At 71.5% G+C, this 57,671-nt stretch carries 48 protein-coding genes and 1 pseudogene; 30 read left to right on the forward strand and 19 right to left on the reverse strand.

Features of this window, described 5'->3' with window-relative positions; genetic code table 11:
* Positions 1–154 precede the first annotated feature (154 nt).
* The 6 genes from ABZ794_RS17110 to ABZ794_RS17135 all read right to left on the reverse strand — a co-directional run bounded on the left by ABZ794_RS17110 (position 155) and on the right by ABZ794_RS17135 (position 7,691).
* Entirely contained in the window at positions 155–1,219 is a 1,065-nt protein-coding gene (locus ABZ794_RS17110) for a succinate dehydrogenase/fumarate reductase iron-sulfur subunit (RefSeq protein ID WP_112604992.1), read from the reverse strand.
* Positions 1,216–3,144, reverse strand: coding sequence for a fumarate reductase/succinate dehydrogenase flavoprotein subunit (locus ABZ794_RS17115; protein WP_210785888.1), 1,929 nt, complete (start codon positions 3,142–3,144; stop codon positions 1,216–1,218). The genes ABZ794_RS17110 and ABZ794_RS17115 overlap by 4 nt, the downstream gene beginning before the upstream one ends.
* Positions 3,145–3,156: 12 nt before the next feature.
* On the reverse strand, positions 3,157–3,963 hold the full coding sequence (locus tag ABZ794_RS17120) for a hypothetical protein (RefSeq protein ID WP_088950095.1): 807 nt from the start codon (positions 3,961–3,963) through the stop codon (positions 3,157–3,159).
* 245 nt (positions 3,964–4,208) lie between these two features.
* Positions 4,209–5,591 (reverse strand): metallopeptidase TldD-related protein, encoded by a 1,383-nt coding sequence (locus ABZ794_RS17125; RefSeq protein WP_357516308.1) that lies wholly within the window; start codon positions 5,589–5,591, stop codon positions 4,209–4,211.
* 82 nt (positions 5,592–5,673) lie between these two features.
* Positions 5,674–7,110, reverse strand: a complete 1,437-nt coding sequence (locus tag ABZ794_RS17130) for a TldD/PmbA family protein (protein WP_238689822.1) — start codon at positions 7,108–7,110, stop codon at positions 5,674–5,676.
* Between the two features lie 32 nt (positions 7,111–7,142).
* Positions 7,143–7,691, reverse strand: coding sequence for a Uma2 family endonuclease (locus tag ABZ794_RS17135; protein ID WP_210785894.1), 549 nt, complete (start codon positions 7,689–7,691; stop codon positions 7,143–7,145).
* A gap of 268 nt (positions 7,692–7,959) precedes the next feature.
* Here ABZ794_RS17135 and ABZ794_RS17140 point away from each other — a divergent pair, with 268 nt between their 5' ends.
* From ABZ794_RS17140 to ABZ794_RS17160, 5 genes are all read left to right on the forward strand, one after another.
* Complete coding sequence (locus ABZ794_RS17140) at positions 7,960–9,024, forward strand: ABC transporter ATP-binding protein (protein WP_357516310.1); 1,065 nt, start codon at positions 7,960–7,962, stop codon at positions 9,022–9,024.
* A gap of 55 nt (positions 9,025–9,079) precedes the next feature.
* The gene (locus ABZ794_RS17145) at positions 9,080–10,171 is read left to right on the forward strand and encodes a dipeptide ABC transporter ATP-binding protein (protein ID WP_357516214.1); all 1,092 of its coding nucleotides are present in this window, start codon (positions 9,080–9,082) and stop codon (positions 10,169–10,171) included.
* A complete protein-coding gene (locus tag ABZ794_RS17150; protein WP_357516216.1) occupies positions 10,168–11,175 on the forward strand; it encodes an ABC transporter permease in 1,008 nt (335 codons plus the stop codon). Before ABZ794_RS17145 ends, ABZ794_RS17150 begins: the two co-directional genes overlap by 4 nt.
* Positions 11,176–11,186: 11 nt before the next feature.
* Positions 11,187–12,173 (forward strand): ABC transporter permease, encoded by a 987-nt coding sequence (locus ABZ794_RS17155; protein ID WP_210785885.1) that lies wholly within the window; start codon positions 11,187–11,189, stop codon positions 12,171–12,173.
* Positions 12,174–12,330: 157 nt separating this feature from the next.
* Positions 12,331–14,073 (forward strand): ABC transporter substrate-binding protein, encoded by a 1,743-nt coding sequence (locus ABZ794_RS17160; RefSeq protein WP_357516218.1) that lies wholly within the window; start codon positions 12,331–12,333, stop codon positions 14,071–14,073.
* A gap of 768 nt (positions 14,074–14,841) precedes the next feature.
* On the opposite strand, the pseudogene ABZ794_RS17165 reads toward ABZ794_RS17160, so the two are convergent.
* Positions 14,842–15,574: pseudogene (locus tag ABZ794_RS17165) on the reverse strand (XRE family transcriptional regulator).
* Positions 15,575–15,760: 186 nt separating this feature from the next.
* Between ABZ794_RS17165 and ABZ794_RS17170 the strand changes: the two are divergent.
* The 3 genes from ABZ794_RS17170 (at position 15,761) to ABZ794_RS17180 (ending at position 19,799) form a co-directional block, all read left to right on the forward strand.
* Positions 15,761–16,963: a helix-turn-helix transcriptional regulator gene (locus tag ABZ794_RS17170; protein WP_307850649.1), complete on the forward strand. Its 1,203-nt coding sequence runs from the start codon at positions 15,761–15,763 to the stop codon at positions 16,961–16,963.
* A gap of 40 nt (positions 16,964–17,003) precedes the next feature.
* Positions 17,004–18,068, forward strand: a complete 1,065-nt coding sequence (locus ABZ794_RS17175) for an XRE family transcriptional regulator (RefSeq protein WP_357516220.1) — start codon at positions 17,004–17,006, stop codon at positions 18,066–18,068.
* Positions 18,069–18,380: 312 nt separating this feature from the next.
* Positions 18,381–19,799 (forward strand): FGGY-family carbohydrate kinase, encoded by a 1,419-nt coding sequence (locus ABZ794_RS17180; RefSeq protein ID WP_357516222.1) that lies wholly within the window; start codon positions 18,381–18,383, stop codon positions 19,797–19,799.
* Positions 19,800–19,948: 149 nt separating this feature from the next.
* Here ABZ794_RS17180 and ABZ794_RS17185 read toward each other — a convergent pair whose 3' ends face one another.
* On the reverse strand, positions 19,949–20,941 hold the full coding sequence (locus ABZ794_RS17185; RefSeq protein WP_238690270.1) for a MerR family transcriptional regulator: 993 nt from the start codon (positions 20,939–20,941) through the stop codon (positions 19,949–19,951).
* Between the two features lie 67 nt (positions 20,942–21,008).
* The gene (locus ABZ794_RS17190) at positions 21,009–21,911 is read right to left on the reverse strand and encodes an NADP-dependent oxidoreductase (protein WP_357516224.1); all 903 of its coding nucleotides are present in this window, start codon (positions 21,909–21,911) and stop codon (positions 21,009–21,011) included.
* Positions 21,912–22,016: 105 nt separating this feature from the next.
* On the opposite strand from ABZ794_RS17190, the gene ABZ794_RS17195 reads away from it, so the two are divergent.
* A complete protein-coding gene (locus ABZ794_RS17195; protein WP_210785879.1) occupies positions 22,017–22,415 on the forward strand; it encodes a helix-turn-helix domain-containing protein in 399 nt (132 codons plus the stop codon).
* Between the two features lie 51 nt (positions 22,416–22,466).
* The gene (locus ABZ794_RS17200) at positions 22,467–22,880 is read left to right on the forward strand and encodes a nuclear transport factor 2 family protein (RefSeq protein ID WP_210785878.1); all 414 of its coding nucleotides are present in this window, start codon (positions 22,467–22,469) and stop codon (positions 22,878–22,880) included.
* A gap of 88 nt (positions 22,881–22,968) precedes the next feature.
* Here the strand turns inward: ABZ794_RS17200 and ABZ794_RS17205 are convergent, their stop codons facing one another.
* Both ABZ794_RS17205 and ABZ794_RS17210 read right to left on the reverse strand, forming a co-directional pair.
* Positions 22,969–23,172 (reverse strand): DUF1737 domain-containing protein, encoded by a 204-nt coding sequence (locus ABZ794_RS17205; protein ID WP_307850648.1) that lies wholly within the window; start codon positions 23,170–23,172, stop codon positions 22,969–22,971.
* A gap of 170 nt (positions 23,173–23,342) precedes the next feature.
* Positions 23,343–25,487 (reverse strand): prolyl oligopeptidase family serine peptidase, encoded by a 2,145-nt coding sequence (locus ABZ794_RS17210; protein WP_357516227.1) that lies wholly within the window; start codon positions 25,485–25,487, stop codon positions 23,343–23,345.
* Positions 25,488–25,574: 87 nt separating this feature from the next.
* Here ABZ794_RS17210 and mshB point away from each other — a divergent pair, with 87 nt between their 5' ends.
* The 3 genes from mshB (at position 25,575) to ABZ794_RS17225 (ending at position 27,534) form a co-directional block, all read left to right on the forward strand.
* Entirely contained in the window at positions 25,575–26,501 is a 927-nt protein-coding gene (mshB, locus tag ABZ794_RS17215; RefSeq protein ID WP_357516229.1) for an N-acetyl-1-D-myo-inositol-2-amino-2-deoxy-alpha-D-glucopyranoside deacetylase, read from the forward strand.
* 17 nt (positions 26,502–26,518) lie between these two features.
* Positions 26,519–26,956: a hypothetical protein gene (locus tag ABZ794_RS17220; protein ID WP_210785874.1), complete on the forward strand. Its 438-nt coding sequence runs from the start codon at positions 26,519–26,521 to the stop codon at positions 26,954–26,956.
* A gap of 113 nt (positions 26,957–27,069) precedes the next feature.
* Positions 27,070–27,534, forward strand: coding sequence for a hypothetical protein (locus tag ABZ794_RS17225; protein ID WP_210785873.1), 465 nt, complete (start codon positions 27,070–27,072; stop codon positions 27,532–27,534).
* 60 nt (positions 27,535–27,594) lie between these two features.
* Here the strand turns inward: ABZ794_RS17225 and ABZ794_RS17230 are convergent, their stop codons facing one another.
* Positions 27,595–28,566 (reverse strand): GNAT family N-acetyltransferase, encoded by a 972-nt coding sequence (locus ABZ794_RS17230; protein ID WP_238690263.1) that lies wholly within the window; start codon positions 28,564–28,566, stop codon positions 27,595–27,597.
* A 79-nt stretch (positions 28,567–28,645) separates the two neighbouring features.
* On the opposite strand from ABZ794_RS17230, the gene fdxA reads away from it, so the two are divergent.
* Genes fdxA through ABZ794_RS17255 form a run of 5 tightly spaced genes read left to right on the forward strand, consistent with a single transcriptional unit; the run spans position 28,646 to position 32,423 of the window.
* Positions 28,646–28,972, forward strand: a complete 327-nt coding sequence (gene fdxA / locus ABZ794_RS17235; RefSeq protein ID WP_030490464.1) for a ferredoxin — start codon at positions 28,646–28,648, stop codon at positions 28,970–28,972.
* Positions 28,969–30,072: a succinyldiaminopimelate transaminase gene (dapC, locus tag ABZ794_RS17240; protein ID WP_357516312.1), complete on the forward strand. Its 1,104-nt coding sequence runs from the start codon at positions 28,969–28,971 to the stop codon at positions 30,070–30,072. The genes fdxA and dapC overlap by 4 nt, the downstream gene beginning before the upstream one ends.
* 47 nt (positions 30,073–30,119) lie before the next feature.
* On the forward strand, positions 30,120–31,115 hold the full coding sequence (locus ABZ794_RS17245) for a prephenate dehydrogenase/arogenate dehydrogenase family protein (protein ID WP_357516232.1): 996 nt from the start codon (positions 30,120–30,122) through the stop codon (positions 31,113–31,115).
* Between the two features lie 10 nt (positions 31,116–31,125).
* The gene (locus tag ABZ794_RS17250; protein WP_091406191.1) at positions 31,126–31,776 is read left to right on the forward strand and encodes an SIMPL domain-containing protein; all 651 of its coding nucleotides are present in this window, start codon (positions 31,126–31,128) and stop codon (positions 31,774–31,776) included.
* Positions 31,776–32,423: a nucleoside/nucleotide kinase family protein gene (locus tag ABZ794_RS17255; RefSeq protein ID WP_210785870.1), complete on the forward strand. Its 648-nt coding sequence runs from the start codon at positions 31,776–31,778 to the stop codon at positions 32,421–32,423. The genes ABZ794_RS17250 and ABZ794_RS17255 overlap by 1 nt, the downstream gene beginning before the upstream one ends.
* Here ABZ794_RS17255 and ABZ794_RS17260 read toward each other — a convergent pair.
* Positions 32,420–32,977, reverse strand: a complete 558-nt coding sequence (locus ABZ794_RS17260; RefSeq protein WP_238690261.1) for a sugar O-acetyltransferase — start codon at positions 32,975–32,977, stop codon at positions 32,420–32,422. The genes ABZ794_RS17255 and ABZ794_RS17260 overlap by 4 nt on opposite strands.
* 76 nt (positions 32,978–33,053) lie before the next feature.
* Between ABZ794_RS17260 and ABZ794_RS17265 the strand changes: the two genes are divergently transcribed.
* A complete protein-coding gene (locus ABZ794_RS17265; RefSeq protein WP_357516235.1) occupies positions 33,054–36,473 on the forward strand; it encodes a S8 family serine peptidase in 3,420 nt (1,139 codons plus the stop codon).
* 52 nt (positions 36,474–36,525) lie between these two features.
* On the opposite strand, the gene dapD is transcribed toward ABZ794_RS17265, so the two are convergent.
* Positions 36,526–37,485, reverse strand: coding sequence for a 2,3,4,5-tetrahydropyridine-2,6-dicarboxylate N-succinyltransferase (dapD, locus tag ABZ794_RS17270; protein ID WP_091406183.1), 960 nt, complete (start codon positions 37,483–37,485; stop codon positions 36,526–36,528).
* A 78-nt stretch (positions 37,486–37,563) separates the two neighbouring features.
* On the opposite strand from dapD, the gene dapE reads away from it, so the two are divergent.
* The 8 genes from dapE to ABZ794_RS17310 all read left to right on the forward strand — a co-directional run bounded on the left by dapE (position 37,564) and on the right by ABZ794_RS17310 (position 49,977).
* On the forward strand, positions 37,564–38,637 hold the full coding sequence (gene dapE / locus ABZ794_RS17275; RefSeq protein ID WP_238690259.1) for a succinyl-diaminopimelate desuccinylase: 1,074 nt from the start codon (positions 37,564–37,566) through the stop codon (positions 38,635–38,637).
* A 372-nt stretch (positions 38,638–39,009) separates the two neighbouring features.
* Complete coding sequence (locus ABZ794_RS17280; protein WP_357516238.1) at positions 39,010–39,864, forward strand: TIGR00730 family Rossman fold protein; 855 nt, start codon at positions 39,010–39,012, stop codon at positions 39,862–39,864.
* Positions 39,864–40,409, forward strand: a complete 546-nt coding sequence (locus ABZ794_RS17285) for a TIGR00730 family Rossman fold protein (protein WP_091406178.1) — start codon at positions 39,864–39,866, stop codon at positions 40,407–40,409. The genes ABZ794_RS17280 and ABZ794_RS17285 overlap by 1 nt, the downstream gene beginning before the upstream one ends.
* A gap of 157 nt (positions 40,410–40,566) precedes the next feature.
* Positions 40,567–44,022, forward strand: coding sequence for an ATP-dependent DNA helicase (locus tag ABZ794_RS17290; RefSeq protein WP_357516240.1), 3,456 nt, complete (start codon positions 40,567–40,569; stop codon positions 44,020–44,022).
* A gap of 81 nt (positions 44,023–44,103) precedes the next feature.
* Entirely contained in the window at positions 44,104–47,565 is a 3,462-nt protein-coding gene (locus tag ABZ794_RS17295) for a UvrD-helicase domain-containing protein (protein WP_210786470.1), read from the forward strand.
* A gap of 226 nt (positions 47,566–47,791) precedes the next feature.
* Complete coding sequence (locus ABZ794_RS17300) at positions 47,792–47,995, forward strand: cold-shock protein (RefSeq protein WP_007464836.1); 204 nt, start codon at positions 47,792–47,794, stop codon at positions 47,993–47,995.
* 222 nt (positions 47,996–48,217) lie between these two features.
* Positions 48,218–49,531 carry a DEAD/DEAH box helicase gene (locus tag ABZ794_RS17305; protein WP_210786468.1) on the forward strand — a complete coding sequence of 438 codons (1,314 nt, stop codon included), beginning with the start codon at positions 48,218–48,220 and terminating at the stop codon, positions 49,529–49,531.
* A 245-nt stretch (positions 49,532–49,776) separates the two neighbouring features.
* Positions 49,777–49,977: a hypothetical protein gene (locus tag ABZ794_RS17310; RefSeq protein ID WP_210786466.1), complete on the forward strand. Its 201-nt coding sequence runs from the start codon at positions 49,777–49,779 to the stop codon at positions 49,975–49,977.
* 42 nt (positions 49,978–50,019) lie between these two features.
* On the opposite strand, the gene ABZ794_RS17315 is transcribed toward ABZ794_RS17310, so the two are convergent.
* The 4 genes from ABZ794_RS17315 to ABZ794_RS17330 are packed head-to-tail and all read right to left on the reverse strand — an operon-like array spanning position 50,020 to position 53,281.
* A complete protein-coding gene (locus ABZ794_RS17315; protein WP_357516244.1) occupies positions 50,020–50,565 on the reverse strand; it encodes an Rrf2 family transcriptional regulator in 546 nt (181 codons plus the stop codon).
* A gap of 1 nt (position 50,566) precedes the next feature.
* The gene (locus tag ABZ794_RS17320) at positions 50,567–51,451 is read right to left on the reverse strand and encodes an ABC transporter permease (protein ID WP_210786465.1); all 885 of its coding nucleotides are present in this window, start codon (positions 51,449–51,451) and stop codon (positions 50,567–50,569) included.
* The gene (locus ABZ794_RS17325; RefSeq protein WP_091406162.1) at positions 51,441–52,220 is read right to left on the reverse strand and encodes an ABC transporter ATP-binding protein; all 780 of its coding nucleotides are present in this window, start codon (positions 52,218–52,220) and stop codon (positions 51,441–51,443) included. The genes ABZ794_RS17320 and ABZ794_RS17325 overlap by 11 nt, the downstream gene beginning before the upstream one ends.
* The gene (locus ABZ794_RS17330) at positions 52,217–53,281 is read right to left on the reverse strand and encodes an ABC transporter substrate-binding protein (protein ID WP_357516246.1); all 1,065 of its coding nucleotides are present in this window, start codon (positions 53,279–53,281) and stop codon (positions 52,217–52,219) included. The genes ABZ794_RS17325 and ABZ794_RS17330 overlap by 4 nt, the downstream gene beginning before the upstream one ends.
* 278 nt (positions 53,282–53,559) lie before the next feature.
* Here ABZ794_RS17330 and ABZ794_RS17335 point away from each other — a divergent pair, with 278 nt between their 5' ends.
* Genes ABZ794_RS17335 through nudC form a run of 3 tightly spaced genes read left to right on the forward strand, consistent with a single transcriptional unit; the run spans position 53,560 to position 57,210 of the window.
* Positions 53,560–54,870 carry a pitrilysin family protein gene (locus tag ABZ794_RS17335; protein WP_238662768.1) on the forward strand — a complete coding sequence of 437 codons (1,311 nt, stop codon included), beginning with the start codon at positions 53,560–53,562 and terminating at the stop codon, positions 54,868–54,870.
* Positions 54,867–56,213 (forward strand): pitrilysin family protein, encoded by a 1,347-nt coding sequence (locus ABZ794_RS17340; protein ID WP_210786462.1) that lies wholly within the window; start codon positions 54,867–54,869, stop codon positions 56,211–56,213. The genes ABZ794_RS17335 and ABZ794_RS17340 overlap by 4 nt, the downstream gene beginning before the upstream one ends.
* 37 nt (positions 56,214–56,250) lie before the next feature.
* Positions 56,251–57,210: an NAD(+) diphosphatase gene (gene nudC, locus ABZ794_RS17345; protein WP_210786461.1), complete on the forward strand. Its 960-nt coding sequence runs from the start codon at positions 56,251–56,253 to the stop codon at positions 57,208–57,210.
* Between the two features lie 127 nt (positions 57,211–57,337).
* Here nudC and ABZ794_RS17350 read toward each other — a convergent pair whose 3' ends face one another.
* A complete protein-coding gene (locus ABZ794_RS17350; RefSeq protein WP_091406149.1) occupies positions 57,338–57,613 on the reverse strand; it encodes a hypothetical protein in 276 nt (91 codons plus the stop codon).
* Positions 57,614–57,671: the final 58 nt, after the last annotated feature.

The raw sequence follows: 57,671 nt of genomic DNA on the forward strand, positions 1-57,671 counted from the left end.
CGCCGGGGGGGGGGGAATTTTTTTTCGGGGCCCGGGGGGGGGGGGGGGGGGGGGGGGGGGGGGGGGGGGGGGGGGGGGGGGGGGGGGGTATGGGGGGGGGTATGGGGGGGGGGGGCCGTGGCTACTGCCACGGCCCCCGTTGTTGTTCAGGTGATTAGTGCTTGTTGTCCTGCTCCGGGTGGGCGAAGTTGAGGTGCTCCGGAGGCAGCGGGAAGGTCACGTCGTCACCGAACGGAGACGGCGCGGCGGCCCGGTCGAAGGTGAGCTCGGTCAGCGGCAGCTTGCCCCGGTCGTCGACCGCCGGGGCGGTCGGGTGGGGCACCTCCCGGTGCCAGTTGACGCCGCTCTGCGCCTGCGCCTCAGCCCGCGAATCGTGGGAGCCACCCGCGTGCGAGTGCAACCCACCCCGGGCGGAGCCCGGCGTCGCCGAGCCCTGACGGGCGGTGGTCACGCTGGTCTGGGGCGTCTCGCCCCGACGGAAGATCTTGCTACCAAGCCACACAAGGGGATCGTACCTGCGGTCGACGACCCGTTCCTTCATGGGGATGATCCCGTTGTCAGTGATCTTGATGTGCTCGGGGCAGACCTCGGTGCAGCACTTGGTGATGTTGCAGAAGCCGAGGCCCTGTTCGGCCTGCGCGTACTCCTTGCGGTCGGTCCGGGCGTCCAGCGGGTGCATGTCCAGCTCGGCCGCCCGGATGAAGTACCGCGGGCCGGAGAACGCCTGCTTGTTCTCCTCGTGATCGCGGATCACGTGGCAGACCGTCTGGCACAGGAAGCACTCGATGCACTTGCGGAACTCCTGCGAGCGCTCCACGTCGACCTGCTGCATCCGGTAGTCACCCGGGGCCACGTCCGCCGGAGGGGCGAACGCCGGGGTCTCCCGTGCCTTCTCGTAGTTGAACGAGACGTCGGTGACCAGGTCCCGGATGACCGGGAAGGTGCGCAGCGGGGTGACAGTGACGGTCTCGTCGTCGCCGAAGGTCGACATCCGCGTCATGCAACCCAGCCGCGGCTTGCCGTTGATCTCCATGGAGCAGGAGCCGCACTTGCCGGCCTTGCAGTTCCACCGGCAGGCCAGGTCCGGCGCGTCGGTGGCCTGCAGGCGGTGGATGACGTCGAGAACGACCTCGCCCTCGTTCACCTCCACCATGTAGTCCTGGAGGTCACCGCCGCTCTCGTCGCCCCGCCAGATCCGGAACTGACGCTTCCCGCTCATCGGTTGTCCGCCTCTCCAGCGTCGGCAACGAGGGCGTCGAAGTCGGCGATCTCCTCGTCGGTGAGGTACTTGGCCAGCTCGGCCCGGTCGAAGAGGCCGATCAGCTCCGGCCGCATCTTCGGCAGCGGCTTGCGGGTCAGCTGCACGGTGTCGCCGTCCAGCGCGCAGACCAGGTTGACCTGCCGCCACTTCGGCTCCATCGCCGGGTAGTCCTCCCGGGTGTGCCCGCCACGCGACTCCTGCCGCTCCAGCGCCGCCTTCGCGGTGCACTCCGAGACCACCAGCATGTTGCGCAGGTCCAGGGCCAGGTGCCAGCCCGGGTTGTAGCGTCGGCCGCCGGCCGCGCTCACCTTGGCCACCCGCTCACGCAGTTCGGCGAGCCGGACCAGCGCGTCGGCCAGTTCACCCTCCCGGCGGATGATGCCCACCAGGTCACCCATAACCGCCTGGAGGTCCTGCTGAAGGGTGTACGGGTTCTCGCCGGTGTCCCGCTGCAGCGGCGCGAGGGCGGTCTCCACGGCCGCCTCGACCTCGTCCACTGCCACCTTCGGCCGCGCGGTCAGCCCGTCGGCGTAGCTGGCCGCGTGCCCGCCCGCCCGCTTGCCGAAGACCAGCAGGTCGGACAGGGAGTTACCACCGAGTCGGTTGGAGCCGTGCATGCCACCGGAGACCTCACCGGCGGCGAACAGCCCGCGTACGTGGCCGAAGGCGGCACCCGAATCCGGGTCAACCTCGACGCCGCCCATCACGTAGTGACAGGTCGGGCCGACCTCCATCGGCTCGGCCGTGATGTCGACGTCGGCCAGCTCCTTGAACTGGTGGTACATCGACGGCAGCCGGCGGCGGATCTCGTCGGCCGAACGTCGGCTCGCGATGTCCAGGAAGACGCCACCGGCGGGGGAGCCCCGGCCGGCCTTGACCTCGCTGTTGATGGCGCGGGCCACCTCGTCGCGGGGCAGCAGCTCCGGCGGACGCCGGTTGTTGTCCGGGTCGGTGTACCAGCGGTCCGCCTCCTCCTCGGTCTCCGCGTACTGCTTGCGGAAGACATCGGGGACGTAGTCGAACATGAACCGCTTGCCGTCGGAGTTCTTCAGGACGCCGCCGTCACCACGCACCGACTCGGTGACCAGGATGCCCTTCACCGAGGGCGGCCAGACCATGCCGGTCGGGTGGAACTGGAGGAACTCCATGTTGATCAGCGTCGCCCCGGCGCGCAGCGCCAGCGCGTGCCCGTCCCCGGTGTACTCCCAGGAGTTCGAGGTGACCTTGTAGGAGCGCCCGACGCCACCCGTGGCCAGCACGACCGCCGGCGCCTCGAAGAGGATGAACTCGCCCGACTCGCGGTAGTAGCCGAACGCGCCGGCCACCCGGTCACCGTCGAGCAGCAGCTCGGTGATGGTCGTCTCGGAGAACACCCTGATCCGGGCGTCGTACGAGCCGAACTCCCGCTGGTCCTCCTGCTGGAGCGAGACGATCTTCTGCTGGAGGGTGCGGATCAGCTCCAGGCCCGTCCGGTCGCCCACGTGCGCCAGGCGCGGGTACTCGTGGCCACCGAAGTTGCGCTGCGAGATCTTGCCGTCCTTGGTGCGGTCGAAGAGCGCACCGTACGTCTCCAGCTCCCAGATCCGCTGCGGCGACTCCTTCGCGTGCAGCTCGGCCATCCGGAAGTTGTTGAGGAACTTGCCGCCGCGCATGGTGTCCCGGAAGTGCACCTGCCAGTTGTCCCGGCTGTTCACATTGCCCATCGCGGCGGCCGCGCCGCCCTCGGCCATCACCGTGTGCGCCTTGCCGAACAGCGACTTGGAGATGATCGCGGTCTTCTTGCCGGCCAGCCGGGCCTCGATCGCCGCGCGCAGACCGGCGCCGCCGGCCCCGATGACGACGACGTCGTAGTGGTGTCGTTCGATGCGAGTGGTTGTGGTCATGTCAGGGGCCCTTTAGTTGATGAACCGCAGGTCGGAGAACCAGCCGGCCGCGAGCGCCATGATGTAGAAATCGGCCAGCGCCAGGGTGCCGAGGGTGATCCAGGCGAGCTGCATGTGCCGGACGTTCAACGCCGAGACGAAGGTCCAGGCCTTGTACCGCACCGGGTGCTTGGAGAAGTGCTTGAGCCGGCCGCCGATGATGTGCCGGCAGGAGTGGCAGGAGATCGTGTACGCCCAGAGCATCACCACGTTGAGCAGCAGGATGATGTTGCCCAGCCCGAAGCCGAAGCCCTTCGGCGAGTGGAAGGCGAGGATCGCGTCCCAGGTGTTGATCAGCGAGATGATCGCGGCGGCGTAGAAGAAGTAGCGGTGCAGGTTCTGCCCGAGCAGCGGGAAACGGGTCTCACCGCCGTACTCCTTGTGCCCGTCCGGGACGGCGCAGGCCGGCGGCGACAGCCAGAACGACCGGTAGTACGCCTTGCGGTAGTAGTAGCAGGTGAGCCGGAACAGCAGCAGGAACGGCAGGGTCAGCGCGGCGTCCGGGATGATCCACCAGCCGGGCAGGAACCGGCCGAAGTGCGAAGCGCCCTCGATGCACCGCTCCGTGACGCAGGGCGAGTAGAACGGAGTCAGGTAGTGGTAATCCGCGACCCAGTAGAAGTCGTGCATGAACACCCGGACCGTCGCGTACGCGACCCAGGCGCTGAGCCCGATCACGGTGATCAGCGGGGCGAACCACCATCGGTCGGTACGCAACGTCTTCGCCGCGATGGCGGCGCGCGCCCGCGCCCCCCTCGGCCTCGTTGCCGTTGAAGTCATTCGAGTCGTCTCCTCGACGGGCCCGTACGGGCGGGCTGGTCTCTCTCCGGTCGGCACGCGGACCGGCGAACCCGCACCCGCTGCCACGTCATGCGCACACCAACGACCACGCCGGATCGACCGACGCAGCTAAGTGACACACGTTACGCCGATCTCCGCGAGCCGTCCGCGCAAGGGAGTGTCCCGTGTGTCTGGCCTGCGGAAAAGCCCTCGACGCGCCGGTTTGGCGCGCGAAGTCGAGAACGTCAGCCGGAGGCCCCTCCGGTGAAGTGCCAGGACGCCAACCGCAGCGACGGCGCCGCCCACCAGACACCGTCCACCCGGTCCGGTTGGCGCACCGCCCGCGCCCCCAGCCCGAGCACCGCCCCCGGCCCGAGCGCCCGCGGGTACGACTCGGTGAACCGCAGGTCGCGGACCGCCCGGACGACAGTGCCGTCCTCGATCAGCCAGACGCCGTTGCGGGTCAACCCGGTGACGACGAGGCTCCTCGGGTCGAGCACCCGGGTGTACCAGAGGTCGGTGACCAGCAGCCCTCGGCGTACGCCGGCCACCAACGCGGCGGTGTCCGCGTCGACGACCGCCCCGCCCGCCGCGCCGGTGGTGCTCCGGCCCACCGCACTGGCCGGACCCGCCACCGCGCCGTTCAGGCGCAGGTTGCGGGGCATCGGGCCCCAGGTGGCACCCCCCGCCACCGCGTGCCCGGTGGACTCCGCGCCCGCCTCGGCGCCGGTCCGGCGGTCGTGCGCCACCGCCCGGGTGGTGCCCGCCTCGACCAGTGTCAGCGCCCGTCGGCCGGTGCCCTCCGCGTCGAACGGCAACCCGGACCCGCCCAGCGGGTCGTCCACCACTGTCACCGCCCGGTCGAACTGGGCCGCGCCCGGCTCGGCGAACGACTGCCGCTCGGCGTAGCGCTTGCCGTTGAAGCCGTAGAAGGACAAATTCTGCAGGAGGTCCGCCACGGCGGCCGGCTCGAACACCACCTCGTAGTGCCCCGGCGGCAGCTCGACCGGGTCGGCCGCCGCCTGCGCCTTCGCGGCCGCCTGCGCGCCCAACTCGGCGCCGTCGAGGTCGGACAGCCGGTCGGCGCTGCGCCGGGCCACCCCGTCCGCGCCATCGCGGCGGGCGATGCCGTCCATCGCCGCCTCCACCGCGCGGCCGTACGCCGAGTGCCCGGCCGAGTTGGCGAACGCCGACGAGCGGTGCGCGGTGCGGCAGTAACCGGCGGTGCTGAGGCCCCCGGCGGCGGCCACGAACGCCCCCACCCGATCGGCCCGCTGATCCGGCTCGGCGTGCGCGGTGGCCTCGTCGACGGGCAGGGTGCCCGGCGTGGGCATGGGCGGGGCCAGCCCCGGCCAACCCGGGTCGGGCGGGCAGAGCCGCGCCGCGGCCAGGGTGCGCTCCACCAGGGCGGACAACCCGTCGGCGGTGACCACGCTGCCGCCACCGGCAGCCGTCCGACCGTCGACGTGCACCCGCAGCCGGACCCCGACGGTGGACTCGGACACGTTCTGGTGGATGCCCGAGTTGGCGAACCGGGTCAGCGCCAGGTCCGCCCGCGTCACCACCGCCTCGGCCTGCGCGGCCGGCCCGCCAAGACGCCGAACCAGCTCCACGACCTGCCCCGCCAGCTCGACCTCACTCCTCGCGCTCACGCTGAGCCGCCTTTCGTTCGCGACTGCGGGGCTCGCAAACCCGGCTCACTCCTCGCGCTCACGCCGAGACCCCCACACGGACGTTGCGGAACCGGGCCGGCGCGGCCGGGTGGCCGGTGTGCCCGACCTGGCCGGGTTGGCCCTTGCCGCAGTTGGGCGTCCCCCAGGAGACCGTCTCGCTGGAGAGCATGTCCATCGAACGCCAGAACAGCGGGCCGATCCCGGTGTACGTGGGGTTGCGCAGCATCCGCCCCCGCCGCCCCTTCTTGATCTCCCAGCCGACCTCACAGCCGAACTGGAAGTTGAGTCGCTTGTCGTCGATCGACCAGGACCGGTTGAGGTCCATCAACACGCCGTCGTCGGTGGCCGCGATGATCTCCTCCAGCGTGTGTGGGCCGGGTTCCAGGCCGACGTTTGTCATCCGCACCATCGGCAGCCGGGCCCACCCGTCGGCCCGTACGCTGCCGCCGTAGTCGAGGCTGGCCATCGCGGCGGAATCCCGGCCGGCGAGCACACCCACCCAGCGACCGTCCCGGACCGCGTCCCGCTTGACCGCCGGGGAGCCCTCGTCGTCGAAACCGAAGCTGCCCAGCGCCCCCGGGATGGTCGGGTCGATGGTGATGTTCATCAGCTCCGAGCCGTAACGCAGCGAGCCGAGCTGGGCCAGGTCCAGCCAGGACGTGCCGGCGAACGCCGCCTCCCAGCCGAGGATCCGGTCCAGCTCGATGGCGTGCCCGACCGACTCGTGGATCTGCAGGGCCAACTGCTCGCCGCCGAGGATCAGATCGGTCTCGCCGGCCGGGCAGGGCGGCGCGGTGAGCAACGCCCGGGACTCCTCGGCGATCTGCGCGGCGTGCGCGGCCAGATCCAGCGACTCGACCAGCTCCCACCCGGTGGTGCCGTACTGGCCGCGGTAGCTCGGCCAGGACCGCCGCTGCGTCTCGCCGTCGCCGATCGAGGTGGCCGAGATGCCGCCGCCGCACTCGCGGATGCGCTGGTCGATCCGGTGGCCCTCGCTGGAGACGAACCACTTCGTGGTGTCCCAGATCTGGTACAGGCCCTCGGCCAGGTCCGCGCCGTGCTCGGCCATCGTGCGGGTCGCGTCGACCAGCAGATCGCCCTTGTCCGACAGGGCCACCCCGAGCGGGTCGATCTGGCAGCCGGAGGCCCAGCTCGCGGTGACCGCCTCGACCGGCACCAGGTCGACCGAAGGGCCCGGCACCCGCGCGCTCGCCATGGCGGTCCGCGTCGCGCGCCGGCCGGCGTCGCGGGCGGCGGCGTCCGACAGATCGGGTACGGCGTGGAAGCCCCAACTCGCCCCGACCAACGCCCGGACCCCGAGCCCGATGCTCTCGTCCTGGGTCAGCTCCTCCACGTCCCCGTTGCGCGCGGTCATGGACTCGTAGCGGCGGTGCATCACCCGGGCGTCGGCGTACCGGGCGCCCGCGTCGAGGGCGGCCTGGACGGCGGCGGTGGCCGCGTCGAACTCGGTCATGGACCGACCCTAGGCCAGCCGACCGACACCCGTCAGGGGAGCAGTTCCTCCGGCCGGATGCTGGCCTTCACCGGCTCAGTCAGCACCAGCAGCTCGCCCGGTCTGGTCACGGACTGCTCGGTGTAGTGACCGCCCCGCCGCCGGTACAGATGCATGGTGCCGCTGTCCTGCTCCACCAGGAGATACCACTCGATGCCGGCGGTGGCGTAGTAGTGCATCTTGAGGACTTTGTCGGTGGACGCGTTACTCGGCGAGATGATTTCGCAGACCAGCCGCACGTCACTCGCCTCGACGTTGAGTTCGTCGAAGTCGATCGGGCTGGTGATGACGAGATCGGGGATCGGAATCCGTCCCGGCCTGAGTCGAACGTTCACCGCTTCCAAGACATGCAGACCGGCTTCGCGAACCGGGGCTCGTAGCACCGCGCGTAGTTCGCCGGAGATGTTCTGGTGCCGGGGGGTGGGGGCTGGGGTCACGTGAAGGCTCCCGTCGAAGAGTTCGACGCGTTGCTGCGTCTCGCCGAGGGCGAGGTACTCCTCTTCGGTCCACGGGCCTTCGTGGTTGAACACCGCCGCGATCATCGTCACCTCCACCTCGTGCCAGTGGCATCCTCTGCCGGTTGCGCGTCCAATGATCGCACTTGACGTGCGTTCAAGGCCATGAATGGGCGAGGTGACGGGGGTGCGGGGCCGATGCCGACTCGTTACGCTCGGGCCCGCTGACACGTGCCGGCTTTGTAGCTTATTTTCACCCTCGGGACTTTGCTGTAAGTTCTCTTCGTCACTGAGGGAGGTGGCCGTGGACAGCTCGGAACCCTCGCCGTCCGGGGACCCGGACGACCGTCCCGCCGTGCCGGCGCAGCGCTCCGACCAGGACGCCTACCTGCGGGTGCGTGATCTGCGGGTCCGGTTCGACACCGAGGACGGCGTGGTCCGCGCTGTCGACGGGGTGTCGTTCGCCGTCGAGCGGGGCCGCACCCTCGGCATCGTCGGCGAGTCCGGCTCCGGCAAGAGCGTCACCTCGCTGGCGATTCTCGGCCTGCACGACCCGAAGCGGACCACCATCACCGGGGGGATCTCCGTGGGTGGCCGGCAGGTGGTCGGCCTTCCAGACGAGGAGGTACGCCGGCTGCGCGGCCGGGACATGGCGATGATCTTCCAGGATCCACTGTCGGCGCTGCACCCGTACTACACGGTGGGCCGGCAGATCGCCGAGGCGTACCGGGTGCACCACCCGAAGGCCAACCGGCGCGAGGCCCGCCAGCGGGCTGTCGACATGCTGGACCGGGTCGGCATCCCGCAGCCGGCGCGTCGCTTCGACCAGTACCCGCACGAGTTCTCCGGCGGAATGCGCCAGCGGGCGATGATCGCGATGTCCCTGGTCAACGACCCGGCGCTGCTGATCGCCGACGAACCGACCACCGCGTTGGACGTCACAGTGCAGGCGCAGATCCTGGACCTGCTCGCCGACCTCCAGGCCGAGTTCCACTCCGCGATCATCCTGATCACCCACGACCTCGGCGTGGTCGGCCAGGTCGCCGACGACGTGCTGGTCATGTACGGCGGGCGGGCCGTCGAGCGGGGCAGCGTCGAGCAGGTGCTCCGGGCGCCGCAGCATCCGTACACCTGGGGGTTGCTCTCCAGCGTGCCGTCGCTGCACGGCGACGCGGACGCGGACCTGGTGCCCATTCCCGGCAACCCGCCCAGCCTGATCAACCTGCCGCCGGGCTGCGCGTTCCACCCCCGCTGCCGGTACGCGGACCGGGCTGGCAGCCGCTCCCGCACCGAGGTCCCCGAGCTGCGCCCGGCGGGGGAGGGCGATTCGGCCGGCCACCTGGTCGCCTGCCACCTGAGCGCCGAGGAGCGTGCCACGTTCTACGCCGAGGACATCGCACGGGTGGGGGTGGCTGTGTGAGGGCGAGGAACGCAGCGCAGCGGAGTACCGCAGTCCCGAACGGAGGACCGTGGAGATGACCGATGAACCACTGCTGCGGGTACGCGGCCTGAGCAAGCACTTCCCGGTACGCCAGGGGCTGCGCGCCACCGGTCTGGTGCGGGCGGTGGACGGGCTCGACTTCGACGTGCGCCCCGGCGAGACGCTCGGCCTGGTGGGGGAGTCGGGCTGCGGCAAGACAACCACCGGTCGGATGCTGGTGCGGCTGCTGGAACCGACCAGCGGCAGCATCGAGTTCGACGGGCGGGACATCACGCACGCCGGCCGCCGGGAGTTGCGCCCGCTGCGCCAGGAACTCCAGATCATCTTCCAGGACCCGTACGCCTCGCTGAACCCTCGGCACACAGTGGGCCGGATCGTGGCGATGCCGCTGCAGGTCAACGGGATCAAGCCGCCGGGTGGGATCAAGGCCCGGGTGCAGGAGTTGCTGGAGCTGGTCGGGTTGAACCCGGAGCACTACAACCGGTACCCGCACGAGTTCTCCGGTGGTCAACGCCAGCGCATCGGCATCGCCCGCGCGTTGGCCCTGCGGCCGAAGCTGATCGTGGCGGACGAGCCGGTGAGCGCACTGGACGTCTCGATCCAGGCACAGGTCGTCAACCTGCTGCGCGACCTGCAACGCGAGCTGGGCCTGGCGTTCGTGTTCATCGCGCACGACCTGGCCGTGGTCCGGCACTTCTGCCAGCGGGTCGCTGTCATGTACCTGGGTCGGATCGTGGAGATCGGTGACCGCGCGGACATCTACGAGCGCCCGCAGCACCCGTACACCCGGGCGTTGCTCTCCGCGATCCCGGACGTCACCCAGCTCGGCCCGGCGGGCCGGATCCGGCTGACCGGCGACGTGCCCACCCCGCTGGACCCGCCGTCGGGCTGCCGGTTCCGCACCCGGTGCTGGAAGGCGCAGGACATCTGCGCCACCGAGGAGCCCGCGTTGATCCCGCGCGACGGCGGTTCGCAGGCCACCGCGTGTCACTTCCCCGAAGGGGAAGCGGCCAGCACGAGCCCCGAAGGGAATGCTGCCAGCACGAGCCCCGAAGGGAAAGCGGCCAGCACGAACCCGCAGTCGGCGGAGTCGACTGCCCCGGTCGTCGAGGAGGTGCCGTCGTGAGCCTGTCCCCGGTGGAGGGTGTGGCGCTCGCCGAGATCGAGTCCGGCACGGACCCGGGCGGGCCCGCCGTGAAGGGCGTCGTCGGCCGCTCACCCGGTCAGCTCGCCTGGCTGCGGCTGCGCCGCGACAGGACGGCGATGGTCAGCGGCGTACTCCTGGTCTTCTTCCTGCTGTTGGGGTTGGCCGCCCCGCTGATCGAGATGGTCTACGGGATCGGCCCGCGGGAGCAGTTCCAGAACATGCTGGACGGCTTCGGCATGCCGCTGGGGTACGCCGGCGGGGTCAGCGGCGAGCACTGGTTCGGTCTGGAGCCGGGGCTGGGCCGGGACATCTTCATCCGGCTGATCTACGGGCTGCGGACCTCGCTGTTCATCGCGTTCGCGGCGGCCCTGATCACCGCGACGATCGGGATCGTGCTGGGCGCGCTCGCCGGCTACCTCGGCGGCTGGCTCGACGCGGTGATCAACTGGATCACCGACCTGACCCTGGCCATGCCCTTCCTGATCATCGCGCTGGCGCTCACGCCCACCATCACGCTGCGCTTCTACGGTGAGCGGGGGCAGGTGTCGTCCGCCTTCGGGGTGGGGGTGCTGATCGCCGTCTTCGCCATCTTCGGCTGGACCAGCACGGCCCGGCTGGTCCGCGGGCAGGTGATCGCGCTGCGCGAGCGGGAGTTCGTGGAGGCGGCCCGGGCCAGCGGGGCCGGGCTGGGGCACATGCTCTTCCGGCAGCTGCTGCCGAACATCTGGGCGCCGATCCTGGTGTCGTTCTCCCTGGCGGTGCCGCAGTTCATCACCAGCGAGGCGGCGCTGTCGTTCATCGGCGTCGGCCTCAGCGACGAGACGCCCAGCTTCGGCCGAATGATCTACCACAGTCTGGACTTCCTCCAGACCGACCCGGCGTACGTGTTCTTCCCGGGCATCACGATCTTCGCGCTGGTGTTCGCCTTCAACCTCTTCGGCGACGCGTTGCGGGACGCGCTCGATCCGAAGTCGTCCCGGTAGGGGTCAAAATCATGGCGCGATTTCTGCTCAAGCGACTCTTTTCCGCCACGCTGACCCTCTTCGCGGTGAGCGTGTTGACCTTCCTGATGTTCTTCGCCCTGCCGCGTGACCCGGTCAGCAGCATCTGCTCGAAGAACTGCAACCCGGAGCGGCTGGAGCGGGTCCGTGACGACCTGGGCCTGAACGACCCGCTGATCAGCCAGTACGCCGGCTACATGAAGGGCATCGTGACCGGTCGGGACCTGGGCAGCGCCCAGGGCGGCCGGTGCGACGCGCCCTGCCTGGGCTGGTCGTACGTCACCAACGAGGCCGTCTCGGACACCATCGCCCGGGTGCTGCCGGTGACGCTGAGCATCGTGATCCCGGCGGCCATCCTCTGGTTGCTGCTCGGCGTGGGGCTCGGCATGGTGTCCGCGCTGCGTCGGGGCACCTGGCTGGATCGTCTGGCCATCGGCTTCTCGCTGACCGGCGCGTCGTTGCAGCTGTACTTCGTGGGCGCGGTGCTGCTGCTGGTGTTCGTCTACAACCTGCGGTTACTGCCGGTGCCCAGCTACACCTCCCTCTTCGACAACCCGGCGAAGTGGGCCAGCGGCCTGGTGCTGGCGTGGGTGGCGCTGGCCTTCCTCTTCTCGGCCATCTACGCCCGGCTGTCGCGAGCGCAGATGTTGGAGACGCTGTCGGAGGACTTCGTCCGGACCGCGCGGGCCAAGGGCCTGGCCAAACCCACTGTGTACGGGCGACACGCGCTGCGCGCGGCGATCACCCCGGTGGTGACCATCGCCGGGCTGGACGTGGGCGGGGCGCTGGGCGGGACGGTGATCACCGAGACGACGTTCGGCATCCAGGGGTTGGGGCGTACGGCGGTGGACGCGGTGCGCTCGGGCGATCTGCCCACCATCATGGCCACCGTGCTGATCGCCGCCGTCTTCGTGGTGTTGGCGAACGTGCTGGTGGACCTGCTCTACGCGGCCATCGACCCCCGGGTGCGGTTGCGCTGACCTGTCGATGTCCAGCGTGTGACCGGCGGCTGGGCCGGTGGCGAAATTTATCGACAACTGTTACACAACTCGTAGGTTTTCTTCCTTACGATCCTCGGGACGTCGGCGGTTCTCGCCCCGACGAAACCGCACGGCACATGGGTGAAGGGGGTACTTCATGAGACCACGCGTGGCGGTTGCCGCAGGCGGCGCGATCGCACTGGTTGTGGCACTGGGTGCGTGCTCGAAGAACACGGGCGAGGGCACCACTGTCGACACCGAACGGCAGCAGACCGGGGTCATCGCGACCGACCCCAAGGACTCGCAGGGGCCGGCGGCCGAGGTGAGCGGCGCCGCGAAGGGCGGCACCTTCACCATCATCAGGGAGTCGCCGATCTCCCACCTCGACCCGCAGCGGACGTACTCGTTCGCCGGTCTGATGGCCAACCCGCTCTTCGCCCGCTACCTGACCACCTGGAAGGACGACGGCAAGGGCGGCCTGGTCCTGGTGGGCGACCTGGCCGAGACGCCGGGCAAGAACGTCAACAACGACTGCAAGGTCTGGGAATTCACCGTCAAGGACGGGGTGAAGTTCGAGGACGGCCGGCCGATCACCTCCAAGGAGATCGCGTACGGCATCGCCCGGTCCTTCGACCCGGACCTGTCCGGCGGCCCGACCTACATCCAGGAGTGGCTGGCCGACACCCCGCAGTTCGACACCAAGTGGGACTTCAAGAAGAACAAGACGTCGCTGCCGCCCGGCCTGAGCACGCCGGACGCCAAGACGCTGCGCTTCGAGTTCGCCAAGCCCCGCTGTGACCTGCCGTTCGCGGTCTCGCTGCCGACCACCGCGCCGCTGCCGGCCGACAAGGACACCGGCGTCGACCTGGACAAGCAGCCGTTCTCGTCCGGCCCGTACAAGGTCGCCAAGAACCAGGTCGGCGTGCAGATCACCCTGGACCGCAACACCAACTGGGACCCGAACACCGACCCGGTCCGGCACCAGTACCCGGACCAGTTCGTCTGGAGCTTCGGCCCGACCGCGGACGCCGCCAACAACCGGGTGATCGCCGACAACGGCGCCGACCAGAGCGCGCTCGCCTTCAACGCAGTGCCCGCCTCGTTGGTCGCCAAGGTGGCCGGGGACGCCACGCTCAAGTCGCGCAGCATCCTCTCCCCGACCCCGAGCGCCAACCAGTTGGTCATCAACAACCAGCGGGTCACCGACCTGAAGGTCCGTCAGGCGCTCAACTACGCCATCGACCGCGAGGGCTTCATCAAGGCGATGGGCGGGCAGACCGTCGCCGCGCCGCTGACCACGCTGATGCCGCCGGCCACCATCGGCTACAAGGCGTACGACGCGTACCCGGCGGGTGCTAACGGCAACGTCGACAAGGTCAAGGAACTGCTCGGCGGGAAGACGCCCGAGCTGGTCCTTGGCGTCGCCGACAACTCCACCGAGCAGCAGCAGGGCGCCCAGCTCAAGGCCAACCTGGAGCGGGCCGGCTTCAAGATCACGCTGCGGAACATCTCCGACGACGCGAAGCTCGACGAGATCAAGAAGAAGAACAACCCCTGGGACCTGTACATCGGTAACTGGGCGGCGGACTGGCCGAGCGGGGCCTCGATCCTGCCGGTGCTCTACGACGGCCGCACCATCAAGGCCGAGGGCAACAGCAACCAGGCCTACTTCAACGATCCGGCGATCAACACCGAGATGGACCGCATCTCGGCGCTGCCCGCGGCCGAGCAGGGCCCGGAGTGGGCCAAGCTCGACGAGCGGATCATGAAGGAGCACGCGCCGGTGGTGCCGCTCTTCGTCGACGTGGCCTACAACGTGCACGGGTCCAAGGCGGGCGGGATCTTCATCTCCAGCGTCTTCGGCTACCCGTCGTTCGTGAACGCGCACGTCAAGCCGTAAGTCACACCGCAGACCAGAAGGGGTCCCCTCCCGACAACGCCGTCGGGAGGGGACCCTTCTGTTATTGCTGGGCAGGTCACGGGGTGTGAGCCGCCGAGCGTCGTTATTGCAAGTCGCTCCCCAACTCCCTGGCGACCGTGCGCAGTTGTTCCTTGAGTGCACTTCGTCGATCAAGGAGAGCGGTTATCAGAAGTCTTGCCTGGCCGCCCTCAGTCGATCGCTGGAGTATGCGGGTTCTTGCGTAACCGCTCTCAAGCTCTTTCCAGAGCCCAACTCTCATCGACTCGAATCTGTCGTACGCTGCGTACAGCTGCGGGTGGGAGGTTGAGAAGGTGTCGCACAGGGTTCGATAGTGTGAGGCCGTTGAGGTGTTGAGCCATTTTTCAAAATCGACACTGAAATTAGTGCCACGAGTGAGGTGGTGAGTGGCGAGTAACGCCTCGTGGCTATTCGATCGCGTCCATTCGTTGATGCTATTTATTCGCACCAGCAGGTCGTCGCGCGCTCGACTCTCCAGTGCGCGGGCATGGCTTCTGGCCTCTCGCCTTGCCTGGCTTCTCCCGCCTATAACCACTGCGGCAAGCGTCGCTGCAGACCCTAATACTGCCGCCCCGGCTGTTAGTGCTGCACTCAACCAGTCCACGTGGGCACCTTCCTCAGCGAGGCGCAGCGGGTTCTCCACAGCAACTATGCGCTCCGGCGTCAAGTGCGCACGCATTTGATCAATCGGTTCGGGTGGTCCCCCCGCATTGGCCGTCAGAGATCGCCCTATTCGGGCGACGTGTTGTACTGGTCGAGCGTCGCCTTGGACGTGGAGGCATCCCGGAAGGTCAGCTCCCACGGGCCGGTGTTGACGTCCATGTCCTTGCCGAACCCGACCCACTTCCCGGCCATTCGTCGACCGGTGGGCTCCACCAGTAACTGGATCGCGCCGTGGTACCGGGCTCCCCGGTAGTAGCCGGCCGGGTCGGTCTGCTCCACCCAGGTGCCGGTGACCACGGCACCGTCCACGGTGAGATCCATTGACAGCGACGAGGCCGCCGAGCCGGGCAGGCTGCGCACGGTCAGTCGATCCCCATGCTGGAGTACGACCACGAAGTGTTGCCCTGCGAATGATTCTCCCCGGCCGCTGGAGTGGTATTGGTAGCGGCTGAGCCACACGCCCTCGTACGACCCGTGGACCGCGAGTGGCTTGGGCGTTGGCGTAGCCAGGCTGGACATGGGCGAGGTCAGGTCGTGGCCACCGTGTTGGTCATCGATGACATGACCATTGGATATCGCGGCGAAGCCGAGCAGCGAGACCGGCAGGCCGGTGACGACCTCCAGGGCGCGGGCGTACCCGGACCGCGGTGCGGCGATCGCGCCAGGCTCCCCGCGCTGGACGAGTCTCGTTGGCCTCGCCGACGCGACGGCCGGCGGCCTGGAGCGCGCGGGCGAAGTCGTCCTGGCTCCTGTGCATCCCCGAGTGGACCGCAAGCAGGGCGGTGTTCAGGGCGTTCATGTCAACCACGATAGCGTTGGGTCATCCGACTGTCACCCTGGGTGCACTTCCAATTATCAGCCGGCGCTGTAGGTGGTGATAGGCCATGACGACTGTCCCTTGCGGCGGCGGCAATGAGAGCGTCCAATCGGCAGGGAACCGTAATTGCTCGATGTACCGTCCGTAGCAGTGGTCCGCCGAGTTGGTGTGACTGTCCTGCTTCTCGATTGGGGTGCCGACGTGTCGCAGGTCGATCCGCGCTTCGGTGCCCAGCTTCGCGCGCTACGGACCAGCAAAGGGCTGTCTTTGCGGGCGCTAGGTCAGCTCGCACATCGGGGCAAGAGCCACCTGCACGATCTGGAGACCGGGGCGAAGGCCCCCACCCCGGCGACGGCGAGGCACCTCGACGAAGTGCTGCGAGCCGATGGGGCGCTCCTCCGTCTGGTGGACGAGCCCGTCGACCACGACACCGAGGCTGGGGAGTTGCTGGCTCGGGTGCGGGTCAGCGATGTCAGTGCCGAGACGCTCGCTCGGATCGAGGCGGGTGTGGACGACCTGGCAAGCGCGTACGCGCTCGTGCGACCGGTCGACCTGCTGCCAATGGTGCGGCGTCAGTTGGCCTATGTGGGGCGGTTGCTCGACGGTCGTGGGACGTTGGCGCAGCGGCGGCGGCTCATCGTTGCCGCTGGTTGGCTGACCGTGCTGCGGGCGACGGTGCACATCGATCTGCTGCAACAGCCCGCAGCAGACTCTCATCTGCGCACCGCCATGGCTCTTGCCGAGCATGCCGAGCATTCGGAGATCCAGGCGTGGTGTTTGGAGACGCAGGCGTGGGACTGGCTCACCCGGGGCGACTGCCGGCGGGCGATGGACCTGTCGCGGCAGGCGCAGTGGGTTGCGCCACGAGGTAGTTCGGCGTATATCCAGGCGACTGCCCAGGAGGCGCGGGTGTGGGCGCGGTTAGCTGACGTGCGGCGGACTCGTGATGCGCTGGATCGTCTGGAGCGGCTGACAGCCAACTTGCCGGTGCCTGAGCGGGCCGAGCACCACTATCGGTACGACCCGACAAAGGCGTTGGCGTATACGGCGACCACGCTGTCGTGGGCTGGTGACCCGGCCGCCGAGCAGATGGCCCGGACTGCCTTGGCCGAATTGGATCCTCGCGGCGATGGTGGTGAGCGGCCGCGGCGCTCTGCTTCCGCCCGTCTGGATCTCGCGATGGCACTGTTGGCCGCCGACCAGCCGGACGAGGCCAGCGTCGTTGCCGCCGATGCGATCCGGTCGGGGCGAGTGGTGTCTTCGAACTGGTGGCGGGCGCGGGAAGTGCTCTGGAAGGTCGAGCGCACCGGGACGGTGGAGGCGGCAGCATTGCGCGAGGTTTACGCGGCGCACCGGCCCGTGACTCGATAGCGGACGGCACGTGGAAGCAGCGGACACACGCTAGAGCTGGGTGGACAAGGTCGAGCGCGGGGTCCGTTCCCTGGAACGGGTGTCGACCATCCGGGAGATCGCGGCGGTGCTGCGGGTCGACGCCGCAGCCCTGCTCGGTCGTGATGTCCAGCCCGTCGGGGTGGCCGAGCGTCGCGAGGGCGTGGCGCGGATTCGGGCCGCGCTGTCGGCGTACCCACTGGCTTTTGGTCGACCGGCGGACCGGGAGGTGATGTCGCCCGATCGGTTGGCTCGGGAGGTGCGGCACGCGTGGATGACCTTCCAGCATGCCCGGTACCCGCGCCTGGTCGAGTTGCTGCCCCCAGTGGTGACCGAGGTTCATCGCGCCCATGCGCAGGACCCGCAGACCCGGCGCGCGACGGTGGTGGAGGCGTATCGGGTGACGGCGGCGCTGCTGGTCAAGCTGGACGAGGGGAGCCTCGCCTGGTTGGCCGCTGACCGGGCGATGTCCGCCGCCGCCGGTGACCGGGTGTTGTTGGCCTGCGCGGCGGTGCAGTTGGGCCAGGCGCTGCGGGCATCGGCGCGGGCAGGGCCGGTGATGCTCGCTGCCGCTTCCCAGATCGCCTCCGGCGCGCCGGAGGCGATTTCGCTGCGTGGATCGCTGCTCGTGCAGGCCGGTCTGATCGCGGCCAGGGCCGGCGACGACCGGGTGGTCGGTGAGCTGCTGGACGAGACCGCCGAGCTGGCTGATCAGGTGGGTGACGGACACGACCATTACCGGACGGCGTTCGGGCCGACGGCCGTCGAGCTGGCACGGGTCGCCGCCGCCGTGGAGCTGGGGGACGGGCCGCAGGCGGTCGCCCGGCACGAAGAGGCAATGGGGCGGGACGGGTGGCGGTGGCTGCCGGTCGAGCACCGCGCCGCGCACCTGATCGATGCGGCGCGCGCGTACCTCCTGACGGACGACCCCGCCAACGCGGCCCGGGTCCTGTTGCGGGCCGACCGCATCGCACCCGCCGAGATCCGCGACCGACCAGCCGCCCGAGGCGTGGTTGCCCAGGTCGCCTGTGACCCGGACGCCCCATCGACGATCACGCAGCTCGCCATCGGCCTCGGAATGCTGTGAGTCTGCGGCCTACCCCAGGGGAGTACCCCCCGATTCAGGCGGGGCGATCGCCGTCCGCCAGGGCGTCAGCTCCGACGCTGGCATCGCGACGCGCAGTCTTGACAACGCTGTGCGACCGTCAAATAATTCAGCCGTTGAACAAATTTGCCCGTTGCCGTGACCTGCCACGACGATGACTAGATCTGGTTCGGCTCGGACTCGACCGCCCGCGACGAACACAACGCCCGCTCGTCCGGATCGCCGTCGCTTACCTGATCCGCCCCCTCCCAATCACGCCATCTGACCAGTCATCGACAACCCCCGGGAGGAACGGTGCCGCTCGTCGCCGGGGTCGACTCGTCGACCCAGTCATGCAAGGTCGTCATCCGCGACGCCGAGACCGGGAAGCTGGTACGCGAGGGTCGCGCACCGCACCCGCGCGGCACCGCTGTGCCGCCGGCCGCGTGGGAGGCGGCGCTGTCCGACGCGGTCGCACAGGCTGGCGGTCTGGACGACGTGGCGGCCGCCTCGGTCGCCGGGCAGCAGCAAGGCATGGTGTGCCTGGACGCCGAAGGGGCCGTGGTTCGGGACGCCTTGCTGTGGAACGACACCCGCTCGGCCGGTGCCGCCGTCGACCTGATCTCGGATCTCGGCGGCGGCGAGGCCGGGCGGCGAGCCTGGGCGGAGGCGGTCGGCCTGGTGCCGGTGGCCAGCTTCACCGTCAGCAAGCTGCGCTGGCTGGCCTCGGTCGAGCCGGAGAACGCCGCCCGTACGGCTGCGGTGTGTCTGCCGCACGACTGGCTGACCTGGCGTCTGGCCGGCGCGCCGGGGCTGGATGCTCTGCGCACCGACCGCAGCGACGCCAGCGGAACCGGGTACTGGTCGGCCGCGACCGGTGCGTACCGTTCGGACCTGATCCAGTTGGCGTTCGGTCGGGATGGCTTGCTGCTGCCGCAGGTGCTCGGGCCGACCGACCGGGCCGGGCACCTGCGCACCGGCGCGCCGCTGGGTCCCGGCGCTGGCGACTGCGCCGCGGCGGCGCTGGGTGTCGGCGCCGAATCGGGCGACGTCATCGTGTCGATCGGCACCTCTGGCATCGTGTCGACCGTTTCTGACGTGCCGGCCGCCGACGCGAGCGGAATCGTGGCCGGGTTCGCCGATACGACCGGCCGTTTCCTGCCGGTGGTGTGCACGCTCAACGCCGCCCGGGTGCTGGACGCGGCTGCGACCATGCTGCGGGTGGGCCATGCGGAGCTGTCCGCGCTGGCGCTGTCCGCCCCGCCGGGCGCCGACGGGCTGGCCCTGGTGCCCTACCTGGAGGGGGAGCGCACACCGAACCGCCCACACGCCACCGGAGCCGTGCACGGCCTGACCCTGCGGACCTCGACACCCGCGCACCTGGCCCGTGCGGCGGTGGAGGGCATTCTGTGCTCACTCGCCGACGGGCTGGATGCGATGATCGCGCAGGGCGCGACGGTCAACCGGGTCGTCCTGGTCGGCGGCGGCGCCCGCTCGGAGGCGGTGCGCCGGATCGCGCCTACGGTCTTCGGCTGCCCCGTGCTCGTCCCTCCACCGATGGGGGAGTACGTCGCGGACGGCGCCGCCCGCCAGGCGGCCTGGGTGGTGTCGGGCGGGCAGCGACCGCCGGCGTGGACGGTCGGGCAGGTCGAGGTGTACGACGCCGACGCCGTGCCGGCAGTCCGCGAGCGGTACGCCGACGCCCGCGCAAACGCCCTCGACCACGCTCACTGACGGCACGTCCGAGCAGGAGTTCCCGGATTAAGGCTCGGCATGGTTCCTGACCTCAAGGAGTTGCCGATGCGCGTCACCGTCCGGCTCGCGGCGTTTTTCCCCCCGCCGCCTGACCAGGTGAGCCAACGTGTCGGGCCGCGGAACGTCAATCAGGCGGCCGGCACGGCGGACGCGCGCAGTGCCTCGGCCAGCCACTCGTAGGGGAACCGCTCCGGCGGCGCGTCGTTCACTGTGCCGATCAACTCCAGGTACCTGTCGAACGGCCCCTCCTGCTCCGGCGGCGTGCGGTCCCACTCCGCGCCCTTGCGCATCTGGTCGGCGGCCTGGATCCGGAACTCGGGCGTGTCCGGGATCCCGGGGCTGTCCGGCGTCGCGAAGATGCCGGTCAGCCACCCGATCCACTGGTCGGCGATCTCCCGGCCCCTGGGCGAGTCCGGCGACACCCGCTCACGCGCCGCGTCCATCACCGGCTGGCCGATCGCCGCGCCCTCCTCCAGGGCGTCCAGCATCGGCGACGAGGTCATCAGCGGCCCGGCCCCGGTGGTGCACGCCTCGTGCAACTCACGGCGTACGGTCTGCCGGACCTCGGTGTCCCGGACCAGTTCGGCCAGTTCGATCCACGCCTCCAGCTGGGCAGCGGTGGGATGGTCGGGCAGCTCCGGTCGGGCCGCCCGCCACCACTCGACCATCCGCTCCGGCGGCTCCCAGCCGGCGGAGACCTCGGTCCAGAACTCGTCGATCAGCCGGTCGCGTTCCTCGTCCGACATGCCGACCAGTTTGTGCATCAGCGTGACCTGCTCGGCAGTGGAGTCCTGCCGCAGGATGGCCGACAGCACCGCGCGCCGGCTGCGCAGCCGTGCCTCCTGCCGTGCCAGCAGGGCCAGGTGGGTGGCGGCCAGCTCTCGTAGCGGCGCCTCGCCGGCAAGCACCCGCCGGATCTCGTCCAGGCCGGCGTCGAGTTCCCGCAGCGTCCGGACCAGTTCCAGCCGGGCGATGGCCGACACGTCGTACCGGCGGTGGCCGGCCGGCGTGCTGGCGGCCGGCATGACGACACCGGCGTCCGCGTAGTACCGGACCGCGCTGACGCTCAGGCCGGTCCGCCGGGCGACATCTCCGATGGTGTACAGCTCGTTTCCGTCCACGACGCCCACTATGCGATCTCAAGCGGCTTGAGATGCAAGCCCCTCATCGAGTTTTCGCTGCGGCGGATCAGGGGACGATCACCACGCCGCCGCGCACGCCGCCTTGGGCCAGCCGCTCGTGGGCGGTCGCCGCGTCGGCGAAGGGGTACACGTCGGCGACCCGGAGCGGGATGTCGCCGCTGGTGACGAGTTTGACCAGTTCGCCCAGCCGGGTTCCGTCCGGTGGCACCTCCAGCGCGACGGTCCGGATTCCGCGCACCGGCTCCGGGCGAAGCGGTGGTGACGCGGCCAGGTAGCCGCCGCCGTCCCGAATGAGGTCCAGCAACGAGGAGCCGATCACCGCCAGGTCGATGACCGCGTCGAATGTCCCCGTCGGATCGTCGGCGCGCGACAGGAACGCGGCACCCAGCGACTCGACGAACTCGCGGTCGTCGGCTCCGGCGAGTCCCGTGGCGTGCAGACCGGCCGTCCGGGCCAGCGCCAGAACGAACCCACCGACCTGCCCGGCGGCGCCGGTGACGAGCACTGTCGAACCCGCGGGGAGCGCGAGCAGGTCGAGTGCCTGGGCGGCGGCGAGGCCATTGGTCGGCAGGGTCGCCGCCTCGGTGGCGGGGACACCGGCGGGCGCGGAGGTCAGCCAGGCGGCGTCGAGGACCACGTACTCCGCGTGGGCGCCGACAGTGGTTTGCAGCCACGGCGAGAAGCCGATGACCACGTCGCCGATCGTGAACTCGTCGACCGACGGGCCGACCGCGTCGACGTTGCCGGCGACGTCCCAACCCGGCGTGTACGGCAGGCCGGTCGGCAACGGGGCCGGGAACCGCCCGGCGCGGACCATCAGATCGACCGGGTGTACTACCGACGCGGCGACCCGCACCCGCACCTGCCCGGGCCCGGGCTCGGGCACCGGCACCTCGGCCACCTGCAGGACCTCCGGCCCTCCGAACTCCGCATAGCTGATTGCGCGCATCGCCGTCTCCTTCGTGGGATTTCGTGATCACCACGACCGTACGAATCATCGGCACTATGAGAAAGTAGGTACCTTAAAGTGCCTAGGGCACCAACGGAGGTAAGAATGGCGACGTCGACCGCAGCGCAACGCCGCGAACAGGCCAAACGTGACTACGACGCGTTCCTGGAGCAGTGCCCGACCCGTGAGCTGTTGAGCAGGCTCACCGACAAGTGGGTCGCCCTGGTGATCCCGGCGCTCGTCAGCGGCCCGCAGCGGCACGGCGAGCTCGCCCAGCGCATCGCTGGCGTCAGCCAGAAGATGCTCACCCAGACCCTGCGCACCCTGGAGCGCGACGGCCTGGTCACCCGCACGGTCACTGCCTCGGTGCCGGTCCGCGTCGACTACGAGCTCACCCCGCTCGGCCATGAACTGTTCCCGGTCATGATCGCGATCAAGAACTGGGCGGAGACGCACATGGACCGCGTCTTCGAAGCCCGGACCCAGTACGACGCACGCCCCTGAGAACTGAGGAGACGTCTCGCCCGGGGTTGAGCCCGCCGAGGGCTCGCGAGATTGTCGCTGGTGGAGGCTAGGGTCCGCGTCGTGGACGACACCTCGACGGCCCGGCAGGCCGCCCACGCCTACGTTGATCTTCTAGAGCGCCGCGACTGGTCCGGGTTGGCAGTCCTGCTCACCGATGACGTGGTCTACGAGATGCCGCAGACTCGGGAGCGCATTCGCGGCAAGGACGCGTTCCTGCGGTTCAACACCGAGTATCCCGGCGACTGGCACCTCCGGCCGCGACGGGTGATCGCCGATGGCCGGGTCGCCGCCCTGTTGCTCGACGTTCGCGTCGGTGACGAGCGGCAGGACGCGTGCGTCTGGCTGGAGATGTCCGAGCATGGGCTGATCAGCAAGATCATCGACTACTGGCCGGAACCGTACGATCCGCCACAGGGCCGGGAACACCTCGTGGAACGTTGGTGATCGTCAGCCTGCCGCAGCGGGCCAGGTGCCGCGGGCGTGGCGGGTTCACCCCAGATGGGTACGGAGGAAGTCGAGTTTCAGGGCGTCTCTACTCAGCGCTCCCCGCGGAGCCGGCGGGGCGCGGCAGCACCAACGCTTGAGCGGCGATGACGCGTTCGCCGTCGAAGGTCAGCGCCGGCGACCCGTGCAGCCGATAGCCCTGATCGAGAAGCGCGCTGACGCGGGCGCAGAACTCAGCATCATCGGGCCCGGTGATGAGGCGGTAGCCGAGGGGCTTCGTGAAATCCGACACCGCCGAATTGTCCCTGCTCGGATGCCAGAGCGTGGTCCCGGCTGACATCCCGTCTTGTTGCGCGCGGGGCTGTGCGTTCAGGAACGACCGATGGCGCGGTCCAGGAAATCGTGGATCATCGGCGCAGCGATGTCGAGCTCGGTGTGCCGAACCCACTTATCGAATGCTGCCTACAGCAGGTGGGTCCGGAGGAAGTCGAGTTCCAGGGGAAGCAGCCGCTCGGCGGTGCCGTTCGCGGCCAGGTGGGTGGCCCCGGTCAACGGCAGCACGGCGTGCGGTCGGCCGGTGCTCAGCAGGGCAGCCGAGAGCCGGAGCGTGTGCGCGGCCACCACGTTGTCGTCGGCCATGCCGTGCACCAGCAGCAACGGCCGGGCCTGGTCCGGGCTGGTGACCGGCTCGGCGGCCAACTCGACGAGCGAGTGGTGCGCGTAGATGTCCAGGCCGTCTTCCGGCAACCCCAGATAACGCTCGGTGTACGCGGTGTCGTACAGCGCCCAGTCGGTCACCGGGGCACCCGCGATCCCGCACCGGAACAGCTCCGGGTGTCGCAGCACCGCCAACCCGGCCAACCACCCGCCGAACGACCAACCGCGCACCCCTACCCGGCCCAGGTCCAGGTCCGGGTGCTTGCCGGCGAGCGCGGTGAGCGCGTCGATCTGGTCGGTCAGGATCACGTCGGCGACCCGCCGGTGGATCGCCTTCTCGAACGACGGCGCCACGCCCGGCGTACCCCGGTTGTCGATGGTGACCACCGCGAACCCGGCGTCGGCCCACCACTGCCGCTCCAACCACGCGGCCCGCGCCGCCACGACCTCCTGGTGCCCCGGGCCGCCGTAGATGTCCAGCAGCACCGGCAGCCGCCGGCCCGTCACGTGGTTGTCGGGATAGAGCACCGCCGCCGGCAGCCGCCGATCGGTCACCCGTTCCAGCAGTGGTAGTGGAGCGTACGGCGGGACGGCGGCGAACGAGCGCAGCTCGGCGATCTCCTGATCGCCGCGGCGCACCGTCCAGCGCACCCCGGCGTGATCCAACGACGCGACGCCGACGGCCAGCACGTCCCCGCCCACCGCTGCGGTGTACCAGCCGGAGTCGGTGGTGAGCCGGCGCGCGTCCACCCCACCGCCGATGGTGGTGCGGACCCGGAACAGGTGCCGTTCGCTCGGCTCGCCGTCGCTCGCCTCCACCAGCAGGTCCGCCGGGCCGGTGGCGGCCGGAAGCCGACCCACCACCCGTCGTACGTACAGCGACGGCGGGGTGAGCAGGGTGCCGTCCGCGAACAGGCACCGGGCGTCGTACCCGTCGTGGGCCAGTTCCCCACCGACCAGCACCCGGCCGTCCGGCAGGTGCGCGGGCGTGCCGGCGATCGGCTCGACCCAGCGCGGATCGGCCAGCTCGGCGTGCACCTGCGTCTCACCAGTGCGCGGGTCCACCGCCAGCACCAGCCCGTGCTGCTGCGAGCGGCGCAGCACTGTGATCAACGGACTGCCCTCACCCCAGCTGACTCCGGTCAGGTACGGGTAGGTCTCCCGGTCCCAGTGCACGTCGACCCAGCCGTCGTCCAGGTCCAGCAGGTGCAGGCTGACCTCCGCGTTCGGGCCACCGGCCCGGGGGTACGCGACAGCGGTCGGCGGGCTCGCCGGCTCGGCCGGGTCGTGCAGGTGCCACCGCTCCAGGCGGGACTCGTCGACCCGGGCGGCGAGCACCGAACGGCTGTCGGGCGCCCACCAGTACCCCCGGAACCGGCCGAACTCCTCTGCCGCGATGTGCTCGGCCAACCCCCAGCTCACCCCGGCGTCCTCGCCGGCCAGCAGGGTGTCGGTGCCGTCGGGGTCGATCACCCGCAGCTCACCCCGGCGCACACCCTCGGCGGCGTCCGTCACGTACGCCAGCCGCTGCCCGCTCGGGTCCGGGCGAGGGTCCAGCACCGGGCCGACGGCCGCCACCTCCACCACGTCGCCGTGCACCAGATCGGCCCGGAACAACCGCCCGGCCAGCGCGAACACCGCAACCCGGCCGGCCGCGTCCAACGCGTACGAGCCGATGCCGGCGGCGCTGAGCCGCAGCCGCTCGCGTAGCGCGCGTTCGCCGGGGGAGAGGGAGCGGACGTCCCCGCCCTCGCCCAGCAGGGTCGCCGGGTCGGCGACCAGCCGCTCCTCGCCGGTGGCCACGTCCAGCAGCCAGAGCGCGTCCGCCGGATCCTCGGGGCCGGCGGAGCGCAGGAAGATCACCCGGGAGCCGTCCTCAGCCACCGAGACAGCGCGTGGCGCGCCGTGGCTGAACCGGCGGGTGCGGGCGGCCAGCTCCGGAAAGTCCACAGCCCAAATCGTAGAGCGGGAGCGGGGGTGATGTGGCCGACCTGGGCGGACGCGTCAGCGTCGGCCGGGGGAGAACCGCCGGTTAGAGTGACCGTCGTGACGATGCTGCCCGACCGCCGCCTGCTGCTGGTCCACGCGCACCCCGACGACGAGTCGATCGGCACCGGCTCGACGATGGCCCACTACGCCGCCGACGGCGCGCACGTCACGCTGGTGACCTGCACGCTCGGCGAGGAGGGCGAGATCCACGTGCCCGCGCTGGCGCAGCTCGCCGCCGCCGAGGCCGACCAGCTCGGCGGATACCGCGTGGCCGAGCTGGCCGCCGCGTGCGCCGCGCTCGGCGTCAGCGACCACCGCTTCCTCGGCGGCGCCGGCCGCTACCGTGACTCGGGGATGATGGGGCTCGCGACAAACGAGCACCCCCGGGCCTTCTGGCAGGCCGACCTCGACGAGGCCGCCGGGCACCTCGTGGAGATCATGCGGCAGGTACGCCCGCAGGTGCTCGTCACGTACGACCCGAACGGCTTCTACGGCCACCCCGACCACATCCAGGCGCACCGGGTGGCCATGCGCGCCGTCGAGTTGGCCACCGCCGAGGGCTGCGCCCCGCTCAAGGTCTACTGGACGGCCCTGCCGCTCAGCGTCCTGGAGGCCGGCATGACGCATTTCGCCGAGTCCTCCGACAACCCGTTCGGCGGCATCGAGAACATCGCCGACCTGCCCTTCGGCACCCCGGACGCCCAGATCGCCGCCCGGATCGACGGCACCGACCAGCACACGGCCAAGGAGGCCGCGATGCGGGCGCACGCCACCCAGATCCCGGCCAACTCGTGGCTCTACTCGATCGCCGGCAACTTCGGTGGCGAGTTCATGGGCGTGGAGTTCTTCACCCTCGCGGTCGGTGAGAAGGGCCCGGGCGCCGGGCCGTACGGCTGGGAGGACGACCTCTTCGCCGGCCTGCCCGCGGAGACCGCCCCGGACCGGTCCCCGGTCGCGGCGGCGGGTCTGCGGTGACAGTGCCGGCCGCACCGATGACGGTCGAGGAGGACCAGGAAGCCCCGCCCCCAGCGGGGCCACCGCCGCGACTGCTGGACCTGGGCGTCCGGCTGGTCGGTGGGATCGTCGTGGTCCTCGCCGGTGTGCTGACCGGCGTACTGGAGCTGCTGCTCGCCACGCTCCGCGTCGGCGGGCACCTGGTCGGCGTGTCGGTGCTCCTCGCCATCGGCGCCAACATCCTGCTGAGCTGGTTCGCGTACGAGGCGGTGGGCCGTCGCTGGGCGGTGGCGCTGCCGGCGGTGCCGTGGTTCGCGCTGATGGCGGTCGCCGCCATCCGGACCAACGAGGGTGACCTGTTGCTGGCCGGCGACAACTGGGTCGGGCTGGCCATGATCGTGGCCGGCGCGATGACCTTCGCGGTGATGGGCTTCCGGCAGATCCTCGCCCCGCAGCCGACCACGCTCGGCGGCTGACGCCGCGCTGGTTTGGTTGCTGCCGGGTGATGACGGCTCCCAGGTAAGGGTGGTAGATATTCCTGCCAGGGATGCGAGCCCCGCGACGGGGCGTACGGCAGGAGGGTCCGGCGATGGACAAGCGGTGGCGTGACCTCGGGGTGCTCGTAGCAGCGCTGTTCGCGGTCAACGTGGTCGCCCGACTGATCACCCGGTTCGGCTTCGACGGTGACGACACCGCCGCCGACCGGGTATCGCTGGCGATGTTCACGGTGATCGGCCTGATCCTCGCCGTGGTCGCCTTCCGCTGGGGCCGACGCCGGCCGCTGGCGGGCTGGGCCGCCGACATGGCTCTCGTGGTGCCGGTGGCGATGCTGCTGACCGTGCTGGTCGGGCCCCTGCTGGTCGGTCACAACCCGTTCGCCGGCGGCGCTGGGACGTTCTTCGCCCAGATCTGGCTCTACCTGCTCGCCACCGGCGCCGGGTTGCTGATCGGCTACCTGGTGCTCACCGCGCTCGGCCGTGACTACCGCTCTCAGCAGCTCAAGCGGTACGCGGAGGTCAAGGCCGCGAAGCCCCGCCGCGTCGTCCGCCGCTGACACCCGGCCGTCCCGACGTTGTGGCCGCCCGGCCGCCGCCTTGCCCGGCGGCGGCCGAGGTCAGTTCGGGGCGACCCGGGTCAGGTAGGTGTGGTGGGTGACGAGGCCGAGCCGCTGGTAGAGCGCGACCGCCGCCGTGTTGCGCTGCTCGACCTGGAGGAACGCGTGCGTCGCGCCACCCGACACGCCCCAACTGGCCAGCTCGTGGATCACGCGGCGGGCCAACCCCTGACGGCGGGCCGCCGGTACCACCTCGATCAGGCTGAGGCCCAACCAGCGCCCCTGGCCGGTCACCGTGCCGCGGCCGACGGCCACCAGGGCGTTGTCGGCGTACACGTGGGCGAAGCGGACCTGGTCCACGGCGGTGAGGACGTGCCGGGCGGCGTCCGGCAGACCTCCCTTGCGGCCGGCGGCGATGGCCAACCACTCGTCGCTGGGCGCGGTGGCCAGCTCGACGACCGCACTGGCCCACCTGTCGGCCCGGCCGCTGTCGGGTGTCGACGCCGGCAGGGGCAGTGGCGCGGTCTGCACCAGCGTCGGCGGGCGGGTGCCCCAGCCGCGGGCGTCAAGTTCGGCGCCGACCGGAGCGGCGAGGGGCAGCGGCGTGTTGATCAACGCGGGTTGCCCCAGCTCGGCGTACCAGCGCTCCACCGCGTCGACAGCGGCGGCCAGTGGCCGGTCCGGGTCGCCGATCGGCAGCGCCGAGTTGGCGCGCCCGGTCCAGCCCTCGGCCGACCGGAGCAGCCAGTCACCGAGTCTGCCCCGGGTCGGTGCCGGCCAGGCCTCGTCGGCGGCGCGTTCCAGCGCCACGACCGCCGCGGCGGTCGGCCGACGGGTCGGCGGAACGCGCTTGGCGCGGTGCACCTGCGCCACCGGCACCCGAAGCGGCCCCTGAGCGGTGGCCAGCGTGAGATGAGTCTCGCTCAGCTCGACCAGCTCGCCGAGGGCATCGGAAAATTGTGGGCGGCCTTCGCGAATCCCCACAATCCGGCGGACCACGATTCGGTGTCCCACATCCTGCTGTCGGAGCACGATCGACCCCCTCCCCGGCGAGATACTAGGCTCTTACCGTCGCGGGAGATCGCGGCGAGTCTTGCGGAGGAGAAGACCGGTGACCTACATCATCGCCGAGCCGTGCGTAGATGTGCTCGACAAGGCATGCATCGAGGAGTGCCCGGTCGACTGCATTTACGAGGGCAATCGGATGCTCTACATCCACCCCGACGAGTGCGTCGACTGTGGTGCCTGTGAGCCCGTCTGCCCCGTGGAGGCGATCTTCTACGAGGACGACGTCCCGGAGCAGTGGAAGGACTACACCGGCGCGAACTACGAGTTCTTCGAGGACCTGGGCTCGCCCGGTGGCGCCTCGAAGGTCGGCAAGGTGGAGAAGGACGCCACCTTCGTCGCCGCGCAGCCGCCGCGCGGCGAGGGCCACTGAACCGGCCCGCGCCGGTCTCGTCGCGGCTGCCCGAGTTCACCTGGGACACCCTGGACGCCGCGGCCACGCTGGCCGCGGCGCATCCGGAGGGCCTGATCAACCTCTCCATGGGTACGCCGGTCGACCAGGTGCCCGAGGTGATCCGGCGGGCGTTGGCTGACGCGTCCGATGCTCCCGGTTACCCGCTGACCGCCGGCACCCCGGCGCTGCGGGCCGCGATCACGGCGTGGGTGTCCCGAGCCTGCGGCGCCGGCGTCGACGGTCTCGGTGTGCTGCCGACCATCGGCTCGAAGGAGCTGGTGGCCTGGCTGCCCACGCTGCTCGGCATCGGCCCGGGTGACGTGGTGGTGGTGCCGTCGATCGCGTACCCCACCTACGAGGATGGCGCCCGGCTGGCCGGTGCCACAGTCGTTCGTACCGACTCGCTCACCTCGCTCGGGCCGACCCCGCGGGTCCGGTTGGTCTGGGTCAACTCGCCCGGCAACCCGACCGGCCGGGTGTTGCCCGCGGCGCACCTGCGCAAGGTGGTCGACTGGGCCCGCGAACGTGGCGCGGTGGTCGCGAGCGACGAGTGCTACCTGCCTCTGGGCTGGTCGGCCGACCCGGTGTCGGTGTTGTCTCCGCAGGTCAGCGGGGGCAGCTATGCCGGGGTGCTGGCCGTGCACTCGCTCTCCAAGCGGTCCAACCTCGCCGGCTACCGGGCCGGCTTCGTCGCAGGCGACCCGGCGCTCGTCGCCGAGCTGCTCAAGGTCCGCAAGCACGCCGGCATGATCGTGCCCGGGCCGGTGCAGGCGGCCATGGTGGCCGCGCTGGAGGACGAGCGACACGCCGAGGAGCAGCGTGAGCGTTACCGCGCCCGGCGGGAGGTGCTCGCCGCGGCGTTCACCGGTGCCGGGTTCACCGTCGAGCACTCCGAGGCGGGCCTGTACCTCTGGCTGACCAGGGGCGAGGACTGCTGGCAGACGGTCGACTGGCTGGCCCGACGCGGCATCCTGGTCGCGGCCGGCGTCTTCTACGGCCCGACGGCCGGGCAGCATGTCCGGGTCGCGCTGACCGAGTCCGACGAGCACATCGCCGGCGTCGCGGCGCGCCTCACCTGATCGCGGCTCCGGGACGGTCGAGCGTGGTGGACAGGCCAGGTGCGCGGATGCGGGCGGCGGTCGTCGGCACCGGCCTGATCGGTGGCTCGGTGCTGCTCCGGATGGTCGCCGCCGGCATCGACGTCATCGGGTGGGACCCGGACGAGGCCACCCGGCGGGAGACCCGCCGGGTGGGCGTACCCGCGCCGGACCGCCTGGTCGAGGCGGTGACCGACCGGGACGTGGTCTTCCTGTGCGGGCCGTTGCCCACCCTGCCGGCGACGCTGCTCGAGGTGGCGGCGATGACCGGTGAGCGTTGTGTGCTGACCGACGTCGGTAGCACCAAGGAGCAGGTGGCGGCGTTCGCCGCCGCGCAGGGGCTGACGCACCGGTTCGTGCCCGGCCACCCGATGGCGGGCACCGACCGGGCGGGCTTGACGGCCGCGCGACCGGACCTGCTCACCGGCGCGGCCTGGGTGCTCTGTCCGGCTCCCGGCCCGGCCACCACCGCGTTCCGTTGGCTGGCCGAGCTGCTGGTGGAGGTCTTCGAAGCCCGGGTGGTGCCGATGTCCGCCGCGGAGCACGACTCGGCCGCCGCGCTCGCCTCACACGTGCCGCACCTGCTCGCCGGCGCGCTGGCCGGCGCCGTGCACCGCGCACCGCTGCGCGACGCGATCCTCGCGCTCGCCGCCGGCAGCTTCTCCGACGGCACCCGGGTCGCCGGAACCCCGGCCGATCGGACCGCCAACATGCTGCTCGGCAACCGGGACCGGGTGCTGCGTGAGCTGGCCGGGGTGACCGCGTTCCTGGACGACCTCACCGCCGCGCTGCGCGCCGACGACGCCGCGGCGCTCACCGCACGCTACGACGAGGCGCGGGCCTCCCGGGTGGCGCTGCGCGACCGGCGGTTCGACGCGTACGACCGGCAGTTCCCGGCCGGTGGTGACCACGCCGCAGAGGTGTCCTGGTTGCGCGAGCTGGGGGTGGCCGGCGGCTACCTGACCGGCCTGCACGCCGACGCGGACACTGTCTCCTACGCGGCAAGGCGCCCCGTCGCTGACTAGGCTGAGGGGCATGGCGGTGGATGGTCCGGTGGTGCAGGTGCGCGGCGAGGCGTACCGGGAGGTGCCGCCCGAACTGGCCCGGTTCGCGGTCACCGCGACAGCCCGCGACCGGGACCGGGAGGCGACGCTGACCCGGTTGGCCGAGCGGGCCGCAGCGGTCCGGGTGCTGCTGGACGGTTCCGGGCCGGCGGTGGCCCGGCGGGAGACCGGCGACCTGCGGGTGCGTCCGGAGACCCGGCGCTCGGGTGAGCGGGTGGTCGCCTGGCACGGCAGTGTCACCACCACCGTCACTGTCACCGACTTCACCGCGCTGGGTGAGCTGATGCTCCGGCTCGCCGACCAGGACCAGGTCGAGGTGGCCGGTCCGTGGTGGGAGCTTCGTCCGGACAGCCCCGCCCATCGTGCGGCCCGGCATGCCGCGATCAGCGACGCACTGCTGCGGGCCCGGGAGTACGCGGAGGCGCTGGGTGCCCGGGTCACCTCGTTGATCGAGCTGGCCGACGCGGGCCCCGCCGACCGGCCGATGTTCGCCCGTGCGGCCTTTGCCGGGGGTGGTGGCGCGGGCGGTGGTCCGCCGGAGCTCGAGCTGGACCCGCAGCCACAGACTGTGCAGGCGGCGGTGCAGGCGCGGTTCACCATCAGCGACCCGGTTCTGGGCTGATGCCGCCGGCCCGGGTGCTGTCCGCCGACGAGTTGGTGGCGCGGGCGTCGGTGCTCGCCGAGGCCGGCCCGCGACAACTGCTCGGCATCGCCGGCGCACCGGGCGCCGGGAAGTCCACCCTGGCGGAGCGGATCGTCGCCGAGATCGGGTCGGCCGCCCGCCTGGTGCCGATGGACGGCTTCCACCTGGCGCAGTCGCAACTGGTTCGCCTGGGCCTCGCCGACCGCAAGGGCGCCGTGGACACCTTCGACGCCAACGGGTACGTCTCGCTGCTGCGCCGGCTGCACCGGTTGGAGCCGACGTCGGTCTACGCGCCGGAGTTCCGCCGGGAGCTGGAGGAGCCGGTGGCCGGCGCGATCGAGGTGCCGCCGTCGGTCCGGCTGGTGGTGACGGAGGGCAACTACCTGCTGTTGTCGGATTTCCCCTGGCAGGAGATCCGACCGCTGCTGCACGAGGCGTGGTTTCTCGACCTGGACGCCGAGGTGCGGCACCGCCGGCTGACCGCCCGGCACGAGGCGTTCGGTCGGTCCGCGGAGCAGGCGCGGGCGTGGGCGCTGGGTAGCGACGAGTCGAACGCCGCTCTGATCACCCCCACCGCCGACCGGGCCGACCTGGTCGTCCGCCTGTCGGATCCGCCGACGGTCTAGCCGAGTTCGCGGACCGGCCGGGCCGGGTTGCCGACGGCCACCACGTTGGCGGGCAGGTCCCGGGTGACCACCGCGCCCGCGCCGACGACGGTGTCCGCGCCGATCGTCACGCCGGCCAGCACGATCGCGCCACCGCCGAGCCACACGTTGTCGCCAATGGTGATCGGCTTGGCCGCCTCCCACTTGTCCCGTCGCGGGCCGGGCTCGACCGGATGCGTCGGGGTGAGTAGCTGCACGTTCGGCCCGACCTGAACGTCCGCGCCGAGGGTGATCGGGGCGACGTCGAGGAAGACCGCGTTGTAGTTGACGAAGCTGCGCGGGCCGATCCGGATCTGCCAGCCGTAGTCGCAGTAGAACGGTGGGCGGACCCAGGTGTCCTCGCCCAGTTCGCCGAGCAGTTCACGCAGTGCGGCGATCCGGGCCTGCGGATCGGCCGCGGGACTGGTGTTGAAGCGCTCCATCAGCCGGGCGGCCCGGTCCAGATCGGCGATGATATCGGGATCGTCGGCGATGTATGGCTCGCCGGCGAGCATCTTGTCCTTCATGGAGGTCACCGCCCGATCATGCCGGCCCGGTTCGTCGGCTCGTGGCGGGTCCGTCACTTTTCGGTCTTCTTTTTGCATACTCAGTATGCAATTCTGGGTTGTCAATGTGACTCCATCCATCAAGACGCTTGACCAGGAGGATCCGTTGCACCAGGGAAGAAGATTGGCCGCTCTCGGCCTCGTGTTCGCGCTGGCGCTCTCCGCGCCGGCTCCCGTCTCAGCCGCACCCGCCGTGCCCACCCCACCGGTTGGCGCCGGCCCACAGTCCACTGCGGGTGGACCCACCGCCAACCGCTCGACCACCGTCACGCTGATCACCGGTGACCGGGTCACCGTCACCACGTCCGGCGCTTCGGTCCGGCCTGGCCCCGGCCGCGAGGACGTGCAGTTCCTGGTCCAGCGCGAGCGCGGACGCCTCACAGTGACGCCGACGGACGCGGTGCCGTTGCTGCGCTCCGGCCGGGTGGACCGGCGACTCTTCGACGTCACCGGGCTGGTCGAGGCGGGTTACGACGACGCCCACCGCAACACCCTGCCGCTGCTGGTGGAGTACGGCTCGACGGGGACCGCCCGGCGTGCCTCGGCCGCCCTGCCCGGCACGCGGCTGACCCGCGACCTGCCGGTGATTCGCGGTGCCGCCCTGAACAGCGACAAGTCTTCCCTCGGCGGGGTCTGGGAGGCGGTCACCAGCGGTCCCGCCGGGGCTCGGCTCGACGCGGCGGGGGGCGTCGAGCGGATCTGGCTGGACGGCCGTCGACGGGTGACCCTCGACCACAGCGTGCCCCAGATCGGCGCGCCCGCCGCCTGGGCGGCCGGGTTCACCGGCGCGGGAGTGTCCGTCGCGGTGCTGGACACCGGCGTCGACGCGACCCACCCGGATCTGGCCGGCAAGGTGGCCGAGGCGCGCAACTTCACCGAGGTCGCCGACGCTCGGGACATGGTCGGCCACGGCACCCACGTGGCCTCGACCATCGCGGGCAGCGGCGCCGCTGCCGGCGGGAAGTACCGGGGTGTGGCGCCGGACGCGACGCTGCTGGACGGCAAGGTCTGTGAGGACACCGGCTGCTCCGATTCGGCGATCCTCGCCGGCATGCAGTGGGCCGCGGTGGAGAAGAAGGCCGCCGTGGTCAACATGAGCCTCAGCGGCTGGGACACCCCGGAGGCCGACCCGCTGGAGGAGGCGGTGCAGACCCTGACCGCCCAGACCGGCACCCTCTTCGTCCTCGCCGCCGGCAACGACGGCATGGACGGCTCGGTCGGCTCCCCGGCCAGCGCCGACGCCGGGCTCGCCGTGGGCGCGGTGGACCGCGACGACGAACTGGCCGACTTCTCCAGCCGTGGCCCGCGAGTCGGCGACGACGCGCTGAAGCCGGACATCACCGCGCCCGGCGTCGACATCGTCGCCGCGCGGTCAGCCAACGGCGTCATCGGCGATCCGGTGGGGGACCGCTACGTCACGCTCTCCGGCACCTCGATGGCCACCCCGCACGTGGCCGGTTCGGCCGCGCTGCTGGCCCAGCAGCACCCGGGATGGCGGGCCGACCGGCTCAAGGCCACCCTGATGGCAGCCGCCAAGCCACACCCGGACCAGACCGCCTACCAGCAGGGTGCCGGGCGGATCGACGTCGCACACGCGATCACCCAGCAGCTCACCACCGACCCGGTCAGCGTCTCGTTCGGACGTACGCTCTGGCCGCACGGTGACGACGCCCCGATCACCCGCACGGTGACCTGGCGCAACGACGGTCCGGCGGCGGTCACCGTGGACCTGAGCATCGAGGGCGCCGGCCCCGGCGGTCGGGCGCTACCGGCTGGCCTGTTCCAGTTGGGCGCCAGCCAACTCACAGTGCCGGCGGGCGGCACGGCCGCCACGACCGTCACCACCGACACCCGGCTCGGCGACGCCGACGGGTACTGGACCGGGCGGATCGTGGCCCGGTCCGGTGCGGCGGTCGCTGTCACCCCGCTGGCCGTGCACCGGGAGGTGGAGAGCTACACGCTCACCGTGGAGCACCTGAACCGCGCCGGCGCGCGCACCGCGGACCACTGGACGTCCCTCGTCGGAATGGACACCTACGGCTTCTGGGACCTCGTCAGTTCCGACGGGGTGGCCACCGCGCGGGTGCCCAAGGGGCACTACGGCCTCAGTGGCCTCGTCTTCGAGCCCGGTCCGGAGGATGAGCAGCCCGGGATGTCCCTGTTGATGCAGCCCGAGGTGGCCATCGAGCGGGACACCCGGATCGTCGTGGACGCCCGCCGGGCCAAGCCGGTGCGGACGACCGTTCCGGACCGGACCGCCGTCCCGCAACTGATCGACCTCAGCGGCAACTTCACCGCCGACGACGGCAGTGGGTACGGCGTCGGGCTCTGGGCGGAGACGTTCACCGGCCTGACCAGCGGTCAGCTCGGCAAGCAGGTTTCCGCCGACAAGTTCGTCGCCACCGTCAGCAGTAACTGGACCACGCCGGACTCGGCCAACAGCCCGTACCTGTACTCGCTGGCCGAGGCGATCCCGGGCCGGATGCCCACCGGGTTCGTCCGCGACTACGCCCGACGGGACCTGGCCACCGTCGTGCACAAGTTCCGCGGTGGCTACCCGGGCATGGAGGCCGAGCGGATCGTGCTCCCCGAGCTGGAGTACAACGTCGGCTACTCGGCCGTGATCCTGCCCACCGTCGTGCCCGGCCAGCGGGTCGAGTACTACAACACCATGGGCGTGAAGTGGGAATCCGAGGTCCTCTTCGGAACGGTGGACGAGGAAGGGTGGTTGATCCCGAAGGCAGCGCTCTTCTCCACCCCCACCGCGTACCGGGCCGGACGGACGGTCCACGAGATCTGGAACCAGGCGCCGTACACGCCGTCCTTCCCGACCCCGCGCTGGCCGCACCAAAGCGTCAGCCGAATCGGCGACACCATAGTGGTCGACGTGCCGATGTTCAGTGACGCGGCCGGGCATCCGGGCTTCTCGCTGAGCGACAGTGAGCACACCAAGCTCTGGCGCAACGGCACGCTGGTCGGCGAGAGCGAGTACGCCGGCTACGGGGAGTTCGCAGTGCCACCGGGCGCGGCGGACTACCGGCTCGTCACGTCGTCGAAGCGAAGCTTCACCGACCTGAGCACCGCTGTGGAGTCCAGTTGGACCTTCCGGTCGAGGCACGTCGCCGGTGAGACGCCGGTCCGACTGCCGCTGTCGGCGGTGCGCTTCGCGCCGTCGCTGCGGGTCGACAACAGCGCTCCGGCCGGTCAGGGCTTCGTCGTACCGGTCCGGGTGCAACGGCAGCCCGGCGCGCCGGCCACCCGGGTGGAGAAGCTCGCCGTCGACGTCTCGTACGACGGCGGAAAGACCTGGGGCAGGGCGAAGCTGGTCCGCACCTCCGCCGACGGCTGGTCGGCTCTGTTGCGGCATCCGGCCGGACCCGGCTACGTGTCGCTGCGGGCCACCGCCCGGGACACCGCCGGCAACACGGTGACCCAACGGATCATCCAGGCGTACCGGTTGCGCTGAGGCGTACCCCGTCCGGGTCCGCGGCCGAACGTCGCGGACCCGGCGGGGCCCGTCAGTCGTTGGCGTGCAGAGCGGCGTTCAGCTCGATGCCCCGGCCGGTGCGCGGTCGGGCCTCCAGCCCCCCGGTGACCGAGTTGCGCCAGAACAGCAGGCCGTCGACGCCGGACAGCTCCCGGGCCTTGACCACCCGGCCGTCGGGGAGCGTGATCTTCGACGCGGCGGTGATGTAGCAGCCGGCCTCGACCACACAGTCGTCGCCGAGTGAGATCCCGACGCCGGCGTTCGCGCCGACCAGGCTCCGCTCACCAATGCTGATCTTGTCGGTGCCGCCGCCGGAGAGGGTGCCCATGATGGAGGCCCCGCCGCCGATGTCGGAGCCGTCGCCGACCAGCACGCCCTGCACGATCCGCCCCTCGACCATCGAGGTGCCGACGGTGCCGGCGTTGAAGTTCACGAAGCCCTCGTGCATCACTGTGGTGCCGGCGGCCAGGTGCGCGCCGAGGCGGACCCGGTCGGCGTCGGCGATCCGCACACCGGAGGGCACCACGTAGTCGGTCATCCGGGGGAACTTGTCGACCCCGTACACCGCCAGGTGCCGGCCGGCGGCCCGCTCGATCACCCGCAGCTCGTCCACCCGCTCCGGGGGGCACGGCCCGGCGGACGTCCAGGCCACGTTGGCCAGCTTGCCGAAGATGCCGTCCAGGTTGAGCTGGTTGGGTCGCACCAGGCGGTGCGAGAGCAGGTGCAACCGGAGGTACGCGTCGGACGCGTCCTTGATCGGGTCGTCCAGCGAGCCGATCACGGTCACCACCTGCACGGTACGCAGACCGGGCAGGGACCGGTCACCGAGCGCGGCCGGCGGCAGGTCGAGCACGTCCGCCTTGTCCTCGCCGGCGACCAGCGGCAGCTCGCCCAGGCCCAGCTTGCCGGTCGGGTACCAGGTATCGAGCACCTGCTCGTCTGCGGTGACCGTAGCCAGGCCGATGCCCCAGGCGGAATCTGCGGACGTCACTGTTACACCTCTCGGTCACTGCCGGGCCGACCTCGGCTCGCTCCTCGCGCTGACAGACCTGAAGGTACCGTGCGAACCATGGAGAACCCGCTGACCCCCGAGGTCCTCGCCGATCCGGTGCAGCTGACCCGCGCTCTGGTCGACATAGAGTCCGTGTCCCTCAACGAGAAGGCGATCGCCGACTGTGTCGAAGAGGTGCTGCGGGGCGTACCGCACCTGACCACCCACCGGCACGGCAACACTGTGATGGCGCGTACCGACCTCGGTCGGTCGCAGCGTGTCGTGCTGGCCGGGCACCTCGACACGGTGCCGTTGAACAACAACTTTCCGTCGACCATGCGCGGCGACCTGATGTACGGCTGCGGCACCTCCGACATGAAGTCCGGCACCGCGTACGCGCTGCACCTGGCGGTGACGCTGCCCGAGCCGCGCTACGACGTGACGTACTTCTTCTACGAGGCCGAGGAGATCGAGTCCCGGTACAACGGGCTCAACCTCGTCGCCCAGGCATTCCCGCAGTGGTTGCAGGCGGACTTCGCGGTGCTGCTGGAGCCGACGTACGGCATCGTCGAGGCGGGCTGCCAGGGCACGATGCGCTCGGTGGTCACCACGACCGGCGTACGCGCCCACTCGGCGCGCTCCTGGCACGGGGTCAACGCCATCCACGCCGCCGGCGAGGTGCTGCGACGCCTCCAGACGTACGAGGCACGCCGGGTCACCATCGACGGGTGCGACTACCGCGAGGGCATGAACGCGGTACGGATCAACGGTGGGGTGGCCGGCAACGTGGTTCCCGACCTCTGTGAGGTCGAGGTCAACTACCGGTTCGCCCCGGACCGCACCCCGGCCGAGGCGGAGGCGCACCTGCGTGAGGTGTTCGCCGGCTTCGAGGTGACCGTCACCGACACCGCTGCCGGTGCCGCGCCCGGGCTCGACGCGGCCCCCGCGAAGGAGTTCCTGGCGGCGGTCGGCGCCGCGCCGATCGGCAAGCTGGGCTGGACGGACGTGGCCCGGTTCGCGGCGATGGGCATTCCCGCGCTGAACTTCGGCCCGGGCGACCCGAACCTCGCCCACCACCCCGACGAGCACGTCGAGATCAGCAAGATCCGCGATGGTGCGGCAACCCTGCACCGCTGGCTGGCCCCGGCCTGACCCTGGTCGCCCCGTCGCGTCCGGTCGCCCCGGTGATCAAGAGGTTTGCGTCAGCCTGGCCCGTTGTCGGCGACGCAAACCTCTTGATCGGCTCCGGAGGGGGTGGGGGAGGTGGGGATTGGGTTCTGCTGGCGGGTGCGGCGGCGTTCGGCCACCACGTCTCGGATCCGTCGCTGCATCTGGCGACGGATCCGGATCATCTCGCTGTTACTGATCACGCTGTCTCCTCCCCCGAAGGCGCGCGCCGGGGCATACCCGGTATGTGAATAGTAAGACGTACGGGAGCGCCGAATAGTTGCCCATGATCCCGAACAATTTCTCGGCGTCCCCGCCCCGCGCACCCGGCCGGTGCTGCTCCACTACGGTTGCCCCATGAGCCAGAGCAACGGGCGGGAGGCCGGTCGCGGTCCGGGACAGGAGCGGCATCGCGGTGCGGTCACCCTGCGCAGAGGGGCGATCCCGAGCAGCACCGCCGACCAGCGACTGCTGGATTCACGGGGGCGGGATGACTGGAAGACCAAGGACGCCTGGCGCGCGCTGCGCATCCTCGCCGAGTTCGTCGAGGGTTTCGACACCCTCGCCGACGTGCCGTCCGCGGTCAGCGTCTTCGGTTCCGCACGCAGCGCGCCGGACAGCGCCGAGTGCCAGTTGGCCGAGCAGCTGGGCGGTGCGCTGGCCCGAGCCGGCTACGCGGTGATCACCGGAGGTGGGCCCGGCGTGATGGAGGCCGCCAACCGGGGCGCCAGCGAGGCCGGTGGGCTCTCCGTGGGTCTCGGCATCGAGCTTCCGTTCGAGCAGGGCATCAACGACTGGGTCGACCTGGCCATCGACTTCCGTTACTTCTTCGCCCGTAAGACGATGTTCGTCAAGTACGCCCAGGCGTTCGTCGTGCTGCCCGGCGGGTTCGGCACCATGGACGAGTTGTTCGAGGCGCTCACCCTGGTGCAGACCGGCAAGGTCACCCGGTTCCCGGTGGTGCTCATGGGCGTCGCCTACTGGCAGGGCCTGCTGGACTGGCTGCGCGGCACGATGGCCGCCACCGGCAAGATCGGGCCGGTCGACCTGGACCTGATCTGCCTCACCGACGACGTCAACGAGGCGGTCCGGTACATCGTCGAATCGGAGGCCGCGCTCTCCGCCGAGCAGGAGGCCGTTCGCGAGGAGGCTGTCGCGCGCACCGGCGCAGACCAGCAGGCCGCCGCCGAGCAGGCTCGGGACCACGACTGATGGCGGCGATCTGCGTCTTCTGCGCCTCCTCTCGTACCCTCGATCAGCGCTGGTTGGATCTGGCCGCCGAGACCGGCGCGGAGCTGGCCCGACGCGGGCACACGCTGGTCAGCGGTGGTGGCTGCGTCGGCATGATGGGCGCGCTGGCGGACGGCGCCCGATCCGCCGGTGGGCGCACCGTCGGCGTGATCCCGCAGTCGCTGGTCGACCTGGAGGTCGCCGACCTGGCCTCGGACGAACTGCTGGTGACCGACTCGATGGCCAGCCGCAAGACCCTGATGATCGACAAGTCGGACGCCTTCCTCACCCTGCCCGGCGGGCTGGGCACCCTGGACGAGTTGTTCGAGGTCTGGACCACCGCCACCCTCGCCCTGCACGCCAAGCCGATGGTGCTGATCGACACCGACGGGTTCTACCGCCCCCTGCTGGACTGGCTCGACGCGCTGGCCGACCAGACCTTCCTCAAGCCCGCCGGCCGCGATCTCCTGACGGTCACCACCACCGTCACCGAGGCCCTCGATGTCCTGGAATCCCACCTGACCTGACCACCCCGCTCCGGTTGGGCCGCGGTGATCATGGAGTTGGCGACGCCGCCGTCGGCGTGTCGCGCAGCTAACCTCATGATCGACGGGGGTGGATGGGGTGTGGTGTGGGGTGGGATTTGGGCGGGTGGGTGTCGTATGGGTCTGATGGGATGAGCTGATGCAGGCGTACCGGTTGGTGCGGCGGCCCGGAGGGCCGGCGCGGGGGGACGGGGCGACGCCTGACAGCGCTTCCGGCGCCGGCGGCGGCTGGCGGGCCGATCCGGTGCAGGCCGAGGTGGTCGGGCACACCGACGGGCCGATGCTCGTGCTCGGCGGCCCGGGCACCGGCAAGACCAGCACGCTGGTCGAGGCGGTCGCCGCCCGGGTGGCCGAGGGGGTCGACCCCGAACGGATCCTGGTGCTGACCTTCGGCCGCCGAGGCGCCACCGCGCTGCGACAGCGCATCGAGGCCCGGATCGCGCAGGACGGCCACCGGGTGCTGCGCGAGCCGCTGGTGCGCACCTTCCCGGCGTACGCCTTCGGGCTGCTCCGCCGTGCCGCCGCCGAGCGGGGTGAACCGTCGCCCCGGCTGCTCACCGGCCCCGAGCAGGATCTGATCATCCGTGAGCTGCTGGACGTGGTGGGCGAGGAGCCCGAGGACGACCCGGTCGGCTGGCCCATCGACCTGCGACCCGCCCTGCGCACCCGGGCGTTCGCCGGCCAACTGCGCGACCTGCTCATGCGCGCCGCCGAGCGCGGCGTGGGCCCGATCGACCTGGCCCGGCTGGGTGAGAAGCTCGGCCGCGCCGACTGGCCGGCCGCCGCCCGCTTCCTGCGGGAGTACGTCGCAGTGCTCGCGTTGCGCGACGTCAGCAACCGGGGCTCCATCGCGTACGACCCGGCGGAGCTGGTCCGGGCTGCCACCGGGCTGCTGCGCGACGACGAGGAGTTGCTGGCCGCCGAGCGTCGTCGGCTCGCGTACGTCTACCTCGACGAGTTGGCCGACACCGACCCCGCCCAACTGGAGTTGCTCTCGGTCATCGCCGGCGGTGGCAAGTCGCTTGTCGCGTTCGCCGACCCGGATTCCTCCACGTACGCCTTCCGGGGCGCCGACCCGGCCGGGGTGGCGACGTTCCCGCACCGGTTCCGGACGGCATCCGGTGCGCCGGCCGCGCAGGTGCTGCTGACCACGTCGTACCGGGCCGGGCCGGGTCTGCTCGCGGCGATCGCCCGGCTGGGTCGCCGGCTTCGGGGTCCGGCCGCGCACCGCCGGCTGCACCCCCTGCCGGACGCGCCGCCCGGCGTTGTCGAGGTGCACACCTTCCGCTCGGCGACCAGCGAGGCGGCCTGGCTGGCCCACGTGCTGCGCTCGGCTCACCTGCTCGACGGCGTGCCGTGGTCACGGATGGCGGTGCTGGTGCGGTCCACCGCGTTGCAGCTGCCCACCCTGCGACGGGCGCTGCACGCTGCCGGCGTACCCACAGTGGTGCACGGTGAGGATCTGCCCCTGCACCTGCAACCGGCGGTCGCGCCGCTGCTGCTCCTGCTGCGCTGCGCGCTGGAGCCGGAACGACTCGACGAGGAGGCGGCCGTCGCGCTGCTGCACTCGCCGCTCGGCGGGGCCGACCCGCTGGCCGAGCGGCGGCTGCGGCAGGGCCTGCGCGCGCTCGCGTTGGCCGGCGGAGACCGACGCCCCTCCGGGGAGCTGATCGTCGAGGCGTTACAGGACCCGGAGGAGTTGGCCGGCATCGAGCGGCGCTGGGCGGAGCCGGCGCAGGCGGTTGCCGGGCTGCTGGCCATCGCCCGCGAGGCCGCGGCCCGGCCGGGTGCGACCGCCGAGGACGTGCTCTGGGCCGTCTGGCACGCCAGTGGTCTCGCCGAGCGGTGGGCCGGCGCGATCAACCAGGGGCGCCCGGAGGCCGGCGAGGGCGACCTGGCCCGGCGTCGGCGGGCCGAGGCCGCCGACCGCGACCTGGACGCCGTGCTGGTCCTCTTCGACGCGGCGGCCCGGTTCACCGACCGGCTGCCCGGTGCCCGCACCGAGGTCTTCCTCGACCACGTGCTCGCCCAGGACCTGCCGGCCGACACCATCGCCCCGACCGCCGACCGGGGTGCGGCGGTACGCCTGCTCACCGCGCACGCCGCGAAGGGCCTGGAATGGGATCTGGTCGCGGTGGCCGGCGTGCAGGAGGGCATCTGGCCGGACCTGCGGCTGCGCGGCAGCCTGCTCGGCTCCGAGCGACTGGTCGACGTGCTGGCCGGCCGGTCGGTGGACGGGGCGACCGCGGCGAACGTGGTGGGTCAGACCTCGGCGTTGCTGGACGAGGAGCGTCGGCTCTTCCACGTCGCCATCAGTCGGGCCCGGCACCGGCTGCTGGTCAGCGCCGTGGCGTCGGCCGCCGTCGGCGGCGACGACCACGAGGAGCAACCCAGCCGGTTCCTGCACGAGCTGGGCCCGAGCACGCCGCCGCCGACCCCGCCGAGCACGCCGCCAACCCCACCGACAGCGCCGGGCCCGCCGCCCGGTCCCCGCACCGAGCCGTCCGCCGGCGGCACCGGAGGCGCTGCGGCGAGCGAGAGCGGCGACGAGGAGCCGCACCGCCCCGGGGCACTGCCGGTCACCCGTCCACCCCGGGCGCTCACCCTGCCGGCGTTGGTAGCGGAACTGCGTACCGCCATCACCGACCCGGCCGCCCCGGCGGCCCGGCGGCGCGCCGCGGCGGCCGAGCTGGCCCGGCTCGCCGCCGCCGGGGTGCCCGGCGCGCACCCCGACGACTGGTGGGGGCTGCGGGTGCTCTCCGACGACCGGCCGCTCGTCGACGACGGCGACCCGGTGCGGGTCACCCCGTCGGCCATGGAGAGCGCGCTGCGGTGCAGCCTGCGCTGGCTGCTGGAACGGCACGGCGGCAGCGGCCCGACCAGCACCGCGCAGGGGGTGGGCAACCTGGTGCACGCCGCCGCGATGCTCGCCGAGGACGCCAGCGCCGACCGGGGCGCGCTGCTCGACTACGTGGCCGCCCGGTTCGACGCGATCGAGCTGGCGGCCCGGTGGATGGCCGGGCCGGAGCGGGAACGCGCCGAGGCGATGGTCGACAAGCTGCTGCGCTGGCTCGCCACCAATCCGCGCCGGTTGCTCGCCATCGAGCACGAGTTCGCCGTCCGCCTGGACGACCCGAACCGGCCCGTCGACCTGACCGGTCGGGTCGACCGGCTGGAGGTCGACGAGGCCGGGCGGCTCGTGGTGATCGACCTGAAGACCGGCAAGTCCACTGCTGTCACCGGCACCGACCTTGCCGAGCACCCGCAGCTCGGCGCCTACCAGGCGGCGGTGGAGGCGGGGGCGTTCGCCGAGTTCGGTGACGAGTCCGGGGGCGCGGCGCTGGTGCAGCTCGGGACCTCCGCCAAGGACGCCAGGGAGCAGAACCAGCCGGCCGCCAGCGAGGGCCCGGCGGCCGGTTGGGCGACCGCGCTGGTCCGGCGGACCGCCGATACGATGGCAGCCGCCACGTTCGCCGCGGTGGCCAACTCGAAGTGCCGGGTCTGCCCGGTGCGCACCAGCTGCCCGGTCTCCGGGCAGGGTCGCCAGGTCGTCGAGCCGCCCACCGTCCGACGCACAGGTGAGGGCGAGGAGTGAGCTTGCGAGCCCCGCAGTCACGAACTGAGATGGCACCGTGAGGGCGAGGAGTACGCCGGTGTTGGGAACTGAGACGGCACCGTGAGTCAGCCCACCCTGTTCGGCGCGGGCCCCGCCCCGACGCCCCGACTCGCGGACTCCGGCCCCCGGTACACACCGGTGGAGCTGGCCAAGCTGCTGCGGTTGCCGGCACCCACCCGGGAGCAGGCCGCGATCATCGCCGCCCCGGTGGAGCCGCTGCTCGTGGTCGCGGGGGCAGGGTCGGGCAAGACCGAGACGATGGCCGCCCGGGTGGTCTGGCTGGTGGCCAACTCGTACGTGCGGCCGGAGCAGATCCTCGGGCTGACCTTCACCCGCAAGGCGGCCGGCGAACTGGCCCATCGGATACGGACCCGGCTCGACCAGCTGATCCGCCGACTCGGCCGGCAGGGACGGGATCCGCTGAACGATCCGCTCGCGGGTGAGCCCACCGTCTCCACCTACCACTCGTACGCGGGGCGGATCGTCACCGAGCACGGGCTGCGGGCCGGCTACGAGCCGTCCACCCGGCTGCTCACCGAGGCGTCCCGCTGGCAGTTGGTCGACCTGCTGGTGCGCAACTACGACGGCGACATGTCCGAGGTGGACCGGATGCCGAGCACCATCACCGACGCGGTGCTGGCGCTGGCCGGGGAGCTGGACGAGCATCTGGTCGCGCCGGACGACCTGGCGGCCTGGACCGGTCGGTTCTTCGCCGAGGTGCAGTCCCGGCCGGGTCGGGTGTACGCCGACGTGCGCAAGGCGCTCACCCTCCAGCAGACCCGGTTGCGCCTGTTGCCGCTGGTGCGGGCGTACGCCCGGCGCAAGGAGGACTTCGAGGCGATGGACTTCGCCGACCAGCTCGCCCGGGCGGCCCGGGTGGCCCGGGACCACCCGGGGGTCGGCGTGATCGAGCGGGACCGCTTCCGGGTGGTGCTGCTCGACGAGTACCAGGACACCAGCCACGCCCAGGTGGTGTTGCTCAACGCGCTGTTCGGTGGCGGGCACCCGGTGACCGCGGTGGGCGACCCGTGCCAGTCGATCTACGGCTGGCGGGGGGCCAGCGCGGGCACCCTGGACCGGTTCCCCACCGAGTTCGCCCGCGCCAACGGGGAGCCGGCCCCGGCGCTGGGGCTCACCACGAGTTGGCGCAACCGCCCGGAGATCCTCCGGGTGGCGAACGCGCTCTCCACCCCGCTGCGGGCGGCGGGTGCCCGGGTGCCGGAGCTGCGCTCCGCGCTGACCGTCCGGGACCCGATCCCGCACCGCAGCCCGGGCGGCGCGGCCGGCGGCACCGTGCACTGCGCGATGCTGCCCACGTACGCCGACGAGGCCGACTGGATCGCCGACAGCGTGCTCGCCGCCTGGCGTGGGGCGGCCGGGATGCCGGGCGCGGCCCCGGAACACATCCCGGTGGACCGCCGTCCGACGACAGCCGTGCTGGTCCGGGTGCGCAGCCAGATCCCGGCGATCGAGTCGGCTCTGCGCGAGCGGGGCCTACCGGTCGAGGTGGTCGGGCTGGGCGGCCTGCTGGACACCCCCGAGGTACGCGATGTGGTCTGCACGCTGCGGGTCCTGGCCGACCCGACCGATGGCGCCGCGCTGCTGCGGTTGCTCACCGGCGCCCGTTGGCGGATCGGGCCACGTGACCTGGTGGCGTTGCACCGGCGAGCGCGGGCCATCGCGAACGCTCGGCGACAGGTGGCCGCCGACGAGGCATCGGAGATCAGCCCAGACCTGTTGGACGAGGCGACTCTGGTGGAGGCGTTGGCCGACCTCGGGCCGGCGCAGGCGTACTCGGCGGAGGGGTTCGCGCGGCTGCGCGCGTACGGCCGGGAGTTGGCGCTGCTGCGCTACCGGCTGGACCAGGCGCTGCCGGACCTGATCGCGGACATCGAGCGGACCATCGGCCTGGACGTGGAGGTCGCGGTGCGGGCCGGCCGGGACGGCGCCGGCGACGCGGGCCTGGCCCGGGGGCATCTGGACGCGCTCGGCGACGTGGCGGCCCGGTTCAGCGGGGAGACGCCCGGCGCGACCCTGTCCGGATTCCTGTCCTACCTGGCCGCCGCCGAGGACGAGGAGCGCGGTCTGGCGCCGGGCGAGGTCGAGGTGGTGGAGGGCGCGGTGCAGGTGGTCACCGCGCACGCCGCCAAGGGCCTGGAGTGGGACGTCGTTGCGGTGGCCGGGCTCAGTCGTGGGCTGTGGCCGGGGCCGGTCCGCAACTCCGACCACTGGCTGGGTGGGCTGGGTGTGCTGCCGTTCCCGCTGCGCGGCGACGCCGACGGCCTGCCCGAGTTGGCACTCGACGAGGCGGGGGACCAGCGGGCCGTGGCGCGGGCGGTGACCGACTTCACCGACGCGTGGCGGGCCCACGACGAGCGGGAGGAACGCCGGCTGACGTACGTGGCGGTCACCCGGCCGCGCCGGCTGCTGCTCTGCTCCGGTTACTGGTGGGGGGAGGGCACGAAGCGACCGCGAGGTCCGTCGGTCTTCCTGCGTGAGGTGTACGACGCCTGCCTCGACGGCGGGCCGGGGCACCTGATCGACGCCTGGGCGCCGGAGCCGACTCCCGACGCGACGAACCCCACGGCCGAGGTGGTGCTCCGCGCGGAGTGGCCCGCCGACCCGCTGGGCGGTCGCCGGCCGGCGTTGGCCGAGGCGGCCGGGCTGGTGCGTCGCCTGATGGCCGACGGTCCGGCGGCGGCGCTCCCGGGGCCGGTCGGGCCGGTGCTCCCCGGGCCGGTCGGGCCGGTGCCGCCGGTCGGGCCGGTGCTTGCCGGGCCGGTGCCGTCGATCGAGGTCGAGCCGGTCGAGCCGGAGGTGGATCCGGAGGTGGCGCGCTGGCAGCGCGAGGCGGACCTGCTGTTGGCGGAGCGCGCCGAGCTGACCCGGCTCTCCGGTGCGGTCGAGGTGGCGCTGCCCGGGGCGCTGAGCGTCACCCAACTGGTCGCGCTGCGGCGTGATCCGGCGGCGCTGGCCCGTACGCTGCGTCGCCCGGTGCCGGCCGAACCCAACCCGTACGCCCGTCGAGGCACCGCCTTCCACGCCTGGTTGGAGCAGCGCTTCGGTGCCGACCGCCTGTTGGACCTGGACGAGCTGCCGGGCGCGGCCGACGCCGATGCCGCACCCGACGAGGCGCTGGTCGAGCTTCAGGAGCGGTTCCTGGCCAGCGAGTGGGCCGACCGGTCGCCGGTGGAGGTGGAGGTGCCGTTCGCCACTGTGATCGCCGGTGTCGTGGTGCGGGGCCGGATGGACGCGGTCTTCGCCCGGCCGGGTGGCCGGTTCGACGTGGTCGACTGGAAGACTGGCGCGCAGCCATCCGGGCCGGCGGCCGACGTGGCCGCCGTGCAGCTGGCGGTGTACCGGCTGGCCTGGGCGGAGTTGGCCGGCGTGCCGGTCGACCGGGTGGGCGCGGCGTTCCACTACGTCCGCCACGGGGTGACCGTCCGGCCCGCCGACCTGCTGGATGTGACGGGCCTCACGGCCATGATCGCCCAGTTGCCCGAGGATTCTGCCCAACGTTGACCACTGCGGGGAAAACCGTGGTAGGTTGACCGGGTTGCAGTTTTGGTTACCAGAGACTCTGTGTGCGCCTGGCGGGATTGTGGCCCCAGGCGCTCTTTGTTGTGTCCGGAGTTCTCCGGGCGGGGCGACCAGAAGCGACAGGCGATTCGCGCATCCCCGCGCGGAGCGCTCCTCTTCGGGCACGCAACAAGTGCGTGTCCGACGTTCCGTCAAGGAGACGAAACACATGGCTATTGGCACCGTGAAGTGGTTCAACGCTGACAAGGGCTTCGGCTTCATCACCCCCGACGGCGGCGGCGCCGACGTTTTCGCCCACTTCTCGGCGATCCAGTCCTCCGGCTACCGGAGCCTGGACGAGAACCAGCGGGTCGAGTTCGAGGTGACCCAGGGCCAGAAGGGCCCGCAGGCGGAGAACATCCGCCCGCTCTGATCTTCGGATCGGTCAGCATTACCTGTCGCGCCCTCCGGGTGTGACGGTGACGGGACCGGCCCGCCCCGCTGCCGCCTGCGTACGCAGGTAGCGGCCCGGCGGCGGGCCGGCCTGTACTCCCTTTCGGTTCGTGCTTGTGAGTCCTGGCGGCCTTTTCCGCTGGTGACAGCGCCGACTTCGGCGCCCTTCCTCGACACGTGCCGCGTCGAGGAAGGCTTCCGCATGACCACAGTTATTCCTTCGTTCGCTCATACCGGTCTGGCGCCGGCGTTGCTCACCGCGCTGACCGCGCAGGGCATCAACGAGCCGTTCCCGATCCAGTCGGCGACGTTGCCCGACTCGCTCGCCGGCCGGGACGTGCTGGGCCGGGGTCGTACCGGCTCCGGCAAGACCCTCGCCTTCGGGCTGCCGCTGCTGTCCCGCACCGCCGGCCGTAAGGCGCGGCCGGGCCGCCCGCTGGCTCTGGTGCTGGTGCCGACCCGCGAGCTGGCTCAGCAGGTCACCACCGCCCTGGCCCCGTACGCCCGCGCCGTCGGGCTGCGCTGCGCCACAGTGGTCGGCGGCCTGTCGTTGCAGCGGCAGGCGGACGCCCTGCGCGCCGGCACCGAGGTTGTCGTCGCCACCCCCGGTCGGCTGCACGACCTGATCAACCGTGGCGACGCCCGGCTCGACCAGGTCGAGATCACCGTGCTCGACGAGGCCGACCAGATGGCTGACATGGGCTTCCTGCCGCAGGTCACCAAGCTGCTGGAGCAGGTCGCGCCGCAGGGGCAGCGGATGCTCTTCTCCGCGACCCTGGACGGCGGCGTGGACCGGTTGGTCCGCCGCTTCCTGAGCAACCCGGTCACCCACTCGGTCGACCCGGGCACCGCGACTGTCACCGCGATGACCCACCACGTGCTGCACGTCGACGCTGCGGACAAGCCCGACGCGTTGACCCGGATCGCCGCCCGTGAGGGCCGCACCATCCTGTTCATGGGCACCAAGCACCGCGCCGACCGGCTGGCCCGCCAGTTGCTCTCCAAGGGCGTACGCGCGGCCGCGCTGCACGGCGGCAAGTCCCAACCGCAGCGCACCCGGATCCTGGAGCAGTTCCGCAACGGTCAGGTGACCGCCCTGGTCGCCACCGACGTGGCGGCCCGTGGCATCCACGTGGATGGCCTGGACATGGTGGTCAACGTGGACCCGCCGACCGAGGCGAAGGACTACCTGCACCGGGGCGGCCGTACCGCCCGGGCCGGCGAGTCCGGTTCCGTGGTCACGCTGGTCCTGCCGGAGCAGCGCCGGGACGTGTCCCGGCTGATGGCCACCGCTGGTATCCGGCCCGAGTCGGTCCAGGTGCGCGCGGGTGACGGAGCGCTGGCCCGGGTGACCGGTGCCCGCGAGCCGTCCGGTGTGCCGGTGACCATCGTCGCTCCGCCGGCGCCCGCCTCTCGGGCCCGTACCTCCGGCGGCTCGGCCGCCGACGGTGGCGCCCGTCCGGCGCACCGCGCGTCGGGCCGGTCCCGTCGGCCGCGTCGTCCCCGTACCGTCTGATCCTCTGCGCGTCGACCGACCCGTCCCGCTTCGGCGGGGCGGGTCGGTTTTTTCTGCGCGGTGTGCCGGGGCCGGTCGGCTGTCCGTGCGGCCCGACCGGTCGGCAGGTCGCGCCGGGTGGCCCCTCTGCTGAGTCGGTAATCAGCCTCCGCTGGGTCGGCTGGCCGACTGCGCCCCGGCCGGTCGTGGTCGAGGCTGATCGACGGGGGATGTCGGGCGGGGGGCCCGGCACGGGAGGGGTGACCATGGCGGGCGAAGCCGGCTCGGGCGCGCTGCGTGAACTGATCCTGGTGGTCGCGGTCGCGCTCGCCGGGTTGTTGCTCGCCATGGTTGCGGCCTTCGCGCCCTGGCATGCCACCTCGGCGGGCAACGCTCCCGCCGGTCTGGTGGAGATGCACAGTCCTGGCGACCCGGGCCTCGCCCCGGCGACCGCACACGTGGGCTGAGCAGCGACCGGCCTACCGGTGCCGGCGGAGGGGCAGGTCCGGTCAGGATCGGTACGAGGTGTGGTCGGGTCGGCGGGGCACCGGCCCGGCCACATCGCCTCGCCCCTCCGCGCCCCCTCCCGGCGCCGATCTTGCACTTTCGGATGTAGATATGGCGTGGGTGAGCAGGTCGGCCAGGGTGGTGCTGTCGACCACAGTGGCGATCGCCCCGTGCACCGCCAGCCAGACGTCGGTGAGCCCGGCGGCCACTCCGTGATAGCCGGCCCGCTCGGCCGGCAGACCGCGCACCGTGGTGAGCGAGCCGCCGACCGCACGCAGTACGTCTCCGACGGTGATCTCGTCGGCTGGGCGGGTGAGCGCGTACCCGCCGTCGGCGCCGCGATGGCTGTGCAGCAGACCGGCCCGGCGCAGGTCGAGCAGGATGCCCTGCAGAAAGCTGAGCGGGATGTCCTGCACCTCGGCCAGGCTGGCCGCCTTCACCAACTCGCCGACCCGGTCGCCACCGCCGCCGTCGCCGTCAGCACCACCGGCGGCGGCGACGGCGAGCATCGCCCGGAGCGCGTAGTCACTGCGCGCGGAGACGAACACGTCACTGACCAGCCTGGTCCAGTACGCCCCAGCGGCGCCGGATCGCCTTGTCCGCAGCGCCGAACGCGGCGTCCACGACCAGGCCGACGACCAGGATGACGATCATCGTGGAGAGTAGCCAGGGTGAGTCGGACAACTCGCGCGAGTAGGTGAGCTGGGCGCCGAGCGAGGTCTGCGAGATGCCCACCACGAGCAGCTCACCTGCCATCAGGCTGCGCCAGGAGAACGCCCAACCCTGCTTGAGCCCGGCGACGATCGCCGGGAGGGCGGCCGGTGCGATGACGTACCGGTAGAGGTTGAGCCCTCGGGCACCAAGGTTGCGGCCGGCGCGCACCAGCAGCGGCGGCACGTAGTCCACCCCGGAGATCACCCCGTTGGCGATCGACGGTGCCGCGCCGAGCACCACCACGAAGAAGATCGCCTTCTCGCTCAGCTCGAAGAGCAGGATGGCCAGCGGGAACCAGGCGATCGACGGCATGGTCTGCAACGCGGTGATCATCGAGCCGATGGCGGCGCGCAGCACCGTGGACCGGGCCACCGCGAGGCCCAGCAGCAGGCCGACGGCGACCGAGAAGACGTACCCGAGGGCGGCCCGGCGCAACGTGGTGGCTATGCCTTCCCAGAGCTGCGGACCCTGGGCCTGGGTCATCAGCTCGCGGCCGACCTCCAGCGGCCCCGGCAACGAGTACGGTGGCTTCCAACCCGTCCAGACCACGAACTGCCAGGCGGCGATGGTGATGGCCAGGGCGGCGAGCTTGGGCCAGGTGGCCGCCCAGATCCGGGCGCCCCGGGAGACCTCCTTGTCCCGGCCGGCGATCTCCAGCGCGTCGAGGCCGGTGATCTCCGCGTCGGTACGCGCCGAACTGGTGAGGGTGTCACTGGCCATGGCGGCCCACCTCCGTACGGAGCCGCTCGGTGACCTCGGCGGCGATGGCGGCGACCTCGGGGGAGTCGATCCGGCGAGGGCGCGGGATGTCCACCTCGGTGGAGTAGATGATCCGGCCGGGTCGGCTGGAGAGCAGGATGATCCGGTCGGCCAGCCGGGCCGCCTCGCGGACGTTGTGCGTCACGAAGAGCACCGAGAGTTTGCGCTCGGACCAGATCCGTTCCAGCTCGTCGTGCAGGATGTCCCGGGTCATCGCGTCCAGCGCGCCGAACGGCTCGTCCATCAGCAGCACCGGAGTGTCCAGGGCCAGCGTGCGGGCGAGCGCGACGCGCTGCCGCATTCCGCCGGAGAGCTCGTGCGGGCGCTTGCGGCCGAAGTCGGCCAGGTGCACCGTGCGCAGCAACTCGGCGACCCGCTCGCGGCGTTGGGCCCGGGGCAGTCGACGCAGCTTGAGGGGCACCTCCACATTGGCGTCGACGGTCAGCCACGGGAAGAGCGCCGGCTCCTGGAACATCAGCCCCGGGTTGGCGTCGCCGGCGAGGGTGATCTGCCCACCGCTGACCCGGTCCAGCCCGGCCACCAGGTTGAGCAGGGTGCTCTTGCCGCAGCCGGACGCGCCGACCAGGCAGACGAACTCGCCGGGCGCGACGTCCAGCGACACGCCGTCCAGGGCCAGGACGGCGTTCGCCCCGCGCCCGTACACCTTGGTCACGCCGGAGAGCGCGACCGCGGTGGTCGCGCTCTGCGGCGTCGTCGTGGTCGACGTCATGGCTGGACGACCTCGGGCTTGCCCTGCGCCTTGAGCGCGTTGTTGAGGTACTTCAGGTCGTACAGGCCCTTGAGGTCCACCGGCTCGGTCAGGTCCACGTCGACTGCGTGGTCGAGCCCGGCCTTCAGGGAGGACGAGATCGGGTCGTTCGTGAACTCCAACGTCGGCCATGCCTGCTTGATCAGCTTCAGGTCCAGCGGCTTGCCGGTGATCTTGCCGATCGCGTCGGAGATGGCCTGCTGCGCCTCGTCCGGCTTGGTGTTGACGAACTCGTTGGCGGCCACCTGACCGTCGACCAGCCTCTGCACCACGTCCGGGTGCGCCTTGAGGAACTTCGTGCTCACGAGCAGGTTGGTGATGACGAACTTCTTGTCCGGCCACAGGTCGCGCTCGTCGACGAGCACCTTGCCGCCGGCGTTGACCAGGCGGGAGACGAATGGCTCAGGCACCCAGGCGCCGTCGATCGCGCCGCTGTTGAACGTCTCGATGGTCTGGGCGTTCTCCTGCGGCACGATCTTGACGTCGCCGCCACCCTCCTTGGTGGTCTTGAGGCCCTGCTGCTTGAGCCAGTAACGGATCGCCACGTCCTGGGTGTTGCCCAGCTGCGGGGTGGCGATCTTCCTGCCCTTCAGGTCCTGCGCGCCGGTGATGCCGGGCTTGACGACCAGCGCCACGCCGCCGGAGGCCGCGCCGGAGATGACCCGGACGGCCTCACCCTTGGACTTGGAGAAGGCGTTCACCGTCGGGTTCGGACCGATGTAGGTGGCGTCCAGCGCTCCGGAGAAGACCGCCTCGATGGCGGCCGGGCCGGCGTTGAAGGTCTTCGGGTCCAGTTTGACGTTGGCGCCGAGCTTCTCCGCGAAGATGCCCTTCTCCACGCCGACGACCGCCGGTGCGTGGGTGATGTTGGGGAAGTAGCCGAGGCGCAGCGTCACCGGGCCGGAGCTGCCGCCCGCGCCCTCGCTGTCGTCGCCGCACGCGGCGGTGCTGCCCAGGGTCGCCGCGCCGAGGGCGGCGAGGGTGACCAGGGTGACCAACCGGCGCAGGGGGAGCCGTCTCATCGTCCGTCCAATCCGCAGTATTCCTACTTAGTTGGTAGGAAGAGTGGGTCAGGCCGCGGTCAGCGTCAAGGCCCATCCATATGGCGGGATGGCGGGTCTCAGCCACCGTCACCGAAGGTGCCGCGAGGGCGTCGGCGGGTTCATCCTCTCCGGCTGGCCGCACCGTGAGGAGGCCGAGCGGGTCGGCGCCGAGGTGCTGCCCCTGGTGACGGCCCCGGTCGCGGCGGCTCCGGGAAGGTCGCGGGTGGCGGAGGTGTCGACGCGCTAGGGTCGACTCCGTGGCGGCGCGGAGATCCAGAATTCCAGCGACGAAGTATCCGGTCGAGCGGTTCACCCTCGACAACGGCCTGCGGGTGGTGCTCACCCCCGATCGCAGTGCCCCGGTGATCGGGGTGGCGGTGGTCTACGACGTCGGCATCCGCTCGGAGCCGGAGGGGCGTACCGGCTTCGCCCACCTCTTCGAGCACCTGATGTTCCAGGGCTCGGAGAACCTGGAGAAGCTGGCCCACTTCCGGCACGTGCAGGGCGCGGGTGGCACCTTCAACGGCTCCACCCACCTGGACTACACCGACTATTTCGAGACGCTGCCGAGCAACGCGCTGGAGCGCGCGCTGTTCCTGGAGGCGGACCGGATGCGGGGCCCCCGGCTGACCGAGGAAAACCTGCGCAACCAGGTCGACGTGGTCAAGGAGGAGATCCGGGTCAACGTCCTCAACCGGCCGTACGGCGGCTTCCCCTGGCTCACTCTGCCGCCGGTCATGTTCGACACCTTCCCGAACGCCCACGACGGTTACGGCTCCTTCGACGACCTGGAGTCGGCGACCGTCGCCGACGCCGCGGACTTCTTCCGCCGGTACTACGCCAGCGGCAACGCCGTGCTGGCGGTCAGCGGGGACATCGACGTGGCCGAGGCGACCGAGCTGGTCACCCGGCACTTCGGCGACGTGCCGGCCCGGCCGGCACCCCAACGGCCCGACTTCACCGAGCCCGACCTGAGCGCCGAGCGGCGCACCTCGTACACCGATGCCCTGGCGCCGCTGCCGGCGGTGGCCGGCGCCTGGCGCGTGCCCGACCCGGTCACCGACTTCGCCGGCTACCTGCCGTACGTGGTGCTGGCCGAGGTGCTCACCGACGGCGACGCGTCGCGGCTGGTGGAACGGCTCGTGCAGCGGGACCGCACGGTGACCAGCCTCGGCGGATACCTCGGTTTCATGGGCGACCCGTTCGACGTCCGCGACCCCACAGCGCTGCTGTTGCAGGCGCACCTGCCGCCCGGTGGCGATGTGGACAAGGTGCTGCGCACCATCGACGAGGAGCTGGACCGGCTGGCCACCGACGGGCTGACCGACGGTGAACTGGCCCGCACCCAGGCCCGGATGGCGACCCACCTGCTGCGGGACACCGACGCGGTGCTCGGTCGGGCGCTGCGGATGGCCGTGCTGGAGCAGCAACGCGGCGAACCGGGTCTGCTCAACGAACTGCCCAGGCTGGTCGGCGAGGTCACCGAGGAACAGGTCCGGGCCGCCGCAGCCACCCTGCGCCCGGAGCGCCGGGCCGCCATCGAGGTCATCGCCGGAGGCGCCCGATGACGACTACCACCACTGCCCAGGTCGGGCCTCGTACGCTGCCGCCGCTCGGGCCGACCCGCAAGCTCAAGGTGCCCAAGCAGGCCGAGCGCACGCTGCGCAACGGGCTCACAGTGATCGCCGTACGCCGGCCCGCCGTGCCCCTTGTCGAACTGCGGCTTTGGGTGCCGTTCGGCCGGGTCCACCTGGCCCGCGGCGCGATGCTGTCGCAGACAATGCTCTCCGGCACCGAGTCGATGACCAGCGTGCAGATCGCCGCCGAGTTGCAGAAGGTGGGCGGCGGGCTCTCCGCGGGCGTCGACCCGGACCGGCTGATGCTCTCCGGCGCCGGCCTGGTCACCGGTCTGGACCGGATGCTGGAGCTGCTGGCCGAGGTGCTGACCGGCGCCAGCTACCCGAGTGACGAGGTGGCCACCGAACGGGACCGGCTGGTCGACCGGATCCAGGTGGCGCAGAGCCAGCCTTCGCACCTGGCCCGGGAGGCGCTGCTCAAGCGGATCTACGGCCGTCACCCGTACGCGACGCAGACGCCGGAGCCCGGCCAGATCCGTGCCGTCCGACCGGCCGCGCTGCGCACCCTGCACTCGGAGCGGGTCCACCCGACCGGCGCGCAGTTGGTGCTGGTCGGCGACGTGCAGCCGGAGAAGGCACTGGACGCGGCCGAGCGCGCGCTCGGCGGCTGGTCGGGTGCCGGGCGGGTGGCCGAGCTGCCGGCGACCCCGCCGCTGGAGCCGGGGCCGCTGCTGCTGATCGACCGGCCGGGCTCGGTGCAGTCCTCGCTGCGGATCGCGTTGCCGGCGGTGTCGCGCACCGACCCGGACCACGCCCCGCTGCAACTGGCCAACCTGATCTTCGGCGGCTACTTCTCCTCCCGGTGGGTGGAGAACATCCGCGAGGACAAGGGCTACACGTACGGCCCGCACTCGGTGATCGAGCACTCCGTCGCCGGGTCGGTGCTGGTCGCCGCCGCCGACGTGGCCACCGAGGTCACCGGCCCGGCGCTGCTGGAGACGACGTACGAGCTGGGCCGGTTGGCGTCGCTGCCGCCGAAGCCCGAGGAGTTGGAGCAGGCCCGGCAGTACGCCCTGGGCACCCTCCAGCTCGGCATGTCCACCCAGGCCGGGTTGGCGGCGTTGACCAGCGCGTACGCCGGCAACGGTCTGCGCCTGGACTTCCTCGCCGAGTACGCGGCGAGGTTGGCGAAGGCGAGTATCGACGACGTCGCGCAGGCGGCGGCCCGCTACCTGGCCCCGGCTCGGGCGGCGATCGTGGTGCTCGGCGACGCGGAGCGGGTCACCCCGGGGCTGGCCGCGCTGACCACGGTCCACACCGAGCAGAAGGCGTGAGCGAGCGAACCATGGGGCTCAGCAGCGGAGCGCTGGCGTGAGCGGGGAGGCGGCGCCGCCGTTGGCGCGGTCCACGCTGGATCGGGCCGCGCACCGGCGGGGTGACTCGCAGTGGTTGACCGAGGCGTGGTTGCGCGCCCGGGTGCTGCTGCTCGATTCGACCGACGACGGTCGGACGCTGGCCCGCACCGAGACGTCGCCTCCGACGTTGGTGCTGTTCGGAGCGGGCGACGTGCCCGCCGGGTCAGAGTCGATGGCGATGTTCCTGGGTGTCGAGCCGGACGGGGTGCCGGTCTTCGCTGTCGACGCGCCCCTTCCGGCGATCCCGGGGACCCGGGCGGTCCACCTCCGGGAGGTGGGTCACCTGCTCGCCGACCGGGAGGCCGGCATTTTCACCACCGCGTTGGCGCTGGTCAACTGGCATACCCGACACGGTTACTCGACGATCACCGGCGCGCCGACCGCGATGGACGAGGCGGGTTGGTCCCGGGTGGACCGTAATGGTGGGCGGATCTGGCCGCGCACCGACCCGGCGATGATCGTGCTCGTCCATGACGGCGTGGACGGCCCGGACGGCCGCTGCCTACTCGGCAACAACGCCGGCTGGCAGGGCACCCCGGGTGGTCGTCGCTACTCCTGCCTGGCCGGCTACGTGGAGCCAGGGGAGTCGGCGGAGGCGGCCGTGCTGCGCGAGGTCCGCGAGGAGGTGGGCATCGGAGTGGAGCGCATCGGGTACGTGGGCAGCCAGGCCTGGCCGTTCCCCGGCTCGCTGATGCTGGGCTTCCTGGCCACCGCGAACCCGACCGAGCCGGTGCGGGTCGACCCGTCCGAGATCGCGTACGCCCGGTGGTTCTCCCGCCGGGAGATCGGGGCGGCGTTGGCCGGGCAGACGGTGGACGTGGGCGACGGGGCCCGGCTGATCCTGCCGCCTCCGTCGTCGATCGCGCTGTTCCTCATTCACCGCTGGCTGGACGGCTGGGTGGACGCCGACCGCTGAGCACGGTCCCGACCCGTGGCCGCCGTTGCCGCGGCGGTCACGGGCCGGGAACACGGGCCGTCGTGGTCGGCGGGTGCGAGTAACGCGGCGGGGGAGCCGGTCCGACCACGACGGACGACCTGTGAAATCAGGTGCCGGTGCGGCCCGGTCTGTGTCGGAAGGCGGGCCGCGACTCGATCAGCGGGAGGACCTTGACCCGTTGCTTGCCGGCACGGACCGCGCCGACGGTGGCCAGGGCACGGGCCAGCAGCAGCGCGGCGTCCCGGTCCTCGGCGTGCACGATCTGCCGGCGCGGCTCGGGCGTGGTCGTCTCGTCGCGAAGTCGGTGGCCGTCCGCCCAGGCGGCGGCGATGTCCCCGTCAGCGACGGCGCGGATGTCGGTGCGAACGATCAGGAACCGCATGAGGGTCTCCGGATGAACCGCGACGGATGAGCCGGTGTGGAAGTTCCACGTACTCGAG

It is taken from the genome of Micromonospora sp. NPDC047187, from assembly GCF_040643355.1.
GTDB lineage: Bacteria > Actinomycetota > Actinomycetes > Mycobacteriales > Micromonosporaceae > Micromonospora > Micromonospora salmantinae.

Excerpts from the sequence above, each read along its gene's own strand:
- ABZ794_RS17350 (WP_091406149.1), bottom strand. The coding sequence starts at position 57,613 with ATGCGGTTCCTGATCGTTCGCACCGACATCCGCGCCGTCGCTGACGGG.
- ABZ794_RS17160 (WP_357516218.1), top strand. The coding sequence starts at position 12,331 with ATGAGACCACGCGTGGCGGTTGCCGCAGGCGGCGCGATCGCACTGGTT.
- ABZ794_RS17285 (WP_091406178.1), top strand. The coding sequence starts at position 39,864 with ATGGCGGCGATCTGCGTCTTCTGCGCCTCCTCTCGTACCCTCGATCAG.
- ABZ794_RS17280 (WP_357516238.1), top strand. The coding sequence starts at position 39,010 with ATGAGCCAGAGCAACGGGCGGGAGGCCGGTCGCGGTCCGGGACAGGAG.
- ABZ794_RS17250 (WP_091406191.1), top strand. The coding sequence starts at position 31,126 with ATGGCGGTGGATGGTCCGGTGGTGCAGGTGCGCGGCGAGGCGTACCGG.
- ABZ794_RS17120 (WP_088950095.1), bottom strand. The coding sequence starts at position 3,963 with ATGACTTCAACGGCAACGAGGCCGAGGGGGGCGCGGGCGCGCGCCGCC.
- ABZ794_RS17255 (WP_210785870.1), top strand. The coding sequence starts at position 31,776 with ATGCCGCCGGCCCGGGTGCTGTCCGCCGACGAGTTGGTGGCGCGGGCG.
- ABZ794_RS17145 (WP_357516214.1), top strand. The coding sequence starts at position 9,080 with ATGACCGATGAACCACTGCTGCGGGTACGCGGCCTGAGCAAGCACTTC.
- ABZ794_RS17340 (WP_210786462.1), top strand. The coding sequence starts at position 54,867 with ATGACGACTACCACCACTGCCCAGGTCGGGCCTCGTACGCTGCCGCCG.
- ABZ794_RS17110 (WP_112604992.1), bottom strand. The coding sequence starts at position 1,219 with ATGAGCGGGAAGCGTCAGTTCCGGATCTGGCGGGGCGACGAGAGCGGC.
- ABZ794_RS17310 (WP_210786466.1), top strand. The coding sequence starts at position 49,777 with ATGGCGGGCGAAGCCGGCTCGGGCGCGCTGCGTGAACTGATCCTGGTG.
- dapE (WP_238690259.1), top strand. The coding sequence starts at position 37,564 with ATGGAGAACCCGCTGACCCCCGAGGTCCTCGCCGATCCGGTGCAGCTG.
- ABZ794_RS17290 (WP_357516240.1), top strand. The coding sequence starts at position 40,567 with ATGCAGGCGTACCGGTTGGTGCGGCGGCCCGGAGGGCCGGCGCGGGGG.
- ABZ794_RS17300 (WP_007464836.1), top strand. The coding sequence starts at position 47,792 with ATGGCTATTGGCACCGTGAAGTGGTTCAACGCTGACAAGGGCTTCGGC.
- ABZ794_RS17130 (WP_238689822.1), bottom strand. The coding sequence starts at position 7,110 with ATGACCGAGTTCGACGCGGCCACCGCCGCCGTCCAGGCCGCCCTCGAC.
- ABZ794_RS17245 (WP_357516232.1), top strand. The coding sequence starts at position 30,120 with ATGCGGGCGGCGGTCGTCGGCACCGGCCTGATCGGTGGCTCGGTGCTG.
- ABZ794_RS17115 (WP_210785888.1), bottom strand. The coding sequence starts at position 3,144 with ATGACCACAACCACTCGCATCGAACGACACCACTACGACGTCGTCGTC.
- ABZ794_RS17305 (WP_210786468.1), top strand. The coding sequence starts at position 48,218 with ATGACCACAGTTATTCCTTCGTTCGCTCATACCGGTCTGGCGCCGGCG.
- ABZ794_RS17225 (WP_210785873.1), top strand. The coding sequence starts at position 27,070 with ATGGACAAGCGGTGGCGTGACCTCGGGGTGCTCGTAGCAGCGCTGTTC.
- ABZ794_RS17265 (WP_357516235.1), top strand. The coding sequence starts at position 33,054 with ATGCAATTCTGGGTTGTCAATGTGACTCCATCCATCAAGACGCTTGAC.
- ABZ794_RS17190 (WP_357516224.1), bottom strand. The coding sequence starts at position 21,911 with ATGCGCGCAATCAGCTATGCGGAGTTCGGAGGGCCGGAGGTCCTGCAG.
- ABZ794_RS17155 (WP_210785885.1), top strand. The coding sequence starts at position 11,187 with ATGGCGCGATTTCTGCTCAAGCGACTCTTTTCCGCCACGCTGACCCTC.
- ABZ794_RS17325 (WP_091406162.1), bottom strand. The coding sequence starts at position 52,220 with ATGACGTCGACCACGACGACGCCGCAGAGCGCGACCACCGCGGTCGCG.
- ABZ794_RS17330 (WP_357516246.1), bottom strand. The coding sequence starts at position 53,281 with ATGAGACGGCTCCCCCTGCGCCGGTTGGTCACCCTGGTCACCCTCGCC.
- ABZ794_RS17320 (WP_210786465.1), bottom strand. The coding sequence starts at position 51,451 with ATGGCCAGTGACACCCTCACCAGTTCGGCGCGTACCGACGCGGAGATC.
- ABZ794_RS17135 (WP_210785894.1), bottom strand. The coding sequence starts at position 7,691 with ATGATCGCGGCGGTGTTCAACCACGAAGGCCCGTGGACCGAAGAGGAG.
- ABZ794_RS17220 (WP_210785874.1), top strand. The coding sequence starts at position 26,519 with ATGACGGTCGAGGAGGACCAGGAAGCCCCGCCCCCAGCGGGGCCACCG.
- ABZ794_RS17195 (WP_210785879.1), top strand. The coding sequence starts at position 22,017 with ATGGCGACGTCGACCGCAGCGCAACGCCGCGAACAGGCCAAACGTGAC.